Raw genomic sequence first — 56,417 nt, 5'->3', positions numbered from 1 at the left:
GACGCTGCCGTGGATCATGCCCGGCGTCATTGCCGGCGGCTTGTTCGCATTTGCCGTGTCGTTCGACCAGTTTGTCGTCTCCTACTTCCTGGCGACGCCGGGGCAGACGACGCTGCCGGTCGAAATCTACGCCGCGATCCGCAAGGGGTTCACGCCCGAGATCAACGCGGTCTCGACCATCATCATTGTCGTGTCGATGGCGCTGATGCTGTTCACGGCGCGCTTCTTCAAATTCGGCGGAGAGAAATAATGGCCGGCGTGCACGTATCGAACGTCTCCCGCAGTTTTGGCGCGCACAAGGCGCTGGACCACGTCTCCATCGATTTCGCCGATGGCGGTTTCTATGGGCTGCTTGGCCCCTCGGGCAGCGGCAAGACCACGCTGCTCAGGCAAATCGCCGGCTTCGACTTTCCCGACTCCGGCCGCATCGCCATTGGCGGCGAGAGCGTCGAACGGGTGCCGGTCGAAAAGCGGCGCATCGGCATGGTGTTCCAGAACTATGCGCTGTTTCCCAATATGAGCGTCGCCGATAATGTCGCCTTCGGCCTGTCGGTGCGCGGCGAAACGAAAGCGACGATCGCCACCGAAGTGCAGCGCGCGCTCGATCTGGTTCAGCTCGGCAAGCTCGGCGAGCGCCGGCCGCACCAGCTCTCCGGCGGCCAACGCCAGCGTGTGGCGCTGGCGCGCGCCATCGTCACCAAGCCGCGCGTGCTGTTGCTCGACGAGCCGCTCGGCGCGCTCGACAAGGCGCTGCGCGTCGACATGCAGATCGAGCTGAAGCGCATCCAGCGCGAGATCGGCATCACCACCATCTTCGTCACCCACGACCAGGAAGAGGCGCTGACGATGAGCGACCGCATCGGCATATTGCGGGACGGCAGGCTCGTGCAGGAAGGGCCGCCGGAGGAAATCTACGACCGGCCGAAGAGCGAATTCGCCGCCACCTTCCTTGGCGACGCAAACATTTTTCGCGGCGATGCGACCGGCAACGGCATCCGGCTGCCTGACGGCACGGCGATCGCCGCCGGGGTGGGTGATCGGCTTGCCGCCGGTACGAAGGCCAGCTGCGCCGTGCGTCCCGAACGCATTCGCATCGCGACCGATGCCGGGGTTGCGGATGCGGCCAATGCCAACGCTCTGAAGGGCCAGATCTCCAAGCGCATTTTCGCCGGCAACAACAGCACCTATTTCGTCGAGCGTGCCGGCCAGACGCTGAAGGTGATCGTCCAGAACACCGGCAATGACCGGCTGGCGGAAGGCCAGAATGTAATACTCAGCTGGTCGCCGGAAAGCACCGTGCTGATTGCTGCAAACTAGTTCGCACCGTCACCCCGTCATGGTTCTGATGGGAATTGATGGAGCGGACCTTGGCTGATGGGCCGGCCATGGCGTTATATCCTGTCGTCCAAGGGAGGAATGGATGGCAGGCCAGGGTTTCGAGCCGGATGTGAGGGTTCGCACCAGCGAATACCGGATCGGTTGCATCGGCGCCGGCATGATCATGGCCGAATGCCATCTTGCCGCCTATGCGCAGGCCGGTTTCCCAGTCGTCGCCATCGCTTCGCGCACCAAGGCCAGCGCCGAGAAGGTAGCTGCACGCTGGAGCATTCCGACCATCCACGACACACCGGAACAGCTGATCGAGGATTCTGAGGTCGAGATCGTCGACCTTGCCTTTCCACCCGACCAGCAGCCGGCGCTGATCCGCCATGCGCTGAAGCAGCCTCACATCAAGGCGATCCTGGCGCAGAAGCCACTGGCGCTGTCGGTCGATGAAGCCGTGAAGCTGCGCGACGAGGCAGCCAAGTCAGGCAAGATTCTCTCGGTCAACCAGAACATGCGCTACGACCAGTCGATGCGCGTCCTGAAGCAGATCATCGACAGCGGCGCACTGGGCGACATCGTCTTTGCGCAGATCGACATGCATGCGATCCCGCACTGGCAGACTTTCCTTCAGGACTACGACCGGCTGACGCTGGCCAATATGAGCGTGCATCATCTCGACGTGCTGCGCTTCCTGTTCGGCGATCCCTCGGAAATCACCACGCTGACACGCAAGGACCCGCGCACGACATTCGAGCATAGCGACGGCATCACCGTCTCGACGCTGCGCTTTCCCTCCGGCGTGCTCGCCGTGTCGCTGGAGGATGTCTGGTCCGGACCGCGCCAGGAGGGCTATCTGGACGACCAGCACATCAACTGGCGCGTCGACGGCACCAAGGGTGTCGCCAAAGGCACGATCGGCTGGCCGAAAGGTGTGGCCTCGACGCTGACTTATGCGTCGACCAAGACGACCGGCGGCGAATGGGTCAGCCCGAGCTGGGACACGATGTGGTTCCCGCATGCCTTCATCGGCGTGATGGAGCAATTGCAGCATGCGGTGAAGACAGGCGCGCCGCCGGCGCTCTCCGTCGCCGACAACGTCAAGACAATGGCACTGGTCGAGGCGGGCTACCGCTCGATGGCGCAAGGCCGCACCGTCAAACTGTCCGAGATATCGATCGACTGAACATGCCGCCGAATAGTGTGGCGGCTGAATCGCTTACCGGGAGGAGTTCACATCATGATGCAGGCAGGTATCTTCACCGGCTATTTCCCCTATGAGCTCGCGGAGGCCGCCCGCCGCATCCGTGCACTCGGCTTCAACACAGTGCAGCTCGACATGCATTTCAGGGATGTCGATCTCACGGCCGGGCAGATCACCGGGGACAAGGCGAGGACAGTGCGCGACACGTTTCGCGACCACAATCTGCCGGTCTGCTGCATCTCGGGCTACACCAACATCATCCATCCCGACAAATCCGAGCGCGAGAAGCGCGTCGGCTATCTCAAGGAAATCATCCGCAATGCGCGCGACTTCGGCTCGCCCTACGTGATCTCGGAGACCGGCACCTACAACACCGAATCCGACTGGGTGCATCATCCCAAAAACAAGACCGAGGAAGGCTTCGAGGAATGCCGCAAGGTGATCTCGGACCTTGCCCAGACGGCTTACGACCATGGGGCGGTGTTCCTGCTCGAAACCTATGTCAACAATGTCGTCGGTTCGGTCGAGGAGACGGTCAAAATGTTCGCGCAGGTCGACCATCCGGGCCTGGGCCTGCTGATGGATCCGACCAATTATTTCGAGGCACACAATATCGACCGCATGGACCAGGTGCTGAACCAGGTGTTCGACACGCTGGCCGACAAGATCCGCATCGCGCACGCCAAGGACGTCAAGCGCTCAGGCAGCGACAAGACCGAGAAGCATGCCGATATCGGCGACGCGGACGCGCATGAGGGGCTGACCTTCCGCGGCGTCAGCGAGATCGAGCTGCCGGCGCCCGGGCTGGGATCGCTGAATTACGATCTCTATCTGCAGCGGCTCAGTGAGAAGCACCCGAACATCCCTGTCATCATCGAGCATCTGACCGAGGACGACGTGCCGCGGGCGAAAACATTCCTCGACGGGAAGTTCCGCGCCAACGGGCTTTGAGGTAGGCGAGACGGTGATGGCGACGGCGGCCAAGACAAAGCGCGATTACGGCCTGGTCGGCGAAAGCACCCGCCGGGCGATCGAGACCGGGCTGGCCTCGGCCGAGTGGTATCACACCGACGTGCCGCGCAAGGCAATGAAGGAAATGATGCAGCGCTCCGACGGGCCGGCGATCCGCGATACAGTGATCTGGATCGCAGCCATCCTGGGCTCGGCCGCCGGCATCGTGTGGTTCTGGGGCACGTGGTGGGTGGTGCCGTTCCTGCTCGTCTATGGCGTGATCTATGGATCGTCCAGCGACTCGCGCTGGCACGAATGCGGCCATGGCACCGCCTTCCGCACACGCTGGATGAACGATGCGAGCTACGAAATCGCCAGCTTCATGGTGGTGCGCAATCCGGTGCAATGGCGCTGGAGCCATGCGCGGCATCACACCGACACGATCATCGTCGGCCGTGACGCCGAGATCGCGGTAATGCGGCCGCCAAATCTGGTCAAGGCGGCGCTTGCCTTCACCGGCATTCTCGATTTCCGTTATTCGCTGCCGATCCTGGCGCGCCAGGCGTTGGGCAAGCTGTCGGACGACGAAAAGAGCTACATTCCTGAGACCGAACAGGGCAAGGCCATCACGGCGGCGCGCTGGCATGTCGCCGTGTACGTTGCGACGATCGCCCTCGCGATCGCGCTGGGTTCATGGCTGCCGCTGGTGCTGATCGGCCTGCCGCGTCTTTATGGCAGCTGGCACATGGTTCTGACCGGCCTGCTCCAGCATATCGGGTTGGCCGACAATGTCGTCGACCACCGGCTGAACACGCGCACCGTCTACATGAACCCGGTCAGCCGCTTCATCTACTGGAACATGAATTACCACGTCGAGCATCACATGTTTCCGATGGTGCCCTACCATGCGCTGCCGAGGCTGCACGAGCTGATCAAGCACGACCTGCCGGCGGCGAACCCGTCCATGTGGCATGCCTATCGCGAGGTCTGGCCGGTGCTGCTGAAGCAGCTGCGGTACGAGGATTATTTCCTCAAGCGCGAATTGCCGCCGACGGCGCGGCCCTATCGCGGTGAATTTCACGAGCTCGATATGTCGGCGGCGGCCGAGTAGCGAATAAGCCACCCGCCTTCTATCCGGCCTGTTACGGGGCCGGTAAGGTGACCGGGAAAAGCAACCAGCAAACAGGGACATCCCGATGAGCCGAAAGAGACCGACCGTCGCCGATCTGCGCGCCATGAAGGGCAAGCGCCAGCTGACCATGCTGCGCGTCCTGACCATGGACGAGGCCGAGGCCGCCGAGCGGGCAGGGGTCGACATCGTCTCGGTGCCGCCGGAACTGGTGCTCAACCCTGAGTATCGCGATGCGGCGCCTAGCCTGTTCACCATGCCGGGCGAGAACTTCTATGAAATAGGCACGGCGGACGATTTCCTGCGCTGGGCGTTCCGGCTCTACAAGGCCGGAGCCGACGCCGTTTATTGCAGCGCCGGTTTCGCCACCGTGAAGCGGCTCGCCGACGACGCGATCCCCGTGATCGGCCATGTCGGCCTCATTCCGTCCCGCGCCACCTGGACCGGCGGCTTCAAGGCCGTCGGCAAGACCGCCGACACCGCCATGCAGATTTTTGAGGCGGTCAAGCAGTATGAGGCCGTTGGAGCGCTTGGCGCCGAGATCGAAGTGGTGCCGGTCGAGGTGGCGAAGGCGATCTCAGAACGGACCTCGCTGATCATGCTGTCGATGGGTGCCGGCACCGGCTGCGACGCGCAGTATCTGTTCGCCGACGATATTCTTGGCCAGAACCGGGGCCACATGCCGCGCCATTCCAAGGTCTACCGCAACTTCGCCGCCGAGTACGATCGCCTGCAGGCCGAACGCGTCGCGGCGTTTTCCGAGTACGTTGCCGACGTCGATAGCGGCGCCTATCCGGAAGACAGGCATGTCGTGCGCATGGATCCGGCCGAGCTCAGCCTGTTCATGAAACGGGTGGACGCAAAGGGCTGACTACTCGGCCTCTTTGCCGGTCGTCGCAGCGCCTTGCCATGTTCCGTCGGCGAGCATTGCGTGGAGCACCTCGGCGTCTGTTCCCAGCGGCCGGTCTTCCCTCAGCATCGCTACATGCGCGCGCACCGCGGTACGGACCGCTGCTGTGCCGGGCGCCAGCTTGAGACCGTCGCGCAGGTCCACGGCTTGCGCGGCGGCCATCAGTTCGAAGGCGATCAGCCGTCGCCACAGCGCGATCATCCCGGCGCATTTCGACACGGCAAGCGGCGTCTGCGTGGCGTGGTCCTCTACGCCTTCTGACACGGCCAGGAAATCCAGCATCACCGGATTGGCCTTGTGGCGGATGCCGGCCAGGATTGCCGTTGCCGTCTTTTGCAGCGGCACGAAACCGGCCGAGGCGCCGCCGACCGGTGACAAATATTTTGGCAGGCCGTTGCGGCCGGAGCCGGTCAGCTGGATCAGGCGGGCAGCACTTGCGGCGGCGCATTGTGCGATCGCCAGGCCGAGCGTCTCGAAGGCCAGCGCCAGCGATGCGGTGTGGAAATTGCCGGTCGACAGAACCAGCCCGTCATCGCCCAGCACCAGCGGATTGTCGGCGGCGGCATTGAGTTCGATCTCCAGCGCCAGCCGCGCCTGATCGATCGCCTGGATCAATGCACCATGGATCGACGGCATGCAGCGGATCGACAACGGGTCCTGCAAGGTGGTCGGCGCCGGCTCTTCGTCGCGGGCAAGCAGGTCGCGCAGGCCCCTGGCCGCCAGCTGCTGGCAGGCTGCCGGCCGCGCCAGATGCAGGCGCGGATCGAGGATGGTGCGGTTGGCGCCAAACCCTTCCATGGTCAGCGCTCCCGCCTGCTGCTGTTGCACAAAGGCAGCCAGCGCGTCGGCCAGCGCCAGCGCACCGCTGCCGGTTGAAACCGCCGAGGCGTTGATCAGCGACAGGCCGTCTTTCGGCGCCAGGCTGATCGGAGCCAACCGCGCCATCATCAACGCCTTGGCCGCCGGCATGCGCCGACCCTGATAGTCAGCTTCGCCGTCGCCGGTCAGCAGACGGGCGAGCGCCGTCATCAGCACGAGATCGCCGGCGCCGATCGAGCCCAGCTGCGGCATTACCGGATGCACGCCGGCATTGAGCGCATCGACAAGGGCGGTGAAAGCCGCCGGCGAAATGCCGGAACCGCCAACAGAGAACATCGCGGCACGGGCAAACATGGTCGCCCGCACCGCTTCTTGCGGCAGCGGCTCGCCGACAGCGCCGCTTCGCCCTTCCAGCAACTGGCGCTGGAAGGCGCTGGCATCGCCCTCGACCGACGTGCCGAGATTGGCGCCGAGCCCGGTGTTGAGGCCGTAAATCTGCTGGCCGGACGCGGCGACCTGGTCGAGCACTTTTCGCGCTTTGTCGAGCCTCTCGATGACAGCAGGCTCAACCTCCACCTTGCGGCCGGCGCGGGCGACCGCCGCGACATCCTCGACGCTGACGCCGGCGCCGGTGAGGACGAGCGCGCTCATGCGAAGCGCAGCCTCTGGCCGATACCTTTATCCGCTGCCTTGGCCAGCATCGCCTTGCCGAGCGCAATGTCGGACAGCGACAGGCCGCGATGCCAGAACAGGATCGTCTCGTCGTCGCTTTCGCGTCCAGCTTTGAGGCCGGCGGCGATCTGGCCGAGTTCGGCATGCAGCGTCTTTTCGCTCAGCCTTCCGGTTTCGACATGGGCGCGCAGCGAGCCGAACTTGCCGCCTTTGCACTGGCCCCAGTCGTCGACGACCATTTTCTGCATGATGTCGGTCAATGACAGCTCCACAGCGCTCATCGTACCATAGGGCACGACCAGCGCACCGGGCTTGATCCATTCGGTCTTGAGCAGCGGCTGCGGCTCCGGCAGCCGCGAGGCCTCGACGACGATGTCGGCGCCCTTGACGCAGCTCTCCCAGTCGGCGACCGCCGTGACGGTCTTGCCGAGATCGGCGGAGAGTTTGGCGGCGAAGCCGTCGCGGCTTTTCGGGCGGCGCGAATGAACGCGGATCTCGTCGAAGTCGAAGAGATGGTCGAGCAGGCGCACGTTCCAGTAGGCGGTGCCGCGCGCGCCGATATGGGCCAGCACCTTGGAATTCTTGCGCGCCAGATGCTTGGCGCCAATGGCGGTGACAGCGCCGGTGCGCATGTCGGTGATGACGGTGGCATCGAGAATGGCGCGCGGCGTGCCGGTGCGCGGATCGAACAGATTGAGGATGCCGAATTCCGAGGGCAGGCCGTGCAGATAATTGTCGACATAATCGCCGACGATTTTCACGCCGGCCGTATCGAGCGGCGCGACGTAGCCGCGCAGCACATTGAAGTGGCCGTGGAAGGAGGGATCGGGCTCGAGATGGACGCGGGGCTCTATCACCGTCTGGCCATTGCCTTGCGCGACAAGCCCGGCTTCGACGGCGGCGATGATTTCGCCATCGCTCATCTCAAGGGCTTCGATATCGAGAGCATTGAGGTAGTCGATATAGATAGGCTTCATGCAATGTCCTTGGCCACCCGCCCATCCATAACAGGCCGCGGCGCGACACGGAAGTTTGTTGGATAAGCTCTGGACGGGGCCAGCCATATGCTGTTCAACGATGGTTCGTCATGACTGCCGTTCCCGACACCGAGGCCTCCGCCGTAACCGCCAGCAATGCGCGGCGCGTGGCGTTGATCGTTGCCATAGCCTTTTTCATGCAGCTGCTGGATTCGACGATCATCTCGACCTCGCTGCCGCAGATGGGACAATCCTTCGGCGTGACGGCGGTGGCGATGAGCATCGGCATCACCGCCTACATGCTGACCATGGCGGTGTTCGTGCCGCTGTCGGGCTGGCTTGCCGACCGCTTCGGCGCGCGCAACATCTTCCTGCTGGCGATTGTGCTGTTCACGCTGGCCTCGCTCGGTTGCGGCTTCTCGCAAAATCTGACCCAGTTTGTCGCCGCCCGTGTCGTGCAAGGCCTTGGCAGCGCGCTGATGACGCCGGTCGGGCGAATTCTGGTGCTGCGCAATGCGTCGAAATCGGAGCTGCTCAACGCCACGGCGCTGATCACCTGGCCGGCGTTGTTTGCGCCCGTGGTCGGGCCGGTGCTTGGCGGCTTCATCACAACCTATCTCTCCTGGCACTGGAATTTCTTCATCAACATCCCGCTTGGGCTCGTCGGGCTGGCGCTGGTCGCGCGCTTCATTCCGGGCGACCGCGCGGCCGATCCCAAGCCGCTGGATTGGCCGGGGTTTTTCCTCACGTCGCTGGGGCTCGCGCTGCTGCTCTACGGCCTTGAGCGCATCGCACATCCGGAAGACGGCGCCTTGCCCGCCGTGCTGCTGGTTGCCGCCGGCATCGTCATCGGCTGGCTGGCGGTGCGGCATCTCCGGCGCGCGCCGCATCCGCTGCTCGATCTCAGCGCGTTCAGGGTGCAGACCTTCGCCATCTCGACGCTTGCCGCCGGCACCATTTTTCGCGTGGCGATCAACGCCACGCCGTTCCTTTTGCCGCTGCTGTTTCAGATCGGCTTTGGCCTTTCGCCGGTCGATGCCGGCTTGATGATCCTGGCCTACTTCCTCGGCAATCTCGGCATGAAGACGGTGACGACGCCGACGCTGCGACGCTTTGGTTTTCGCACGGTCATGGTCGTCAACGGCCTGATCGCCTCGGCCTCGATCATGGCCTGCGCGGCGATCTCGCCCGAAACGCCGCAGGCGCTGGTAGTGATGCTGATGCTGATCGCCGGCCTGACGCGCTCGATGCAGTTCACGGCGCTGAATACTCTGGCCTTCGCCGACATCGATGCCGCGCAGCGCAGCTCGGCGGCGACTTTGTCGTCCATGCTGCAGCAGATATCGATGCTGTTCGGCGTGGCGGTGGCGGCTGCCATCCTCAACCTGTCGCAGATCGTCAGGGACCGGCCGGCGCTCGACCTCGTCGATTTTCGCACCGCCTTCCTGGTCATCGGCGCCATCGGGCTGGTGGCGGCGTTGCGGTTCCTCGTGCTGCCGCCCGGTGCAGGCGCCGAAGTTTCAGGCCACATGACCAGGACCTGAATTCGCGATTTTCGCCGCTCAGGCGGCAATTAATTCCGCCTTGTGCTTTCGCCTCAGAACGGCACCTTCGCGCATACACGCAATGGCGCAACGGAATGCCAAAAGCGCAGCCTTTTCCTAGGATTGCGCCAGTTCTAGCAATCGGTGCGTCCACTGGAGGATTATCACTGCCAACGGGCGTTCCGAGCGCGGATTCATTTGACGAAGCGGCGCCGAGCCGATTAGCTTTCTTCGGAAGGGGTGGCAGAGCTGCCATCGGGGCGAATGCAGACATGAACACGATTGGCTGGCCAAATGTCAGGAGCCTGAATCAGGAAGGCATTGTCTTTGCCATCGCCGTGGTGCTGTTCGTCGCCGCTGCCATTGGGCTGCCTGGTTTCATCGCTGCCAACAATCTCGTTGCCATCGTCCGCTCGGTGTCGGTGCTGGGCATTTTGGCGCTCGGTATGGCGGTCGTCATAATCGGCAGGGGCATCGACCTGTCGGCGGTGGCGATCATGGCGATGTCGGTCGCCTGGTATCTGCAATTGCTCAACGCCGGAACGCCTGATGGGCTCGCCTTCGCCTATGTGCTGGCAGGCGTGCTCGCCATCGGCCTGCTCAACGGTTTTCTCGTCGCTTATGCCGACGTTCCGGCGATCTTCGTGACGCTGGCGACCGGCTCCTTCGTCTTCGGCTATGTCCGCTCGCAACTGATCACGCAGGATGCGGTGCCGGTGCCTCAGGGCCATTGGGTGGAGCTGCTCGGCGGCCTGAGTTTCCTCGACATTCCGATCGAAGTGTTCGTCTTCGCCGGGCTCGCCTTCCTGTTCTTCGTGTTCCTGCGCTACACCAAATGGGGCCGCTACATCTATTTCGCCGGCGACAATCCGGTCGCCGCGCGCAACATCGGCATTCCGGTGCGGCCAATGCTGGTGCTGCGTTATGTGGTTTCGGCCTTTGTCGCGCTGATCGCCGGCCTGCTTACGGCGGCAAGCCTGCATTCGATCAACACCCGCGTCGTCAACTCGACGCTGCTCTATGACATCGTGCTGGTGGCGGTGATCGGCGGCATCGGCCTTTCCGGCGGGCGGGGCGGGGTGCGCAACGTGCTGGTGGGCGCTGCACTGATCGGCATCCTGTCGAACGCGATGACCATCATCGACATTCCGCTGCTCTATCAAAACCTGATCAAGGCGGCGATCCTGCTCGGAGCCATCATCGTCGACGGCATCATCAATCCGCGTGACGAACAGACCGCGCAGCAGGGCGACATCTAAGGGGTACCCGACCGGGTCATGCCGACCGGCCGGCAATAAGTGAAAAACAGAGGATGTGACATGAAACTGATCAGAACACTGATGGCGGCCGCCACGGCGCTTGCCGCTACCGCCTTCGTCGCGCCGACCTTCGCCGCCGACGATCCGGGCCCGGCCGCTTACGCGCAGGCGCTCAAGGGCAAGCGCGTCATGCTGGTGCCGCTGGCGATGGGCTTCGACCTTGCGCAGGGCTGGTCGCACTATCTGAAGACGGAAGTCGAAGCCTGGGGCGGCACCTTCGAAACACGCGATCCGAACTGGGTCGTCGATGCCGGCGCACAGGCGATCACCGACGCGATCTCGTCCGACACAAGGCCGGACGTGCTGATCATCCATGCGCCGGACCTCAACTCCTATTCCAAGCTGATGAAGAAGGCGCAGGCTGCCGGAACCTACGTCATACTGGTCGACAACCCCGCCAACTTCCCGGCCGACGCCTTTGTCGGCAGTGACTGGGACCGGCTCGGCCAACTCGAGGCCGAAGCGGCGATCAAGGGCTGCGGCGAGAATTCGTCGAAGAAGATCGGCCTTGTGCAGGGTGATCAGGCCAACTCGTCCAGTCTCTACCAGTATGCCGGCATCATGAAGGTGCTGGAGAAGCACCCCGACTTCAAAGTCGTGGCCAAGCCCGACTCCAACTGGGATCCGACGACGTCGCGCAACGTGACGACGACAATGCTGCAGCAGAACCCCGACATCTGCTCGATCATCGACTTCTGGGATGGCGACGCCACCGGCGCATCCGCCGCCATCCGCGACGCCAAGCTCGACGGCAAGGTCTTTTTGGTCACCACCGGCGGCGGCGAGAAGGCGGCCGATTGCAACAAATTGCAGGACGGAACTTACGGCGCCGTGGTGATGACCGATCTGGCTCGCCAGTCCGGCGACATGAACGCTATCATCAAGTTCCTGCTGCAGAGCGGCCAGCCGGCCGGCACGTCGCACACCTACATCTACACACTGGAGAAGGCTACGACCAAGGCCGACCTCAAGCCCGACAGCTGCTGGGACCTGAAGGCGCTGCAGGCCGAAGCGGCGGCGAAGTAAGCCGCGCTTTTTCGACTGAAATAAACGAGGTGGCTGGACAATCCGGTCACCTCGTTCCCTCATGGAATAGCAGCCGCCGATGTCCTTTCGCGAACGCCTCCAGTCCTGGCGCTACAATCTCGTGCCCGACCATCTGGTCGGCGAGATCCTGACAAAACGCTGGACCGACAACGCCATTCCGTTCCTGGCGCTGGTGGCGACGCTCAGCGTGTTCGGCTCGATCATTCCCGGCTTCTTCAAGCTGACCTCGCTGCAGGAATCGACCCGCCAGCTCGGCGAGTTCTCGATGGTGGTCACCGGCATGACGGTGGTGATGCTGGGCGGCGGCATCGATCTGTCCGTCGGTTCGATCTTCGCGCTGTCCTGCTTCTCCGCCGTCTATGTCTTCTTCATCCTCGAACAGTCTATCTGGCTGGCGCTGGCGGCATCGCTTGCCACCGGGCTCATCTTCGGCGCCGTCAACGGCTACCTCGTCGGCTATCTCAGGCTGCGCGCCTTTCTGACTACGCTGGTCACCTTCATTTTTGGCCGGGCGCTGTTCGATATTCTCGTCACCACCTATGCCGCAGACGTGCAGCTTTCCCAGGCGACATCCGATGTGCTCGACTTCATCGGCGACAGCACCTTCTGGGGGCTTTCGGTCTCGGTGTGGCTGGCGATCATTCTTGCCATCGTCACCCATATCGCGCTGACGCGCTCACGGCTGGGCTGGCATGTGCTGGCGGTCGGCGGCTCCAGGCGCTCGGCGCACAATGCCGGCATTCGCGTGCGCCGCACCGTGTTCATGACCTATGTCTTTTCCGGCTTCTGCGCCTCGATCGGCGGCTTCCTGATCGCTTGCCGCCTGAGTGGGGCAGGGCCGGGCACCGGCCTCAACCTGGAGATCATGGCGCTGACGGCGGCGGTGGTCGGCGGCGTCAGCCTGGGTGGTGGCCGCGGCTCGGTCATCAAGGGGCTGATGGGCGCCATCATCGTCTTGACCATGACCAACGGGCTGATCCGGCTGGGCTATGGCACCGGCACCAACCAGATGGTGCTGGGCATCATGCTGGCGGTGGCGGTGACGATCGACATCCGCTGGCTGAAGAACCGCCATAAGGTGCTGAACGAGATCTATGTTGCGCCGGTCTATCTCAAGATGGGCGAGACACAGTCTGCGGTGCCGGGCTCAGGCACGCCCTACGCGCTCGACAACCGGCTGTCGGCGGCCGACCATATCGGGCTCGGCGAGTTGGAAGGGCCGGAAGACGTCATCCTCGACCGCGACGATCACCTCTATTGCGGCACGCGCCATGGCGAGATCGTCCGCTTCTTCGCGCCGGATTACGTTAAGTCGGAGGTGTTTGCCCATATCGGTGGTTTTCCGCTAGGCCTGGCCTTCGACAAATCGGGCAATCTGATCAGCTGCGTCGGCGCCATGGGGCTCTATTCCGTCTCACCGGATCGGGAAGTGAAGCGCTTGTCGGCCGAGACGTCACGCTCCTGGACCTCGATCGTAGACGATGCGCGGCTGCGCGACCCCAATGATTGCGACATCGCGCCTGACGGGCGCATCTATTTCACTGACTCCACCAAGCGCTATGACGCCCACGATTGGGCACTGGACTCGATCGAGAACCGCGCCACCGGCCGGCTGCTGGTCTATGACCCGAAGGACGGTTCGACGAAGACACTGCTCGACGGCTACCGCTACACCAACGGTGTGTGCATGGCGCATGACGGCAAGTCGCTGTTCTTCGCTGAGAGCTGGGCCTGCCGCGTGCATCGCTACTGGCTGGAAGGGCCGAAGGCGGGCGCCGCCGAATGCGTCATCCGCGATATGCCGGGCTATCCCGACAACATCAACCGGGCGTCGGACGGCAATTACTGGATGGCATGGCTCGGCATGCGCACGCCGAGCTTCGACCTGTCGCTGCGCCATCCCGATATGCGCAAGCGCATGACGCGCCGGCTGCCGCAGGACGAGTGGCTGTTCCCCAACATCAACACCGGCGGCGTGGTGAAATTCAACGACAAGGGCGGCATTGTCGAGGCGATGGGCGACCTCACCGGCGGCGCGCATCCGATGGTCACCTCGATGCGCGAGCACAAGGGTTTCCTGTTCGTCGGCGGCATCCTTAACAACCGCATCGGCCGCTACAAGATTGCGGGCGCCGACCCGAACTGGACCAGTTCCGCTTCTTATTGGGGAGCGAAGCCATGATCCTCGATCCTGTGCTCGACCTGTTTCGTGGCAAGGCGGTGACCATCCCACCGCTCGACGGTGCCTTCCGTCCCAACACGCGGCTGGACGAGGCGCCAGTGTTCGCCGATTTGACGGAGCCCGACAATCTTCTGGTTGCCGATGGCCGGCTGCTCGTTTCCAGCGGCAATGCGGTATATTCGCTTGCCGCAGGGGTGGAGCCGAAGGTTGTCGGGACCTTTCTTTCCCCCATCACGGCGCTGGCTCTATCACTGTCGGGCGAACTTACGGTGGGGTTGGAAAGCGGCAAGCTGCTGGTTGCCGGCAAGGAGGTTTCGCTGCCGGCCGGCGTCAGCTGCATCACCGCGCTCGCCTATGCAGACGACGGCACGTTGTGGCTGGCCAATGGCTCGGCTGAGCACACGCCGTCGCAATGGGCCGCCGACCTGATGAAGAAGGGCGCGTCCGGTTCGCTTTGGAGGCGGGACGCGGCCGCCGCCGAGTTCCGCAAAGTGGCCGGCGATATCGCCTTTCCCTATGGGCTGCATCCCATTGGGCGGGATGTGCTGGTCAGCGAAAGCTGGCGCCATCAGCTCGTTCGCTTCGATGGTGCGACCGGTAGCCGCTCGACCATGCTGACGCATCTGCCCGGCTATCCCGCGCGCCTCGCGCCGGCCGGCGATGGCGGCGCGTGGCTGGCTCTGTTCGCGCCACGCAACCGGCTGATCGAATTCGTTCTCCAGGAAACCCACTATCGGCGCGACATGCTAGACCAGGTGGCGCCGGCCTACTGGATCGCGCCGGCTTTGGCCTCCAATCGCAGCTTCCTCGAACCGCTGCAATGCGGCGGCATCCGCACCATGGGCATCCACAAGCCCTGGTCGCCGAGCCGCTCCTACGGGCTGGTGGTCAGGCTCGACCGGACCATGCAGCCGCAATTCAGCCTGCACAGCCGCGCCGACGGCACGCGCCACGGCATCTGCAGCGTGGCGGAAACGGACGGCCGCCTGTTCATCGCCTCCGGGGGCGGCGATTGCGTGCTGGCCATCGACGCAGGAGGTCTCTGATGGAATCGATCGTGCGCCTGGAAAATGTCACCAAGAACTATCGCGGCGTGCCCGCGGTCAGACAAGTCAGCTTCGAACTGCGCAAGGGCGAAATCCACGCGCTGCTCGGCGAGAACGGCGCCGGCAAATCCACGCTGACCAAGATCATTGCCGGCGTCGTCGACGCCACCTCAGGCAAGATGTTCCACAAAGGCCGCGAGATCGCTTATGCGTCGCCGCATGCGGCGCTCGAGGCCGGCATCGCCATGGTGTTCCAGGAGACCAGCCTGGTGCCGTCGATGACGGTGGCGCAAAACCTCTATCTCGGCACCGAAAAATTCCTCAACCGGCTGCGCGGCACCTACATTTCGGCGCAGCAGTTTTTGCAATCGCTGAACTTTCCGGTCGACCCCAACGCCATGGTGGCGACGCTGGGCGCGGCCAAGCGTCAGATGGTCGAGATCGCGCGCGCCGTTCACCACAATGCCGAGATCATCATCTTCGACGAGCCGACGGCGACGCTGACGCCGGAGGAGAAGCGGCACTTTTTCGCACTGATCCGGCGGCTGAAGGCGAACGGCGTCTCGATCGTCTTCATCAGCCATGCATTGGAAGAGGCGCTGATGATCGCCGACCGCATCACAATCCTGCGCGATGGCGAACTGGTGATCACCGACGACACATCGGCCTTCGACCGCGACAAGATCGTCGCCGCCATGGTAGGGCGCACTTTGTCGGGACAGATCTACCGCCAGCGCGACGAGGCCAGGCTGCGCAAGGCCGGCAAGAAGGTGCTGTCGGTGCAGGACATTTCGATGAGCAATGTCGTGCGCAACACCTCCTTCTCGATCTTTCAGGGACAGATCACCGGCGTGTTCGGGCTGATCGGCTCCGGCCGCACCGAGACCTTCAAGATCGTGTCGGGCATCTACAAGCGCGATTTCCTGCGCGGTGGCGCGATTGAACTCGACGACAGGCCGGTGCGCTATCTCGTGCCCAGTGAGGCGGTCGCCGACGGCATCGTCTACGTCACCGAGGACCGCAAGAGCGAGGGCATTTTCGAGACGATGGGCATTGCCGAGAACCTGTTCGGCGGGCTGCTGGCGGCGGGCCGCGAAAAGGCCTGGGTGATCAACCAGCAGGAGATGCGCACGCTTTCCGCTGAATGGACGAAGACGCTGAACATCAAGGCGATCAACGACAATGCCCGCGTGGTCGAGCTTTCCGGCGGCAACCAGCAAAAGGTGGTGATCGGCAAGGGGCTGGTGCAGCAGCCGCGTATCGTGATCTTCGACGAGCCGACGCGCGGCGTCGATGTCGGCGCCATCGCCGAGATCCACCAGATCATCAACCGGCTGGCCGACGAGGGATTGGCCGTCGTCGTTATCTCGTCGTACCTGCCGGAAATCATGAACCTGTCGGACCGGATTCTGGTGTGCCGGCAGGGCCGCATGGTCGAGGAGTTTTCGCCCGCCGAGGCGACGGAGGAGAAGATCATGTATGCGGCGGTTCATTAGGTTTCTGGTCGGTGTTTGAGGGTGCGCATACGTCGCCAATTGGCGAAGGCCTCAGCGCCTTCGTCATCCTCGGGTCTCTCCGCGACGGCGCTTCGCGCCTGCTTCGCCCGTGAATGACGAAGCTGAGATGCTTCGGCCAATCGCCATGGTTCTGTCAGCATCAAAAACTGAATCGGAATAGCCGGTTAGCCGCCCTTGCTCGAAACCTGATTCAACCACCTGATCCACCGATTCAACGAAAGGAAACGCCATGGCCGCCACAAAACTCCTCAGCGATGCTGAGGTCGAAAAAATCCCGGTTGCGAAGGCTGTGTTCGATGACATCCGCGCGACGCGCAAATCGGATTTCGTCAACAATTTCTGGCGTGGGCTCGCCAACGATCCGGCCTTGCTGAAACGGACATGGGAACAGGTGAAGGTGGTGATGGCCACGGAGAGCGCCATCGACCCGCTGACCAAGGAAATGATCTATATCGCGGTGTCGACCGCCAATGGCTGCTCCTACTGCGTCCATTCGCATACGGCAGCCGCCCGCGCCAAAGGCTTGACCGATGCGCAGCATGGCGAGCTGGTGTCGATCATCGGGCTGGCCGGGCAGACCAACCATCTGGTGACTGCGATGCAGATTCCGGTCGATCCTGAGTTTGAAGTGAAGTGAGGGGCGGATTTCCCTTCTCCCCTGTGGGAGAAGGGGAAGCGTGCGCTATGCCGGTCTGTAAACCTTCTCCGCCGTGTTCCAGAAGATATCCGCCTCGGCGGCCGCGCCATGCTTGCCTACCGCGGCGCGGTGCGCCTTGATTAGTTCGGCATGGGTCGTCCAGAGTTTTTCGATCGGGAAGTTGGAGCCGAACATCAGGTGGTCAGCGCCCAGAATGTCGATGGCATTGTCGACGATGTAGGCAATCAACGCCGGATCGTTGCGGTGGGCGAAGGTGCCGAGGCCCGACAGCTTGGCGTAGAAGTTCGGCGCTGTTGATAGAGTACTCAGGCCGGCTTTCCAGGCCTCGGTGGTTTCCGGCTCCATGCCGGTCAGCATGCCGGCATGGGTGAGGATGAAGTTGGTCTCAGGATTCTCGCCGACCAGCGTCAGCCCATCCTTCATCTGGGCAGGGAAAAGCTGCAGGTCGAAGGACAAGCCATAGTCTTTCAGCCGCGCCACATTAGCGCGTACCTTGGGGTCGATGACTTGATCGGCCGAGGCAGCGAAGCGGAAGGCCGGCGTCTCGTGCCAGTGTAACTGCATGCGCACGCCGCGCAGCAGCGGGTACTTTTTCAATCGATCGATCTGGGGCCGGACATCGTCGACAGTCATATCGGTATAGCCGACGATAGCGTGCGGCCAGCCGGTCTCGTCGGCAGTCTTCTGCAGGAAGGCGACTTCTTTTTCGAAATCCTCCTTGGCCCAGTTGGTCTGGACATAGACGGCCTTCTCGACACCTGCGCCTTGCTGATCGGCGAGAAATTCCTCGATCGGATAGTCGCGGCGAATCGGCTCGTAGGGGCCAAAAATGCGCGGCACCATCGGGCCGACCAGCCAGGGCTGATCCTGCTGGCGCCAGATGTGGAAATGCGCGTCGATGGCTTTCTGCATCACGATACCCTTTTCCAGATTGCCGACGACGCCGGGGCAGGGCGGGCGAGCGACAGGATGAAATCGGTGAGACTCCCGAGCGAAGAGCCGTCGATGAGATCGTCGAGATCGGGCAAGATGGCGCGCAACGCCGCCGTTGCCGGCTGGAAGCGCGGATCGCCGGCCAAAGGTGTCGCCAGCGAAAGCCGGAAGGCGCGCGCGCTCAGTCGGCGTATCGCCGTTTCGAGATCGGCATGGTCGCCGCGCTCCAGCGCGTCCGACAGGATGATCACAGCGGCACCGCGAGCGAAAGCTGAGAAACGGGGCACCGAGAGGAAGGCGAGCAGGGTCGGTCCCATGCGCGTGCCGCCGTCCCAGTCGTTTACGAGTGCCGCCGCTCGGGCGAGAGCCTGGTCGCGATCGCGGATACGCAGTGCGGACGTGATTCGGGTGAGCTGCGTGCCGAAGGTGAAGATTTCGGCACGGTCAGCACCTTGTACGGCGGCGTGCGCCAGTTTGAGATAATCCGATGTATGCAGCTTCATCGAGCCGGAAACATCGATCAGGATCAGCAGCTTGCGCGGCACCGTCTGGCGGCGGCGGAGCTGCGGCGAGGGGATATCGCCATCGGCGCTGACGATTTCCCTGAGCGAGCGGCGCAGATCGAGCTTGCCGCGCGAATGGGTGCGCACGGTGCGGAAGGAGCGGCGCGCGGGCAGGGTTGAAGCGAGCTTGCGGCGGAAGGGCCCAAGGCCATCGTCGTCGCGGAGGAAGTCGCGGCTGCTGAGCTGTTCGATTGCCGACGACAGCTCGCCGCCTTTCTCCTGGCGCGTGGTCTGTTTCTCCTCCTGGCGCGTGCCGTGATCGTCCTTGATGCGGGTTTCCTCGTCTTCCTCGCCTTCGATCGAGGGTTGGCCATCGCCATGGAAGTGATTGCGAAAATGCGCCTCGAATTCGCCGCGGCGATTGGGCGGGGGGGCAAGCGTTGCGAGCGCCGCCTCGCGGATGTCGGCCATCGAGCGGGGGCCGAGCAGGGTGACCGCCTGCATGAAGCTGGAGACCTGCTCGGGGGCGACGGCAAAGGCGTGGCGGCGCAGCAGCCGGGCGAAGTGGAGGAAGGGCGCGGAGGCGAGAGGAAGGGTTCCCTGACGCATCATTCCTTCGCGCCCCCCTCTGTCCTGCCGGACATCTCCCCCTCAAGGGGGGAGATTGGCGGCTTCGGCGCTTCGGTTCTTTCTGCGCCGCTGGAGATTGGCGAAAGCCAGGATGACGGCTGATCTCCCCCCTTGTGGGGGAGATGTCCGGCAGGACAGAGGGGGGCGCTGTCCCGCCAGCGTTGCAGAGTGCCCAGGTGAGGCCACCTCGCTGTGAACGAGCTGTTGACCTCACACGTCACCCCAGCGCCTCCTCGATAATCCGGCCAAGCTCCGGCGCGATCGCGGACAAATCCTCCTCGTCCTTGATCAGCACACCGATGGCGCGGCGGAAGGCTTGCGGCCATGGGCTGCCGCCTTTCTCCAGTATGGTGGCGGCGTTGGCCCATTCGACGGCCTCGGAGATGCCGGGCGGCTTGGCCAGCGGGCGGACGCGGATCTCCTGCACAGCGGCCGCCACGGCGCGGGCGGTGGTCTCGGCGACATCGCCGGCGCGCAGCATGATGATGGCGGCTTCGCGCTCGGCGTCGGGATAGCCGATCCAGTGATAGACGCACCGGCGCCGGAGCGCTTCGGCGAGTTCGCGGGTGCGGTTCGAGGTCAGGATGACGATCGGCTGCGCTTCGGCGCGGATGGTGCCGCGTTCGGGAATGCTGATCTGGAAGTCCGAGAGGAATTCCAGAAGCAGCGCTTCGAATTCGTGGTCGGAGCGGTCGATCTCGTCGACCAGCAGCACGCGCTGCTCCGGCGCCCGCAGCACCTGCAGCAATGGCCGCGCGATCAGAAAGCGGTCGTCATAGATGTCGATCTCGTGCTCGCCGGCATGGCGGATGGCGAGCAACTGGCGCTGGTAGTTCCATTCATAGAGCGCGTGTGCTGCGTCGATTCCTTCATAGCATTGCAGCCGCACCAGATCGCGGCCGAGAAGTTGCGCGGTCGCCTTGGCCGCTTCGGTCTTGCCGACGCCGGGCGCGCCTTCGAGCAGCAACGGCTTGCCCAGCCGTATCGCCAGGAAGATCGCCGTCGCCAGGCTGTCGTCGGCGAGATAGCGCGATCCAGCGAGGTGGCGTGCCACCGCCTCCGGTGAGGTCGCGACAGTCTCGGCGTTCACCTCTGGCATCCTCAGTTCGCCGCTTGCGCTTTCAGCGCGCGCAAGATGCGTTCCGGCGTGATCGGCAGCGTGTCGATGCGCACGCCGACGGCGTCGAAGACGGCATTGGCAACCGCGGGGATCTGCGGGTTCGCGCACATTTCGCCTGGCCCTTTGGCGCCATAAGGCCCGTCGGCCGAAGGCCGCTCCAGCACGATGATCTCGGTTTGGGCGAGATCGCCCGGTCCCGGCATCAGATACTGGTTGAAGTCGGTGCCGCCATGGTCGCGGTTGGGATAATAGGGCTCGGTCGTTTCGTAGAGCGCGTGGCTGATGCCCATCCAGGAACCGCCGACCAGTTGCTGCTCGACCATTTTCGGGTTCAGCGCGCGGCCGATCTCAAAGACGTTCTTCACGGTCAGCACCGTAACCTCGCCCGTCTCGTCATCGACCTCGACTTCGGCCACCGTGCAGGCATGGGCGTAGCAGGTCGACGGCTTCATCGCGCCGGTCTCTTTCTCCGGATAGGAGCGCGGGATCAGGAACATGCCGCGCCCGGATATCGAGCGCCCGCGCTTGAAATGCGCCGACAAGGCGACATCGAAGATCGAGATCGACTTTTGCGGCGCGCCCTTGACCAGAATATTGCCCTGGCCGTCAGTCTCAAGGTCGGAAGCGTTGACCTCCAGCTCTTCCGCCGCCACTTCCAACATCACCTGGCGCGCTTCCTTGGCCGCCTGGATGACGGCATTGCCGGCGCGGTGGGTGCCGCGCGAGGCGAAGGTACCCATGCAGTGCGGGCCGGTGTCGGTGTCGGCGGTGTCGATGGTGACGCGGTCGGTCGGCACACCGATGGTCTCGGCGCAGATCTGCGCCATGATCTGCTTCAGGCCCTGGCCGAGATCGACCGACGAAAGTGTGACCATAAAATTGCCGGTCGGCGTCGAATGCACCAGCGCCTGCGTCGGGTCGCCGCCAAGGTTCATGCCCGTCGGGTAGTTGATCGCGGCGACGCCGCGTCCGCGCCTTATCGCCATCTCAAGCTCCCTTCGTGTAGGAGGACATCGCCATATACTTCTCCGCCACCGGCCAGTTGGCGGCGCGCGACGCCTCCTGCATGCACTCGATCAGCGCCGCTCCTTCGGTCGGCTGGCGATGCGCCTTCATGTCGCCATCGCGATAGGCGTTGATGAAGCGGAATTCGAGCGGGTCCATGCCGATCAGCCGCGCCAGCTTGTCCATCTGCACCTCAAGCGCGAAGTCGCCGATGGTGACGCCGAAGCCGCGCATGGCGGAGGAGGGGGTGCGGTTGGTGTAGACGCAATAAGTGTCGATCCAGACATTGGGAATGGTGTAGGGCCCGGGATAGTGCGCCGCTCCCTTCTGCGCGCCATAAGGCGAGTGGCGCGAATAGGCGCCGGCATCGGTATAGCCGGTCACCTTGCGCGCAACGATGCGGCCGTCGTTCATCACGCCGTCCTTGATGATTATCTTTTCGGCGGCGCGCGGCGAGGAGATCTGCATCTCCTCCTCGCGGCTGTAGATAAATGAAACGGGACGTCCTGTCAGCTTGGCGCCAAGAATGGCGATCGGCTCGACGATGACGTCGACCTTGCCGCCAAAGCCGCCGCCGACAGTGCCGCCGACGAAATGCAGTTTTGAGCCGGGCATCTGCAGGATGATCGACGCGTTGTCGAGGGTGAAGAACATCGCCTGGGTGTTGGTGTAGCAGGTGAAGCGGTCATTGCCTTCCGGCACCACGACGCAACCCGTGGTCTCGGTCGGCGCATGCTCGATCGGCGAGGACTGGTAGCTCTGTTCCAGGATGTGGTCGGCGCCGGCGAAGCCCGCCTCGACATCGCCAAAGCGCACCTTGCGGCATTCGCCGCTGTCGTAGAGGTAATAATTCTGGCCGTGATATTCGTTGACCAAAGGCGCGCCGGGCTTCAGCGCTTCTTCCATGTCGAAGACGGCCGGCAGCACCTCATAATCGACCTTGACCTTGGCTGCCGCTTCCTGAGCCGCGCGCTCGGTCTCGGCCAGCACCGCCACCACCGCCTCGCCCTTCCAGCGTACCTTGCCGTCGGCCAGCACCGTTTCGTCTTCCGGTCCGACCTGGATCAGGATCAGGATGGTGTAGACATTGTGCGGCACATCCTTGGCGGTGAGGATTTTCACCACGCCGGGATGCTTCTCCGCTTCGGAAGTGTCGATCGAACGGATGCGGGCATGGTGGTGCGGACTGCGCACCATTTTCAGGTGAAGCATATTCGGGAAGTTGCGGTCGGCGAAATAGGCGGTCTTGCCCGTCACATGTCCCGGCGAATCCAGCCGAGGCCGCCCATGGCCGATCTCGTGCAGGCCGTCCTTGCGCTGATCGGCGAAATAGTTTTTGCGCAGTTCCATTCTTTTGGTCCTTAGGCCGCGTTCTGCGAATTGGCTCGGGCCGCGGTCAGCACCGCCTGGATGATCGGCTCGTAGCCGGTGCAGCGGCAGATATTGCCGGACAGCGCCTCGACCACATCCTCGCGGCTCGGATTGGGCGTGTGGTCAAGCAGCACCTTGGCGGCCATGATCATGCCCGGCGTGCAGAAGCCGCATTGTGTGGCGAAGGCGTCGAGGAAGGCACGCTGCAGCGGATGCAGGACGCCGGCCTCAGCGAGGCCCGATGTGGTGCGAATGTCGGCGCCGCCGCAGGTCTCGGCCAGCGTCAGGCAAGAGAGCCGGAGTTCGCCGTCGATGATGACCGAACAGGCGCCGCAGGTGCCCTGGTGGCAGCCGCCCTTGGGCGAGGTGTCGCCGATCTTGTCGCGCAGCGCGTGCAGCAGCGTCGTGCCGCTGTCGACAAATTCGGCCTTCTCCGAGCCGTTGAGCGTGAACTGAACCGGAACCTTTGCCATGTTTTCCTCCCAGCGCGCCTGCCCGGTTGATCGGACAGACGCGCGCCCCCCAAGCGGTGGTTAAGTAAGCAGCAGCCGGCCGAGATGGACCGGCAGAACCTCGGCGCGATACCAGGCGCTGGCGATCGGGTCGGTGATTGGCGAGGTGCCTTCACCGGCTGCAGCCAGCGCCGCTGCGACGCCGTCCTGCTCGAGCCTGCTGCCGATCAGTGCCTTTTCCGCAGCACGGGCGCGCATCGGCCGGTCTGCCATGCAGCCGAGCGCGATCCGCGCCGAGGAGACAGTGCCGTCGCCGGCCTGTTCGAGAACGGCGGCGATGCTGAGCACGGAGACGCCCTTCGGCTTGACCCGCGACACTTTCAGGAAGCGGAAATTCTCGGCCTTCGGCAACGCGAAGGCGACTGATGTGACGATGGCGCGGCTGTCGTCCCGCCTGGCCAGAAAATCCTCGATAGGCAATTCCCCATCATCGGTGCCGACCGTCGCATCCAACGCCAGCAGGGCGACAGCGAAATCACCGTAGGGCGCGGGTGCGAACAGATTGCCGCCGACAGTCGCCATATTGCGGATCGCCGGGCCGCCGACGGCGCGCGCAGCCCTGGACAGCGCCGCAAGCTCGGGATGGCGGGCGATGGCCGCCATTGTCACCGAAGCTCCGATGCGGACCTTGCCGCCGGCAACGGTGATCCCGGAGAGGGCCGGATCAGTCGAGCGGACGAGGCCGGTGACGGAGACATCGCCTTCATTGGCGGCGCGCACGACCAGCGTGCCGCCGCCGAGATAGCGGGTGCCGGGCGCCTTCAGCGCCGCGTTGGCATCCCTGACGGCCGAAAAGGTCTGGAGGGCAAGCGCCATGGCAGTCTCCCCTGACTCAGCTCTGGCCAGAAAAATGGCTCTTCAACGCATTGAAGCCACCCTGGAAGACATTGGCGGCCATGCCGGCGGCGATCTTGTCGGCCTCTTCGGGCGCCGCGTCGAAAGTTGCTGTCCATTCGGCATAGGTGCGGTCGCCGTCGGTAACGCGGCGCAATTGCAGCGTCGCTTTGTGATTGGTCAACGGCTGCGGCGTCTCCAGGATGGAGTAGCTGACGCGGAAATTCGCGTCGGAGAAGTCGAGCAGTTTTTCGCGGATACGCGCGCCGCTGGCGAGCTCGAAATTACGCACGCAGCCGATGGTTTCGGCGCTCTTGCCGTCTTCGATATGGCTCTTGACCATGCGCGGATGCCAGCCCGGCAGGCCGTTGAAGTCGCGTATGCGCGCCCAGACCTTTTCGACCGGCGCGTCGATGACGCTGGAGACGGTGACTTCAGCCATATGATCATTCCCCTACGAATTCGATACGCAGCAGGGTAGGGCGGCGGCCGGTGCTGCGCTTATCAATGGGTCTTGCGGCCCTATCAAGGAGTCTGAAAAACGAGCGGCTTGGCTCAGGCCATAGCCCGCGCCGCCTCGCGGTAAAGCGTCGGCGGCACGCCGACATGGTCGCGGAAGAAGCGCGAGAAATTGCCCTGGGTGGTGAAGCCGAGATTGCAGGCGACCGAGATCAGCGGCTCCTGCGACCACTGCAACTGCCGCACGGCTTCCTCCATGCGCAGCGTGTTCCAGTAGACGTTGGGCGTCAGATTGGTCTGTTCCTTGAACAAAGCGAAGAAATGCGGCCGCGACAGGCCGACGCTGCGGGCGACGTCGTCGAACGAAATGCGCTCGCAGACATTGGCCTTCATCAGCTGGATCGCCTTGCGGACGCGGAAATCCTGCATGGTGTTGACGCGGATGCGCGTCTCCTGCGGCGCCGAGGCGTCGGCGGCGTCGAGCACGCTATCGATGAAGCGCTCGATCTCGTAATTGGCGACGTCGTCGATGCTTTCATTATCGCTCAAATGATCGAGCAGGTTGGCGGCGGCCTGGTGCAGCCATGGTTCGAGCGTGATCGCAGCCTGTGCAAACAACGGCGCCGACGAAGGCAGGTCGCGGCGCCGGCGCGCCCAATCCGGATCGATGTAGAAGGCGAGGAACAGGCCGGGCCTGCCGTTGTGCGACAGAATGTGGCTGTGTGGCTGGTAGGAATTGATGCCGGCGGCGGTGCCGGGACCCAGCGGCACCGTCTCGCGGCCGACGGTCATCTCGCCGGCCGTGCCCTCCAGCCAGATGATGATGTGGGCCTCGACATGCGCATGGGTGACGAAGTCGCTGGCGACATTCAGGACAGAAACATGTCCGAACCGGCCCCAATAGAGCCTGATCGCGTCCGTCATGGGTTATACCTCCCGCAGACGACTGGCCTCCCTTCGCCTGCAACGGGATTGTGCGGCTGAGTTCGGGCTCGCGTCAAGGCGCGGGGCGAAAGCCGCTGTGTGCTGCCGGCCGTAGTGGTGGATTTTCAGACTGAGCGATAGGGTTTCCCGTCAAACCGAAGCCGTCATGCCGCCGTCGACATAAAGCGTATGGCCGTTGACGAAGGATGAGGCGTCGGAGGCGAGGAACACGGCGGCGCCGATCAGTTCGTCGACATACCCCCAGCGGCCAGCCGGCGTGCGCTTTTCCAGCCAGGCGGAGAATTCCTGGTTGTCGACCAGCGCCTGGTTCATCTCGGTGCGGAAATAGCCGGGGGCGATGGCATTGATCTGCAAGCCGTATTTCGCCCAGTCGGTGCACATGCCACGGGTCAAATTGCGGATCGCGCCCTTGGTCGCCGTATAGGGCGCGATGTTGGGCCGGGCGAGTTCGCTCTGCACCGAGCCGATGTTTATGATCTTGCCTTTGCCGCGCGCGATCATGTTGCGGGCGACCGCCTTGCCGGCATGGAAGGCGCCGGAGACATTGGTCTTGAACAGCCGCTCCCACTGCTCCTCGGGAAAGTCCTCGAGCGGGGCGCGAAACTGCACGCCGGCATTGTTGATCAGGATGTCGATGGCGCCGATCTCGGCCTCGATGCGGGCGACATCGGCATCGACCGCGCGAAAATCAGTCACGTCGAAGGTCGAGGGGTGCGCTTTGAAGCCGGCGTCGCGCAAGCCGGCGACAGCACCGGCAACCTTGCCGGCATCGCGGCCGTTGAGCACGACACTTGCGCCATGCTCGGCAAGGCCGCGCGCCAGCGCCAGGCCGATGCCTTGGCCGGAGCCGGTGATCAGCGCCAGCCGCCCGTTGAGGTCGAACAGGGATTTCGATGTCAAGGCAACGGTTTCCAGCCGGAAGATTCAGTCCAAAAACATTCAGTCATTGCGCCTGAAGTTGCGGATCCGGTCGAACAGCACCGCGAGCAGGATGGCGCCGCCGATGAACACGCCTTGCCAGAAAGCATTGATGCCGAGCAGACCAAGGCTGTTGCGGATCACTTCGATGAGCGCGGCACCGACAATGGCGCCGAAGGCGGTGCCGACGCCGCCGGCGAGATTGGCGCCGCCGATGACGGTGGCGGCGATGACCTGCAGTTCCATGCCGGTTCCGAGATTGGTGGTGACGGCGCCAAGCCATCCGGTCTGGATGATGCCGGCAATGCCCGCCGCCAGCGCCGAGATCATATAGACGGCGACCTTGATCTGCTTGACGGGAACGCCGGTCAGCGTCGCGGCGTGCTCATTGCCGCCAATGGCGAAGATGTGGCGGCCAAACTTGGTCCAGCGCAGCGTGAAGCCGGTGATCAGCGCCAAAAGGATCATGTAGAGCACCGGATTGGCGATGCCGAACACCCAGGCGCCGCCGCCCAGCGCCAGAAGCTTGTCGTGATCGGGGCCGAACTGGAAGACGACGGTGTTGTTGGAGGCGACCATGGCGAGGCTGCGCGCAATCGACAGCATGCCGAGCGTCACCACGAAGGGTGGAAAGCCGAGATAGGCGATCATGATGCCGTTGAAGGCGCCTATGGCGAGCGCGGTGGCGATCGAGGCGAGGATGCCGACCTCGATGGAGTAGCCGGCATGCATGGTGACGGCCAGCACCATTGACGACAGGCAGAGCACCGAACCGACCGACAGGTCGATGCCACCGGTGATGATGACGAAGGTCATGCCGAGCGCGATGATGGCGACGAAGGTGATGTTGCGGGTGATGTTGTAAAGGTTCTTCGACGTTGCGAAGGCGTCGGTGGCAAAAGACAGGAACAGGCAGGCCAGGATGACCGCGATCACCACCCAGAAGGTCTGGCTGGCAAACAGTCTTGCCGGCAAGGATTGCTGCTTTTGTTCGATCGGCTGGTCAATTGTCAGTGCCATCGTCGACCTTCATCTGCTGTGCGTGGTGAAATTCGCTGAGATCAAACCTGTTCGATGGCGCCGGTGATCAGCCCGGTGACTTCCTCGGGCGAACTTGACGCAATCGTCTTGTCGGCGACCTTGCGGCCGCGCCGCATGACGATGACGCGGTCGGCGACGGTGAACACGTCAGGCATGCGGTGGCTGATCAGCACCACTGCGATGCCCTGGTCGCGCAAATGGCGGATCAGGTTCAGCACTTCGGCGACCTGGCGCACCGAGATCGCGGCCGTCGGTTCGTCCATCAACACGATCTTGGCCTGCGACAGCATGGTGCGCGCGATCGCCACCGCCTGACGCTGGCCGCCCGACATCTGCTTGACGAGGTCGCGCGGACGGGTCTCGGACTTCAACTCGGCGAATAGCTGGCCGGCGCGCTTGTACATGGCGGCATAGTCGAGGATGCGTAAAGGGCCGAGGCCGCGGCGCAATTCACGGCCGAGATAGACATTGGCGGCAGCGGTCAGATTGTTGCACAGCGCCAGGTCCTGGTGGACGATCTCGATGCCGTGCTGGCGAGCTTCCGCCGGCTTGTGCAGGATCAACTCCTTGCCGTCCATCCGCATGACGCCATGGCTGGGGCGGAAATTGCCGGCGATCATCTTGACCAGCGTCGACTTGCCGGCGCCGTTGTCGCCCATCAGGCCGACCACCTGTCCGGGCTCGATCGACAGCGATACGTCGTTGACCGCCTGGATTGCGCCGAAATGCCTCGAGATATTGGTGAGTTCGAGAACCGCCACCAGTCTTTGCCTCCCCGTGTTTTGCGACCCGCTGCTGTTCCCGGCGTGAATGCCGGCGCTGCTTTGGCCCCGCTCTCCCCATCTCCTCCCGGAAACAGCGTCAGCGTTGTTTTACGCAAAAGCCGGCGCTCGTCAATCAATTGTCGGACGAATTGAAGCGTTGGTTATCCAAAAATCCGTTTTGTAGGACAAATAGCATTGACGTTGGCCGCAAGCCGATATTAGCTAAGCGTCGGAGGAGATTGTGCCGATGTCGCTGGCGGTTAGCCGGGCGGAATCGGCGGAGGTTTATCGGTCGAGGTTGCGGCGCCACCCATGTGTTGAGCCGGGCCAATGCCGCATCTGGAAATGCTTATCGATCTGTCTTGGCGACACGAGTGCTCGTGAAACGAACCTCGGTCATTAAGCATCCGGTCGATCTGTGTGGCGGGCACGCCGTGTCCGTCTGTTTCAAGGGAGGACTGACATGAGGAAAACACTTTTGCTCGCCGCCGTCGCCGCCATGGCGCTGGGCGCCGGGCCGGCTTTGGCCAAGAAACAGCTCGTAATCGTGGTGAAGGGTCTCGACAATCCATTCTTCGAAGCCATCCACCAGGGCTGCGAGAAATGGAACAAGGAAAATGCCAGCTCGGAATATGAATGCTTCTACACCGGCCCGGCATCGACTTCCGACGAGGCGGGCGAGGCGCAGATCGTTCAGGACATGCTGAGCAAGGCCGACACGGTGGCAATGGCGATCTCGCCATCCAACGCGCCGCTGATCGCGCAGACGATCAAGACCGCCAATCCGACGATCCCGATCATGACGCTCGACGCCGATCTCAGCAAGGAAGATGCCGCGCTGCGCAAGACCTATCTCGGCACCGACAACTATTTGATGGGTCACAAGATCGGCGAGTACATCAAGAAGGGCAAGCCGAACGGCGGCACGATCTGTACCATCGAAGGCAATCCCGCGGCCGACAACATCCTGCGCCGGGCGCAGGGCATGCGTGACGCGCTGTCGGGCAAGGAAGGCCTGGCGGCACTTGCCGGCGAAGGCGGCTGGACCGAAGTTGCCGGTTGCCCGGTGTTCACCAATGACGACGGCGCCAAGGGCGTGCAGGCGATGACCGACATCCTCGCCGCCAATCCCAAGCTCGACGCCTTCGGCATCATGGGCGGCTGGCCGCTGTTTGGCGCACCGCAGCCCTATCGCGACCTGTTCGGGCCGCTCAAGGACCGCATCGCCAGCAACGACTTCGTCATCGGTGCCGCCGATACGATCGGCGATGAAGTGGCGATCGCCCGTGACGGCCTTGTAACTGCTCTGGTTGGTCAGCGGCCGTTCGAAATGGGCTACAAGGCACCATCGGTGATGATCGATCTGGTCGAAGGCAAGGCCGTCGCCGATCCGGTGTTCACCGGCCTCGACGAATGCACCAAGGACACGGTCGACACCTGCATCCAGAAGTAGGTTCTCGATTTCGGGGCGCCCTTTGACGGGCGCCCCGTCTCTTCCCGGACGGACGCAACGGTTGGGGCAGCAGGCTCCGGCTTTGACGCGTCTGTAGTTTGGATTTTCGGCAACGAGATCGGCGCGCCGTGCAGGTTCGGACCAGTCCGGACGCAGACGGCCGACGCATTGGAACGTGAATGCCGGACGAGAAATCAAAGAAGCGAGCCGAGCGGGCCAAGGCACAAGCCAGCCGCGGTCCGGCTGTCATGCGCAGGGCCGGTGCCGCGCATTTTCCGGGAGCGAGCGTCCATGTCTCGCTGGCCGGCGAGATCGGCCTCAGAATCGTGCGAGGCGATTATCCGCCCGGCACGATTCTGCCCAACGAGGCCAAATGGGCCGAGACCTTCGATGTCAGTCGTTCGGCGGTGCGCGAAGCCATCAAGATGCTGATGGCCAAAAGCCTGCTGGCTTCACGGCCCAAGATCGGCAGCTGGGTCGAGCCCAGGGAACGCTGGAACCTGCTCGACCGCGATGTGCTGGCCTGGTACGCGACCGGGCCGGACCGGGAGGCCTTCCTGCGCACGGTGCAGGAGTTCCGTCACATCATCGAGCCGGAAGCGTCGGCCTTTGCCGCCACGCGGCGCAGCGACGAGCAGATGGACGAGATCAGCCAAGCCTGTCGTGAGATGGGCGAGGCTTTGAACCTGCAGGAGCGTATCCGCGCCGACACGCGTTTTCACCTCGCCATATTGCGCGCCTCGGGCAACGATCTGCTGGTGCCGCTTGGCGTTCTGATCGAGTCGGCGCTCGATCATCTCTTTGTCTTCGTCACACGCGAGACCAGCGATCAGCGGCGGGCGCAGGCGCTGCATGAGGCGATCGAGAAGAACATCCGCCTGCAGCGTCCTGCGGCCGCGCGCAATGCGGTGCACAAACTGCTCGCCAACACCGACGATGTTATCGGCCGGTCGAGGCGCTGACACAGGCTTTTCGCCACCTCAAATCGTCTGCTTCTTGCCATCCTTGCTGGGCATCAGGTCGACGCCGTTGACCTTGCCGATATATGTCGCCAGCATCGGCACGAATTGCTCGGCCGGGCCAGTGGCATGGGCACCGGCGAAGGAGTTCTTGGTGGCGTTGCCGAGCGGGTTGGCGATGCCGGCCGCACCCGCCATCGATTCCAGATAGGTCAGGTCCTTGAAGGCGTTGGCGATGGTGAATTTATGCGCGTCGCGGTCGCCCTCCAGCGTCCAGCGCATGAAGGTCTGGTAGAAGCCGCAATCCATGCGGCCGTTGCGGATGACGCTGTCGAAACGGGGTGGCGAGATGCCGACCTTCTCGGCCAGCGCCAGCGCCTCGGAATAGATCGCGGCATAGCCCAGCGAGATGAAGTTGTTGAGCAGCTTCATGCGGTGGCCGTCACCGGTATCGCCAATATGGACGATGCGGCCGGCCCAGGTTTCGATGACCGGCTTCACACGGGCAAACAGCGCGTCGGGCGCGCCGACCATGGCGTCGAGCGTGCCTTCCCAGGCTTCCTTCGGGGTGCGGCTGAGCGGTGCATCGACGAAGTCGACGCCGATCTCCTTCAGTTCCGCCGCCAGCGCTACCGTCGAGACCGGATCGGCGGTCGAGCAGTCGACGACAACCGAGCCTCTTTTCAGGCCCTCCTTGAGGCCGCCGGGGCCACGGATGATGGCTTCGACCTCGCGCGAGCCGGTGACGCAGATGAAGACGATATCGGATGCCGCTGCCACCTCACGCGAGGTGGCCACTTCCTTCGCACCGCGGCCAGCCAAGTCTTCCGCCGGCTTGCGGTTCTTGCGGCCGAGGAAGGTCAGGCCATAGCCCTTGTCCACGATGTTCTTGGCAATGCCGTGCCCCATCAGGCCAAGGCCGATAAAGCCGATCTTTTCGCTCGCGGCGGTCGTGGTCATGTCTTGAAGTCCTGTTGCGAAGATTGATAGTGGGCGCCGCCGTCTGGCGGGCGAGGGTGGTTGCGGAATGCCATATTGTCTGACAATACACGGAAATCCTAGGCATTGGAGACGAAAATGACGAAGCGGATCATGTTCACCGGCGGCAGCGGCAAGGCCGGTCGCCATGTCGTGCAATATCTGGTCGAACAGGGCTGCCAGGTGCTCAACATCGACACCAGGCCGCTCGACAATCCCAAGGTACGCACGCTGATCACCGACATCACCGACAGCGGCCAGGTGTTCAACGCGCTGTCGAGCTATATGGGTCTGCACGAATTCGACCCGTCGCTGCGCCCGCAGCCGGTCGATGCCGTGGTGCACTTCGCCGCCATACCGCGCATCATGATCACGACCGACAATGAGGTGTTCCGCATCAATGCGATGGGCACCTACAACGTCATCGAGGCGGCGGTGAAGCTTGGCATCCCCAAGGTGGTGATCGCGTCCAGCGAGACCACCTACGGCGTGGTGTTCGCCAATGAACCGCGCGACCCCAAATATTTTCCCCTCGATGAAGAATACGACGTCGATCCGATGGACAGCTATGCTCTGTCCAAGGTCGTCAACGAGCACACGGCGCGCGCCTTTGCGCAGCGCAACGGCACCGATATCTATGCGTTGCGCATCGGCAACGTCATCGAGCCGCACGAATATTCGCTGTTTCCGAAGTGGTTTGCCGATCCGGGCTTTCGCAAGCGCATCGCCTGGAGCTATGTCGACGCGCGCGATCTCGGCCAGATCGCGCTGCGCGCCGTTGAAACGGACGGGCTCGGCTTCCAGGTGTTCAACGCCGCCAATGACGACACCTCGTCCGACCTGCCGACAGCGGAACTGTTGAAGCGGTTTTATCCCGACGTGCCGGTCAAGACGAAGCTCGGCGAATATGAAACGCTGCTTTCCAACCGCAAGGCCAGGGACATGCTCGGCTTCCGTCCCGAGCACAGCTGGCGCAAATACGTCAAATAGGACTGGCAAATTGGGCTTTGGGGCAAGGTTGTAACCTGATCTGTGCACAGGCGCAGGCTTTGCCGTCTGCGCCCGGCACTCTGCTTGACAGCTTTCGAAATCCGGACTTTGTGGACGCATGAGGGACGGAAAGCCGAATAAGGGAACGAAGCCTGAAAAGGGGGCATCCGCCGAGCGCCCGGCGGCCCTTCGCCGGGCTGACGCGACCCGGATGCCCGGCACCAGCGTGCATGCGTCACTGGCCAGCGAAATCGGGCTTCGGATCGTGCGCGGCGACTATCCGCCGGGCACCATCCTGCCCAATGAAGCCAAATGGTCCGAAACCTTCAACGTCAGCCGCTCGGCGGTGCGTGAGGCGATCAAGATGCTGATGGCCAAAAGCCTTCTGGCATCGCGCCCCAAGATCGGCAGCTGGGTGGAGCCCAGGGAGCGCTGGAACCTGCTCGATCGCGATGTGCTCGCCTGGTACGCGACCGCGCCCGACCGTGAGGTGTTCCTGAAGACGGTGCAGGAATTCCGCCATATCATCGAGCCGGAAGCGACTGCCTTCGCCGCCATGCGACGCACCGAAGAGCAGATGGCCGAGATCAGCCAGGCCTGCCGCGAGATGGGCGAGGCGCCGAGCCTGCAGGAGCGCACGCGCGCCGATACGCGTTTCCATCTGGCCATCCTGCGCGCCTCCGGCAACGATCTGCTGGTGCCGCTCGGCGTGCTGATCGAATCCGCCTTCGATCATCTGTTCACCTATACGACGCGCGAACTCGACGATCTGCAGCATGCACAGCAACTGCACGAGGCGATCGAGAAGGCCATCCGCCTGCAGCGGCCGGAGGCGGCCCGCAACGCGGTGCGCAAGCTGCTCGCCAATACCGACGGCGTCATCAACACCCGGTAGGATATGCTGATATTCAGGTGAGGCCGGCCTGCAAACGCCGGCTTTCTGCGCTTCCGGTGCTCACTTACTTAAGTACGCTCCGCTCCGGTTCTCGAAATCCAACGTTTTCGGCGCGGCCTGACCTGAATCTCAACACATCCTGCGAGCGCTCAGCCGGCCTGCGAAGTGGCCAGGTGCTGCCTGGTCAGCGCGACCAGCAGCGCCTGGTCGCGGGCGGCGTGCTCGGGGCGGTTGACCACCTCGTCGCCATTGACGATCGCACCCCAGAAGCCGCGCAGTTCCTCGACGAAGGCTTCGCCGTAGCCGGCACGCAGATCCCTTGTCGACAGTGTGTGGCCGTCCGAGGTCTTCACAGTCAGCCGGGTCGGATGATGGTTGAGCCAGGGCGAGGGGAATTCGAGCTCAAGGCTGGCATCGTCGAAGAAGAGCGTGATGCGTTCCTTGTAGTCGGCGAGCTTCGGCACGGTGAGATGCGTCATCGTCCACAGCGCCTGGCCGTCGAGCAGTTTTACCGCGCCCTGGCCGCCATCGCCATTGGCGAAGATCTGCGCGCCGACAACCTCGCCCTCCGGCACGCTGAGCGCGTCGAGCAGGCCGTGCACGGCATTCACATCGTGAATCAAGGCGGAGCTGTAAGCGCCGGTAAACCCACGGAAAGCCAGATCGGTCATGGGCTGGCCGATGGCGCGCTCGACCTGTTGTTTCTGCCTGGCTTGCGCGGCGGCAATCAGCTCCTCGGGAATGTCGTTGCCGCGCTTGTAGCGCTGGTGGGCGATGAACGGCCAGGCATCGGGATCGTTGACCTCGACCGAGACGGACCGCAACGTCTTTGCCGTGCCGGGCAGCGAGGCCAGCGCCAGCCGGTAGCTCGGATCGAAGCGCTTCATATAGCCGACCTGCATGACCTTGCCGGCCTTGTCGCGCGCGGCGATGATCTCGGCGATTTCCGCCGGGGAATAGCAGAGCGGCTTTTCGCAGAAGACATGCAGGCCGCGCCCGAGTGCGGCCAGTACCTGCTCGTGATGCAGCGGGTCGGGCGAGCCGATGACGACGGCGTCGAGCTTCTGGCCGAACAGTTGCTCCGGCGTTTCGAAATTGGCGATGCCGTGAATTTCGCTGACATATTCCCGCGAAATCCTTGACGGGTCGGCAACGCCGACCAGTTCGAACAGGTCGCCGAGCCGCAACAGGTTTGGAATATGCTCGACCTGCGAAATCATGCCGGCGCCGATGACGCCGACGCGTATCCTGCTCATGCTGTTAATACTCTCTGCAAAAGTGTTCCAGGCTCAGGGTGCGGCGGCCGGCCGGTTGCCGATCTGCGCCAACAGCCCGGCAATCTCAGCTTCCACCGCCTTCAAATCCTCGCCGCCCGACATGATGGAAATCACCTCGTCGCGCGAGATCTCGGACTTGGCGTATGTACCGCGATTGCGGCCGCGGTTGAGCAGCGTGAAAGTGTCACCGACAGGGTAGGCGTGGTGGATGTTGTGGCTGATGAAGATCACGGCCAGGCCGCGCATGCGCGCCTCGATGATGAATTTCAGCACCATCGCCGCCTGATGCACGCCGAGCGCCGAGGTCGGTTCGTCCAAAATCAGCACCTTGGCGCCGAAATGCACGGCGCGTGCGATCGCCACCGACTGGCGCTCGCCGCCCGACAGCGTGCCGACGGCCTGCGTCGGGTCGCGCACGTCGATGCCGATATCGGCCATCGCCTGGCGGGCAATTGTGTTGGCGCGCTCCTTGTCGAAGCGCGAGAAGGGCAGGCGGCTTCTGGTCGGCTCGCGGCCGAGGAAGAAGTTGCGCGTGATCGACATCAGCGAGATCATGCCGAGGTCCTGGAAGACCGTCGCGACGCCGAGGTCCTGCGCGTCGCGCGGGCTGCGGAACGTGACGGGCTTGCCGTCGACGAAAATCTCGCCCTTGGTCGGCCGGTGCACGCCCGACAGAACCTTGATCAGCGTCGACTTGCCGGCGCCGTTGTCGCCCAGCAAGCAGTGCACCTCGCCGGGATAGACCTTGATGTCGATATCCTGCAGCGCGCGCACCGAGCCGAAATTGACCGATACACCACGCAATTCCATGGCTGGCTGGATGGCCGGGGATGGGTTTGGATAGGTCATTTGCCACCTCCGCGTCCGAGCGCCTTGAGGCGGATGTAGTTGTTGACGAGCACGGCCATCAAGATGACGATGCCGAGGAAGACCTTGAACCAGTCGGTGTCGATGCCGGTGTAGAAGATGCCCATCTGCACCAGGCCGAAGATCAGCGCGCCGAACAGCACGCCATAGACGGTGCCGTAGCCGCCGGTGAGCAGCACGCCGCCGATGACCGCGGCGATGATCGCCTCGAATTCCTTGAGCAGGCCGCGCGTGGTGTCGGCGGAGCCGGCCTCCATCACCTGGATGGTGGCAAGCAAGGTCGCGGCACAGGCGGTGTAGATGAACAGCGCGATCTTAACCCGGTCGACCGGCACGCCGACATTGCGGGCGGCATTGAGGTCGCCGCCGGTGGCGAAGATCCAGTTGCCGTATTTGGTCTGGGTCAAGACATAGCCGGCAAGCGCTGTCAGTCCGAGCCACCAGACGATCGACATCGGAATGCCGACGACGAAGGGAATGCCGTCGGTGCGGGTGGCGATCCAACCTTGCGTGCCCATCCATTGGAAGAAGCCAGTCAGGAGATGGCCGTTGAACAGGCCCGCGGTTGCCGGGTCCGGCGCGCCGTCGAGGATGTAGGGGATCTGCGTGCGGCCGGTGACGGCGCGGGTGATGCCGATCGACAGGCCGCGCAGGATGTAGAGCGACGCCAGCGTCACGATGAAGGAGGGCAGGCGGGTCTTCACAACGATCAGGCCGTTGACGTAGCCGGTGAGGATGGCGACAGCGAAGGCGCAGGCGATGCCGCCCCACAGCGGCAAGCCCCAATATTTCACCGTCAGTCCGATGACGACGCCGGCGAAGCCGACCATCGAGCCGACGGAGAGATCGAACTCGCCGGCGATGATGAGAAGGGCTGCGGCCGTGGCGATGATGCCGAGTTCGGCTGCCAGCGTCAGGAAGGTCATCGACCCCTGTAGCGAATAGAGGTTCGACGCACCCGGCAGCAGGGCGAAGATGATGACGGTGGCGATGAGGCCGCCGGCGGCACCGGCTTCGGGCCGGCGCAGCCATTGCGTCAGCCGGCCGGTGCTGGCCAGCCGCTCGTCAGTGCCGGCAGCCCGTTTCGACGTCATGCCGAAACGGTCCTTGCCCAGTACCCCGGGGGCCGGCGCTTCTGGAGGTATCGCCTTGTCTTCCACAACAGCCATTAGGCTCCCCAATCGCTCACTTCGCAATCTCGACCAGAGACGGGGAGCGCATGGCGGCTCCCCGATCCGTTTTGGTCTTGCCTTAGCGGATGCCGTCCTTGGCGAGCGCCAGGATCGCCTTGGCCTTATCGGGCGAGTCGATGAACAGCGGACCGGTGTAGGCGTTGTTCTGCGGCCAGAAGCCATGTGTGGCATGCTCGACCAGATAGATCACCGGCAGGTATCCCATCAGATATTGCTGGGCGTCCATGCCGAAGCCCATTTCGCCGGCGACGACGGAATCCAGGACTTCGGGGCTGATGTCGAAGGTGTAGAGCTTGATCTTGCCGAACAATTCCTTCTGCCGGAAGAACGGGATCAGCGGATTGGCGGCAGTGGCGCCGAGCGCGAAGACGGCCTGGGTGTCGGGATGCGCCGACAGATAGGCCTCGGTGCGGCGCTGGATGTCGGCCGGATCGGGCGACACGGTAAGCACTTCGGTGCCGCCGCCTGACGGCTTCAGCCCATCATTCAACCCCTGGCAGCGCTGGTCGAGGCTGACATTGCCGACCTCGTGGTTGATGCAGACGACTTTGAGCGTGCCTTCCTTGGCCAGCCGCTCGCCGGCCTTCTTGCCGGAATCATATTCGGAGACTGTGCCGACGTAGAGAGAGGTGCCGAGTTCGGCGCCTTCCTTCTCGCCGGAATCCAGGACGACCATCGGAATATTGGCGGCAAGGCCGGCCTTGACCGATTTACCAAGCGCATTGGCGTCGGCAATGGAGACGGCGATGCCGTCTGGATTGGTGGCGATGGCCGCGTCGAGCAGGCGGGCCTGCTCGACCACGTCGAACACTTGCGGCGCATAATATTCGACCTTGGCGCCGGTCAGCGCCGCCGCATCGTCGACGCCGCGCTTGACCACCGACCAGTAGGGATCGGAGGCCGAGCCATGCACCACGAAGGTGATGCGGACATCCTTGGGATCCTTCAGGCCGGCCGCTTGCACGACGCCCGCCAGCATACTCATCGAGACAAGCGCGCCGAGCGCCAGTTTCAGAACAGTCTTCATGTCATTCTCCCATTGTCGTTGCAGTTCCAATTCCCTCTTTGCGCCTCGGCCGACGGATCGGCTTACGGCGCTGACCGGGTGGCCGCTTTGCGGGCCTTTGCCGGTGTCGATGCCCCGAGCCGTGCACGAAGCTCCTCGCGCAGCGGCTTCATGCCGATGATGTCGATGTCCTGCGCGCCGAGCCAGTCGCGGAAAGCCTGGTCGCGGAAGAGTTCGTATTCCTCGGTGCGGATATAGGCGGAGCGCGGCTCGATGAGTTCCAACTCGCCCGGCGCGTTGAAGTGCAGGCAAAAGAAGGTCAGGCCTTCGCGCACCCCTTCGACCAATGCCCTGTAGGCGGGCCCTATCGGCTTGGAGCGTGGACGGCCCCAGGTCGTCTGAATGGCGGCGTCGAAGATGACAAAGCCCTTGGCCCGGGCTTCAGTGACGCCGCGCTGGAACGCCGCTTCGGTGACGCCAACCAGATTGTCGTTGGGCGAATAGGCCGACAGCGTTTTGGTCAACAGCACCGGCAAGCGATATTCCAGGCCGAGCTTGATGTAGACGTCGCAAAACTCGGGCGACAGCGCTGCCCCCATATGGGCGTCAAGATGAGTGACGTCGATGCCGGCGCGGTAGGCGGTGTCGATCTGGGCGCGAAGCTCGGTTTCCACCGCTTGCGGTGCTGCCTTGCGGCGGGTGGTCGCGACATCGGGCCAGAAATAGCCGAACTCGTCCGTCAGGCCGGCCGCGCGCGACGGCGACGTCAGCGGCCGCCATTTGTAGTGCTGCTTTTCGCTGTTCAGCGTCAGGTGGACGCCGAGATCGAGCCGGGGATCGGCGGCTGCCGCTTCGGCCATCTCAGGGAACCATGGGCACGGCACCATCACGGCGCCGGAGCTGCAGGCGCCCAGTGCGGTCAGTTCGAGGAAGGCGCTGTTGGCGCCATGGCACATGCCGACATCGTCTTCATGCAGGACGAGCTGTCGCGTCATGGACGGCCACCGTTTTGCCGGCCACCATCTTGCCGGCACCCCGGTTTCGAGGGTCTTCCAAAGTGTGTCCCGTGCTGCATGGAACCGACCGTTTGCCCAACTGGACGCGATGGAACGCCCAATGCGGGCTTTCCGACAGGGCCACTTCAGCGAATTCGGATGGGTACGATTTTTCCGCGGGCCTGCATTCTGGAATGTCGATTTCATTCGATATGCCCACAGTCGGCGCTAAACGCCGCTCCGACGTGAGCAGGATGGCTTGGTCCGATCGCAGCGGAGTGGTTCTTTCAAACAGCGGCCGCAGGCGTACTGCTTTCATACCATCAGCGATGTGGAGACTTGCCATGTACACTGCCGGCGAAGAAGAGATCGAAGCCATTGCCAGGGTGATCCGCTCGGGTGCGCTGTTTCGCTATGGCGAGAACAGCGAGTGCAACCGCTTCGAGGCCCGCTATGCCAGGCATCTCGGCGTCGAGCATTTTGCGCTGGCCGCCAGCGGCACCTATGGGCTCGCCGCCGGCCTGATCGGCCTCGGCATCGGCCCGGGCGATGAGGTGCTGGTGCCGGCGCACACCTATATGGCGACCGCCACAGCAGTGCTGTCGGTCGGCGCCATTCCGGTCATTGTCGATATCGACGAGAGCCTGACCATCGACCCGGCCGCTCTGCGCGACGCCGTCGGCCCGCGCACCAAGGCGGTCATCCCGGTACATATGTGGGGTGCGGCCTGCAACATGAACGCCATCATGGACATCGCTAAAAAACGCGGTCTGCTCGTGCTGGAAGATGTCTGCCAGGGCATTGGCGGCGGCTATGAGGGCAAGAAGCTCGGCTCCATCGGCCATGCCGGCGCCTACTCCTTCAACTACTTCAAGAACATCACGTCGGGCGAGGGCGGCGGCATCGCCACCAGCGATCCGAAAGTGGCCGAGCGCGCGCGCTGCGCCATCGACCCCTGCCATTTCTACTGGCAGGGCCGCAGCGACAGCATCAAGCCGTTCGCCGGCATCGGCGCGCGCGCCTCGGAATTGATGGGCGCGATGCTCAATGTCCAGCTCGACCGTCTGGACGGCATCATCGAGGCGATGCGGGCGGAGAAGAAGAAGGTGCTGGCCGGCACGCGCCATCTCGGCAATCTCGGCCTGACGCCGTCGCCGATGAACAGCCCCGACGACGATTGCGCGGCACAGGTAATGTATCTTCTGCCCAGCGAACAGGCGGCGCAGACTTTTTCGAAGACCATTCCGAGCGTCATTGCCGGCAAGACCGGCCGCCACAATTTCACCCAGTGGGACCAGGTGCTGATGCATGAGGGCGCGCATCATCCGGCGCTCAATCCGTACACGCTGCCGGAAAACAAGGGCCTGCGGCTGACCTATGCCGACGACCTCGGCAAGGGTTCTCTCGACATCCTCAACCGCACGGTGATGATCGCGATGAATCCGGCGCATGCCGACGCCGACATCGACGACATGATCCATAACATCGATGCGGCGGCCCGTGTGGCGCTGGAGAATGCCTCGCTGGACGATGTCGAGGTGCGCAAGGCAGCACCGGTGGACCTGCAGAAATTCGACAGCGTGAATTGAAGAGCCGCGTTGGACCGGCTTATTGCCGGTCCAGTCGCATAAAGGCGGCGCGCAGCGCCAGCACTGCGCGCAGGATCTGGCGTTCGTCCATCGCGGCATAGCCGAGCAGCAGGCCGTGTTCCGGCTCGCTCGAATGGTAGTTGATCGAGATGCCCTGCACGTCGAGGCCCTCCTTGACGGCAGCGGCGACGACGTCACTGTCCTTGTAGGGTCGGATAAAACTGGCCAGCAGCTGCATGCCGGAATCGTTCTCGGTCACAGTCAGCCATTCGGCCAGATGCTCCTGGCACAGTTTTACGAAATTGGCCTGCCGGCGCGCATAAAGGCGGCGCATGCGTTTCAGATGTGTGGCGAAATAGCCTTGCGTGATGAAGTCGTTGACCGTCGCCTGCAGGATCAGCGGCGCGAACTGGCCGGTGATCGAGACGGCACGGTCGAAGGGCACGGACAGTTCGCGGGGTACGATGAGATAGCCGATGCGAAGCGCCGGGATCAGCGTCTTGCCGAAGGAACCAATATAGACGACGCGGTCGGCATGATCGAGGCCGCGCAGCGCCGGCACCGGCCGGCCACGGTACCGGTACTCGCCGTCATAATCGTCCTCGACGATCCAGGCGCCGTGGCGCTCGGCGATGTCGAGCAGCTGCAGCCGTTCCTCGATGCGCATGATGGTGCCGAACGGCCACTGGCAGGATGGCGTCACATAGATCAGGCGCGGCGGCGGCAGCTCTGGGTCTGCGAGATGCCATCCAAGGCGATCGACCTTCAAGGGCGCAAGCTGCGCGCCGCTGGCGAGAAAGGCGCTCTTGGCGCCGAGATAGCCGGGCTCCTCCATCCAGACATGGTCGCCTTCGTCCATCAGCACGCGCGAAGCGAGGTCGAGTGCCGCCTGCGCGCCGGTGACGATGATGACCTGGTCGGCGGTGCAGTTGATGCCGCGCGACAGGCTGATGGTCGACGCAATGGCCTGGCGCAGACCGGGATGGCCGGCAAAGGAGATATAGCCGAGCAAGTTCTCGTCGCGGCTGCGCGCATTGCGCACCAGAAGGCTGGACCAGATGGTGAAGGGGAAGGATGCCGATTCCGGCACGCCGGGATGGAAGTTGATGACGCCGGCATTGCGTGGCGGCTGCGGGCCGTTGACGATGGTCTGACCGCGCCGCGAGAGTTTTTGCGGGGCGGCGAGGCCGGCACGCAGCGCGGCCGGCGGGCGTTTCTGCTGGATCGGCGCCACCCAGGTGCCGGACCCGGCGCGCGCCTCGATAAAACCTTCGGCGAGCAGCTGGTCGTAGGCGGCGATCACCGTGTTGCGGCCGACCTTCAGATCCTCGGCCAGCGAGCGGGTCGAGGGCAGCAGCGTGTTCTGCTGGATCTGGCCGTCGAGGATGAAGCGCCGCAAGGCGCCATAGATCTGTCGGTGCATCGGTTCGTCCGAGCCGCGGTCGACCGACATGATGTCGAGGGAAAGGCGCATATGGTCGGCCAAGCTAGTCTCCGACCAACCTGGCGGCGCGGGCGATCTTCTCTTCGTTAAGCAGGCAGACAGTCTCCAGCACCAGGCGTCTGGTTTCGGGACGGACCTCGCGGCTGTTCTTCAGCGCGCGGTGAACGGTTGCCGCGCCGAGTTCCGCCTTCTCGGCGATCTCACGGATGGTGCAAAGCCGTTCCATGCCGAGTGCCGCCTCGAATGCCATGTCGCTCCTCCCTCTGCATCAAGGCATGCCTCGTCGCCAGCCTCAAGCTGGAAACGCCGGGCCGGCAACTCGGGGGCAAAAATTTCGATGCCAAGAACTGTGCGATCCGCGCCGCCAAGGGAGGGCGGCGGCGCGGATCGCCGGGCGCTTTCGCGTCGCTACCCCTACCGAGGCGCGCGCCCAACCGGCCCAACCACCAGCCCCCCGGCGGTGGTTAGGCCAAGTCTCGTATCGCGACGTCGAACCCGGCCGCGCAGGCCGTTTTGAGAAGCGAAGCGTAACCTTTCGTGGCATAGGTCATGGGGTGTGCCTTGGCCGGATCCTGCTCGGCCTCGACGACGATCCAGCCTTCGAAGCCATGGCTGGCCAGAGGCTGCAGCAGCGACAGGAAATCGACGGAGCCATCGCCGGGCACGGTGAAGATTCCTTCCATCACTGCCGCCATGAAACTCATGTCCTCGCGCCGTGCCTTCTCCAGCACGGCTGCGCGGACGTCCTTGCAATGGAAATGCACGATGCGGTCGAGATGCCGGTTCAGGAGGGAGGCCGGGTCGCCGCCTGAGAACAGACAATGGCCGGTATCGAACAGCAGGCCGACGCTCTTGCCGGTTGCGGCCATCAGCCTGTCGACCTCGTCATCGCTCTCGACGATGGTGCCCATATGGTGATGGAAAGCCATGCCGACGCCGAAGGCAGCCATGCGGTCGGCGAGTTCGGTCAGCTTCTCGCCATAGGCAGTCCATTCGCCGTCAGCGAGGCGCGGACGCTGTGAGATCGGCGCGAAAATGCCGTCATGACGGCCGCGCGAGGTGTCGGCATAGACGACGACCTTGGCGCCGAGGTCGCGCAGCAGGGTCAGATGCGAGGTGATGGCGGCGAATTCCTCGTCGACCGTGCGGTCCAGAATGCGGCCGTCATACCAGCCGGAGACGAGCTCCAGTCCGTAAGAAGACAGGATCGGTCCAAGCTCGTCGCTTCGCCTGGGGAATTTGCCGCCGAGTTCGGTGCCGCGATAGCCGGCCTGCCTGGTTTCCGACAGGCATGTCGCGAGCGGCGTATCGCCGCCGAGTGAGGGAACATCGTCATTGCTCCAGGTGATGGGATTGATGCCGATCTTGACCGTCATGCCGCTACTTCAAAGGGCTCGGGGAAACACAAAGCCGAGGCCGGCAAACTGAGGGGAAAGAGGACCTGTCACTAGGTCCAGTTGAGGTGAATTTGGCAGAGCCAATCGGGAGCGCTAAAGCGCGTCCCGTTTGAACGGACTAAGTCGACGCGCTTAGGTCTTTGTTTATGCATGTCGTTGTCTCAAAACCGGCGCCACTTTTGAGCGACATGCATTAATCCTGCTGCGGCCTTCCGAAGGCCGCGCGCAGTTCGTCCTTGGCGTCCTCAAGCACTTTCCGGCGCGCCTGCGGCAGGTTCTTGCCGGCGCGGTTGATGTAGAAATTCAGCATCGACATGGCCGACTGAAACGGCTCGGCCTTGCGGCGGTCGCTGTGCTCGGCCGAGCGCTTGAGCGAGGCCGCGATCTTCCTGGCGTCGTCGGCTTCGAAGATGTGGTCCTCAAGGTCCATCGCATCGCTGTGCTCGGTCACCTCGGCCGACCATTTTTTCTTCGCGGTCATGACAAACTCCTTCCTGTCGCAAAAACTCGGGCAGGCCGCCGCGGTTCCCGAGAAATCGCCGGGCCGCTGGAGCCACGGATCATGGCCCTGTGGCGCTGCCCGTCGCGGTGAATGCGCCGATAGTGGCGACACAACGGTCGACTTCCCAGGACCGTAGACAGGAAACGCCTTGACCCCGATCGTCGCCAATCAGGCGGATAGCCCCGGCATCGACAGCAGCTACGCCTGGATGCGGCTTGCCATCTCCATGCTGCTGGCGACGATCGGTGCGGTCGGCATGTGGGCCGTCGTCGTCGTGCTGCCGGCCGTGCAGGCCGAGTTCGGCGTTGACCGCGCCGCGGCATCGATGCCCTACACCGCAACCATGGTCGGCTTCGCCGCCGGCAATGTGCTGGTTGGCCGCGCGGTCGATCGCATGGGGTATTGGATCCCGGCACTGCTATCCTCGGTGGCTCTCGCCGCCGGCCTGCTGCTCGCCGCGTTGTCGACCTCTATCCTGCAATTCACCCTTGCCCAGGGCGTGCTGATTGGTGTCGGCACATCGGTGATCTTCGGGCCGCTGATCGCCGACATCTCGCACTGGTTCAACCGTCGGCGCGGCGTCGCCGTCACGGCGGCGGCTGCTGGCAACTATCTCGCCGGAGCGCTCTGGCCAACCATCATGCCGACACTGATCAAGGCGGAGGGCTGGCGCTTCACCTATGCCGGCATCGGTGTCTTCTGCCTGGTCACCATGGTGCCACTGGTGCTGTTGTTGCGGCGCGCTGCTCCGACGGCGGCTGCCGCCGGTTCGCCCGGAAGCCGGCCAGTGCAGTCGATTTCGCTGTCGCCGGCGGCGTTACAGGTGCTGCTGATCGTTGCCGGTCTCGGCTGCTGCGTGGCGATGTCGATGCCGCAGGTGCACATCGTCGCCTATTGCATGGATCTTGGCTACGGCATTGCGCATGGCGCCGACATGCTGTCGATCATGATGGCGGCGGGCGTCGTCAGCCGGCTCGCCTCCGGCTTTGTCGCCGACCGCATCGGCGGCGTGAAAACCCTGCTTATCGGTTCCGTGCTGCAATGCCTGTCGCTTTTGTTTTACATCCCGTTCGACGGGCTTGCCTCGCTCTATGTCGTGTCGCTGGTGTTCGGCCTGTCGCAAGGCGGCATCGTGCCTTGCTATGCCATCATCGTGCGCGAATACCTGCCCGCCAGGGAGGCCGGCCAGCGTATCGGCATCGTCATGATGGCGACCATCTTCGGCATGGCGATCGGTGGCTGGATGTCGGGCTGGATCTACGACCTGACCGGCTCTTACGCCGCCGCGTTCCTCAACGGGATCGCGTGGAACTTGCTGAACATAGTGGCCATCGGGCTGCTGCTGTGGAAAGCAAAACGCAGTGCTGCCCTGATGGCTTAGGAAGGCAGGATTGCCCTGTTGCTTGACAAGGGCGATTGGCTGCGCGACGCCAGCAGGCGAGTGGGTGCGGCAGCAGCCGGTTGGCATGGTGGCAGTGGAAAAGCTGAACATGGTTTCGCAAGGGCGCAGCGGCCGGGGCCCGGCACGTGGAGGATGTCCATGACCAAGCCGCGCTCGCGTCGCGGGGGCGGCCGCCCGACCCTATCAGATGTGGCGCGCAAGGCCGGCGTCGGCGCCATCACCGTGTCGCGGGCGCTGCGCGAACCGGAACGCGTCAGCCAAGATCTGCGGCGCCAGATCCAGGCCGCCGTCGACGAACTCGGTTATGTCCCGGATCCCAATGCACGGGCGCTGGCCTCGGCGCGCGCCGATGTGTTCGGCGTGCTGGTGCCGTCGCTGACCAACAACGTCTTCGCAGAAGTGGTGCGCGGCATCTATGACAGCCTGTCGGACGGCCCGTTCCGCGTCCAGCTCGGCAACACCCATTATTCCGGCCTCGAGGAGGAGCGCCTGCTGCAGGTGTTCGCACCGCAGCGCCCGGCGGCGCTGATCGTGGCCGGCATCGACCAGACGCCGACCTCGCGAAAGCTGCTGGAGAGCGCGGGCTGCCCGGTGGTGCAGGTGATGGAGACCGGGCCCGATCCGGTCGACATGCTGGTCGGCTTCTCGCATTTCGACGGCGGCCGCACCGCGACCGAGCATCTGATCGAGGCGGGCTACCGGCGGATCGGCTTCATCGGCGCACGCATGGACCCGCGCTCGCAGCGGCGGCTTGCCGGCTATCGCGCGGCAATGGAGAAGGCCGGCCTGTTCGACCCGCGGCTGGTCACCACCACGCCGCTACTGTCCAGCGTGACGCTCGGCCGCGAGCTGCTTCGCGATGCGCTGGCCAAGATGCCGGCGCTCGACGGCGTCTTCTGCAACAATGACGACATCGCGCTCGGCGTTTTGTTCGAATGCCATAGCGCCGCGCTCAACGTGCCGAAAACAATCGGCATTGTCGGCTTCAACGACCTCGAAATGATGCAGGCGGCGTTCCCGCCGCTCACCAGTATCCGCACCCCTCGCTATGAAATCGGCCGTCGGTCTGTCGCCATGGCGCTGGCGGCGATCGCAGGACGAAGGCCTGAGCAGCGGGTCGTCGATCTTGGTTTCGAACTCAAGCCCCGCGAGAGCACCGCACGCTGAACACGCTTTGGCCGGCCTCAGCAAATGGTGCTTTACACAACGTCATGGTAGCGCTACCATTTTCGTCGGGCAGACGTTTTGATGAAAGGCCGCCCCTGTTTATTATACATAAGCAACAGCTCATGCTTGTTTATTATGTATAATATGCTAGTTTCGTTTCTCGCCTGTGAAGCGGCGAGGGGGAGGGGATCGGGCCGGCTTCGGCCCTTGAGACGTGGCGCCGGCCAGGCTGGAGGGCCTTCGGCAGGCGTGGAAACACACCACGACAAACAGCATCAAATAAACAAGCAGCAGCAAACAAAACTACAACTGGGAGGAATATCGATGATCAAGTCACTTGTTGGTGGCATCGTTGCCGCCACTGCATTCGTCATGCTGAGTTCGTCGGCCATGGCCGACCCGGAAGTTGTCAAGGGCCCGTCGGCTGAGCCGGATTGCTTTGCGCCCTGGGCGGCCGATACGCAGTTCTTCAAGTTCCCCAAGAAAGACGGCCCATACCGCATCGCGCTCGCCAATGGCTATATCGCCAACACCTGGCGCATCCAGATGGTGCAGACCGCCAAGGCCTATGCGGCCCAGCCGGAGGTCGCCGCTAAACTGAAGGAATTCAAGGTCGTCTCGACCGGCGAGGACGTGCCGGCTCAGATTTCGGCGATCAACAACTTCATCGATTCCGGCTATGACGCGATCGTCGTCAACGCCCAGAACCCGACCGCTTTCGGGCCGGTCATCAAGCGCGCCAAGGAAGCTGGCGTCATCCTCGTCGCCTTCGACAATATTCTCGATACCAAGGACGCCATCAACGTCAATGTCGACCAGAAGGGCCTTGGCGAATTGTGGGGCAAATGGCTGGTCGGCCATGTGCCGAATGGCGGCAAGGTGCTCGAAGTGCGCGGCGTTGCCGGAACTTCCGTGGACACCGACCGTCACAACGGCATCCATGAAGCGCTCGATGCCTCCGGCAAGAAATGGGACGTCACCGAGGTGGTCGGCAAATGGGACGACGGCGTGGCGCAGAAAGCCACGGCCGACGCCATTGCCACCAACGGCCCGTTCGACGGCATCACCGGGCAAGGCGGCGACACCGGCATCGTGCAGGCGATGATCGATGCCAAGCATGCTTTCGTGCCGTTCGGCGGCGAGACCGAGAACGGTTTCCGCAAGTTCTGCGCGGCACATGCCGGCGACGGGCTGAAATGCTCATCGGCCGGCACCGGTCCGGCGCAGGTCGCGGTCGCCATCAAGACGGCGATTGCCGCGCTCGAAGGCAACGTTGTGCCGCAAGCGGTGAAGCTGCCGCTGGCGATCGTCGAGGACCCGAACTTCAAGGCCGGTCAGGATTTCTTCCCCGACCAGTCCGACAATTTCTTCGTCGGCAATTCCTTCCCGACCTGCGGCATCAATTTCACCGCGCAGGAAATTATGGGCCAGACCAAAGCTGACCAATAGGGCTGACCAATAGGCGGCATATCCGGCGCCGCGGGATCTCCGCGGCGCCGGCCACTCAATATCCCTTGAAGTCAAACTGCCTCGGGAGGGCCGATGGACGGTGCGGTTCCGCTCTTCCGGATGGAAGGCATATCCAAGCGCTATGGTGGTGTGCGGGCGCTGGAAAAGGCCGAGCTTTCGGTCTCGTCCGGTAGCATCCACGCCATTCTCGGCGAAAACGGCGCCGGCAAATCGACGCTGATCAAGGTCATGGCGGGCGTCGTCGCGCCCGACGAAGGCCGCATGATGCTGAACGGCAGCGAGGTGACGTTCGCTTCGCCTGCTGCTGCAAACAAGTCCGGCATCGTCTGCATCTTCCAGGAGCTGTCGCTGGTTCCCGAACTCAGCGTTGCCGACAACATCGTCATCTCCGATCCGCCGAAGCGTTTCGGCATGATCGACCGCAAGGCGCAGCGCCGCATTGCCGAGGATGCGCTGGCACGCGCAGGTGCGGCCGACATCCATCCATTGGCGCTGGTCAAGGATCTTCCGCTTTCAAGAAGACAGATGGTCGAGATCGCCAAGGCATTGGCCAGGAAGCCGCGCATCCTGATCCTCGACGAGGCGACCTCGGCCCTGACCGCGACGGACGTCGCCAGGATATTCAGCGTGCTCAAGCGATTGCGCTCGGAAGGGCTGGCGCTGCTTTACATTTCGCACCGCATGAACGAGATCGCCGAGCTTGCCGACCACTGCACGGTGTTTCGCAACGGCCGCAATGTCGCCAGCTACAAGGCAGGCACAAAGAGCGACAACGAAGTCGTCGAACTGATGATCGGGCGCGAATACAGCCATATTTTCCCGCCGAAACCCGCGCGCGCTGCCGCCGCCGCCGTTCCTGTGCTGGAGGCGCGCAAGCTGTCCTGGACGGACCGGCTGGACAATGTCTCGCTGACCGTCGGGGCAGGCGAGGTCGTCGGCCTTGGCGGCCTGGACGGCCAGGGCCAGCGCGAATTGCTGCTTGCCTTTTTCGGTGTGCTGCGCGGCCTCGGCGGCCAGATCCTTATCGACGGCAAGCCTGTTTCGATCGCCAGCCCCCAAGCGGCGCGCGACGACCGCATCGGCATGGCGCTGATCCCGGAGGACCGCAAGACCGAAGGCCTGATGCTGCCGATGACGGTGCGCGAGAACCTCTCCTTTGCCGCCCTAGACCGGCTGTCCAAGGCCGGCATCATCGACCGCGCCGCCGAACAGCGGCTGATCGACGACATGGTCGGGCTGCTGGCGATCAAGACGGCCGGCCTCGACATTCCGGTCGGTGCGCTGTCGGGGGGCAACCAGCAGAAGGTGGTCATCGCCAAATGGCTGATGCGCCAGCCGCGGATCATCCTGCTCAACGATCCGACGCGCGGCATCGACGTCGGCACCAAGCAGGAACTCTATCAACTGATGCGCAAGCTGGCGGATGCGGGGGCGGCGATCCTGTTCTATTCGACCGACTATGACGAACTGATCGGCTGCTGCGACCGCGTGCTGGTGCTCTATGACGGCGCGGTCAAGCGCGAGCTGGTCGGGGCCGAGATCACCGAGCGGGCGCTCATTGCAAGCGCGCTCAACATCCACGGCGATGACGGCGGCGCGAGAGACGATGCCGGCGCAAGACAGGGAGCGGACGCGTGAAAGAGTGGCGCTACTGGCTGGCCGAGCAGCGCGGAACACTGATGGCACTCGGCATATTCATTGTCATGTTCGTCATCTACACCTCGAACCATCCGGCGGGCTTCACCGCCAATGTCGTGCAGACGGCGTCCAACAAGGGCGTGCTGCTCGCCTTCGTCGCCATGGCGCAGACACTGGTCGTGATCACCGCCGGCATCGACCTCTCCGTCGGCATGATCTTCACGCTGACCAATTGCCTCGCCTCCTGGCTGGTCATCGGCACCGGCCTCGAGACCGCTTTCGGCGTCATCGCCGTGCTCGGCACCGGGCTCCTTTGCGGGGCGATCAACGGCGCCATCGTCATCTACGGCCGCCTGCAGCCGATCGTCGCCACGATCGCCACGGGTGCGGTCTATTTCGGCATCGCGCTGCTGCTCAGGCCGTTTCCCGGCGGTTCGGTCAACGAAGGTCTCGCCGACGCGCTGACCGGACGCCTGTTCGGCGTGATGCCGGCGAGCCTGGTCGTGCTGCTCGCCGTCGTGCTCGTGGTCTGGGTACCGTTCAGCCGCTCGGTGCTCGGGCGGGCGGCCTATGCGGCCGGCTCGTCGGAGACGGCGGCCTACATGTCCGGTGTGCCGATAAGGCGCGGCAAGTTCGCTGCCTACGCGCTCGCAGGCCTGTTGGCCGCGATCGGCGGACTGTTCCTGACCTTCTTCACCTATACCGGCGATGCAGCCTATGCCAGCGGCAACGCCTATACGCTGTTTTCGATTGCCGCCGTGGTGCTGGGCGGCGTCTCGCTGTTTGGCGGCAAGGGCAGCGCCATCGGCGCCATCTTCGGCGCGCTGGCCTTCCGCACCATCGGCGACCTGTTGTTCGTTTTCGATTTCGATCCGCTATGGCAGCCGCTGTTCCAGGGCGTTATCCTGCTGGTCGCGGTCAGCCTTGGCGCCTTTGCGCTGTTTCGGGTCCGCAACCGGCTGGAGTGGTTCCTGTGAGCGAAACGACATTGGGCGGTATCGCCGGCCGCATGCCGAAATTCATCCGCCGCGCCGATCCGGCGGTGCTGACGGCCTTCGCCTGCATCGTGCTGTTGCTGTTCCTAGGCAGCCTCTATTCCAGGAGCTTTCTGTCGCCTGAATATCTCTTGCAGCAGCTCAAGGTGGCCTCGTTCCTCGGCGTCATCGCCACAGGCATGATGCTGGTCATCCTGCTAGGCCAGATCGACCTGTCGGTGCCGTGGGCGGTGGCGGCGGGCGCGATGATGGCGTGTGCGGCCGCGGCCTATGGCCCGATCGGTGTGGCGCTGGCCATCCCGTTCGGCATCTTCTGCGGGGTGCTGATCGGCATCGTCAACGGCTTTGGCGTCGCCTATTTGCGCATACCCTCGATGATCATCACGCTCGCCACCAACGCTGTCGCGCAAGGGCTCATGGTCGTTTATACCGGCGGCTACTCGCCACAGGATTCGGCCACCGGCGCCATGCGCTATCTTGCGACAGGTTTTACCATTCCTGGCGTGCCTAACGCCGTCATCATCTGGGCGCTGATTGGTGCCGCGATGGTGTTCGTGCTGTCCCGCACCAGCTTCGGCCGCACCGTCTACGGCATCGGCAACCGCGAGCGTGCCGCCTATCTCTCCGGCATCGATACAAGGCGCGTGGTGATGATCGCCTTCGCTATCTCAGGCGGGCTGTCCGCCTTTGGCGGGGTGCTTCTCGCCGGCTATGCCTCCAAGGCGGCGCAATCGATGGGCGATGCCTATCTCTTGCCGTCGATCGCCGCCGTGGTTCTGGGCGGCACCTCGATCCTGGGTGGCCGCGGCTCCTATCTCGGCACCGTCGCCGGTGTCATCCTGATTACGCTCCTGCAGTCCATCCTCTCGGTCATGCAGATGCCGGAGGCGGGGCGGCAGATCGTCTATGGCCTGGTCATCGTTGCCATGCTCCTGCTCTACGGCCGCGCGCCGGCAAGCCGCTGACCGTGGACGAAAAGACGGCACAGGCGCCAATGGGCGCTACCGGCTCAGTGCCTCGGGCCATTGTGGTGATGGGCGTCGCCGGCTGCGGAAAGTCGGCTGTCGGCAAAGCGTTGGCAGCAGAGGAAGGGGCCGTCTTTGTCGAAGGCGACAGGCTGCACCCGCCCGAAAACGTCGCCCGCATGGCGAGCGGTGAGCCGCTCACAGATCAACTGCGTGAGGGCTGGCTCGATGCCATTGGCGAGCGGATCGCGGACCTGACCGGCAGCGGCCAAAGCGTGGTTGCCGCCTGCTCGGCGCTGAAGCGCAGCTACCGCGATCGTCTGAGCGGCTTCCGCCGGGACATCGTTTTCATCTATCTGAAGATCGATCCCGCTACCGCCAAGCAGCGTGTCGCCAGCCGCAAGGGGCATTTCATGCCGGCAAGCCTGGTCGAAAGCCAGTTCGCCATCCTTGAACCGCCTGGCGCCGACGAGCGGGCGCTGACGGCCGACGCCACACTTCCAGTGGCTGAAATCGTCACCGCCGTTGCCAGCCTGCTGGCCGGCGCAAAATCATGAACCACCCTCGTCGGGCAAGGCGGTTTCCGGCCGTTCGGTGAACCGGTCATGGCCTGACCAGACCATCATTTGCTCGGGATAGAGTTTCAGCGCCTCCAGCAAGCGGTCGCGCTTGAGCAATATGTACTCGGCCTGAAGCGCCATGTTCTTGGCGCCGCCGGCTCTGGTCGCGGGCTCGCCGGCCTCTGCCGGGGCCGGCACCAGTTCGGGACTTAGGACGGCGCGGTATTGGCGGAACGGATCGGTCTCGAAGGTCGACATGGAAAACAGCGCCGCCTTGCCTCTGGCAGCGAAATTCGTCGGCGCCGAAGCCAGGTGGGTCCAGCCGCTCTCGCCAAGGCCGACTTCGGTGAATGTCGAGCCGGCATGCACCGTGTTGGTCACCAACACCACGCCGTTGCTGCCAAGGATCTTCTGGATCCGGCCGGTGACCTGGTAGGCGTCACTGCGGTCGAACACGATCCGGCTTTTCAGGAAACGGTTCTCGACCCGAACCATCGGCGGGTTCAGGAAGCGCAAGCCGAAGGTCGAATCGGATATGCCGTGAGCCCTGACGCTGAGCTGGTGTGTCTCGATGCCGGCTTCATGGAGAGCGCGTTTGCCGATGATGGTCTGGGTCGTGAACTGATCGCACCAGATGATAGCGCCGTGGCCGCGCTTCAGCGCCGCTTGCAGGCCTTCCAGGCCCTCCAGCCGGATATCAGGTGACCAGCGGCGGCCGATGAGATGCGCGGCAAGTAGCAAACGCCGGCGGTGGTTGGCGCAGAGCAAGGCCCTGAACTGCCTTTGCGCATCGATGCCATTGCCGAGCACGGCGCGCGTCGCGGCAGCGTAGCGCACGAAATCCTTGCGGATATGGCGCTTGAGGCGCAGCCCCGATACGCGGCTGCAGATCGCGGCCCACCAATTGACCGGTAGCAATGCCGCGACCCCGAGATAAAAGGCGGCCAGCAGCAGCTCGCGGAGATCCCTGTTGTTGAAGGTGCGCAACTTGCCGGCGCGGACCTGCTTGCGGCTGAAGAAGCGAACATTCTCGGCGCGTTCGGGCACCAGGATGTCGGCGATGATTTCCGTATGATAAATGACGGCGGAAGATGGTGTCCGGTCGGCTTTCCGGGATTTTCCCAACCACGGCAGCCTCATCCGATCGGTGTCCACCTGTTCTTGCGTGCGTCCGGAAATCGCTTTACTGCGTCTGCCACGGGCGCGCAATCGGCGCCGACAAGGCCATGGTGAACGCCATTCAGGGTTCGAACTTGAAACAGGCCCTATCGGTAGCACTTCCCCAACTGGCGCCCTGGCGGCCGGCTGCGGTGGCGCTGATGGCGCCGGACCGGCCATCCCTGAGCTTTGCCGGCCTCGCCAATCTTGTCGACAAGCTCTGCGGCGATCTCGCCAGGCGTGGCGTTGCCCGCGGCACGGCCGTCGGCATCGTCTTGCCCAACGGCCCGGAAATGGCGGCCTGTTTCCTGGCGGTCTCGGCGTTGGCGACGGCGGCGCCGCTCAATCCGGCTTACGGCGAAGACGAATTCCGCTTCTATCTCGGCGATCTCGATGTGAAGCTGCTGCTGTGCGGACAAGGCATGGGCGATGCGGCGCGCAACGCCGCAAAGGGGCTCGGCATTGCGGTGCTCGACGTCGTCGTGACTGACGGCGCCAAGGCCGGCGAGTTTCTGCTGGCGGGCGACGCCGAGGTGGAGGCTGCCAGCGAGGCTCGCCTCGACGATATGCAGCTCAACGGGCCGGACGATTTCGCGCTTGTCCTGCACACATCGGGAACCACGGCGCGGCCGAAGATCGTCGGCTTGCGGCAGCGCAATCTGCTGGCATCAATGGCCAACATCGCCCGCACCTTGGCGCTTTCGGCAGACGATATCTGTCTCAACGTGATGCCGCTGTTCCACATTCACGGGCTGATGGCGGCGCTCAGCGCACAGCTGGCAGTCGGCGGCGCTGTTGTCTGCACGCCGGGCTTCAACCCGCTAAAATTCTACGGCTGGCTGGGCGACTTCAGGCCGAGCTGGTACAGCGCGGTGCCGACCATGCATCAGGCGATCCTGGCGCGCGCCGCCCGCAATGGCGAAACCATCGCGGCTGCGCGGCTGCGCTTCATCCGCTCGTCTTCGGCAGCGCTTCCCGACACCGTGTTCCGCGACCTCGAGCGCGTCTTCGGCTGTCCGGTGGTCGAGGCCTATGGCATGACCGAGGCGGCGCACCAGATGACATCCAATGGCCTGCCGCCTGCGCGCCGCAAGCCAGGCTCGGTCGGCCTGCCTGCGGGTCCGCAGGTGACGATCCTGGACGACAAGGGGACGATCCTTCCGGCGGGTGAAAAGGGCGAGATCGCGGTGCGCGGCGCCAACATCCATGATGGCTATCTCAACAATCCGGTGGCCAATGAAGCTGCCTTCAGCGATGGCTGGTTCCGCACCGGCGACCAGGGCCTGATCGACGAGGATGGCGATCTGAAGATCACCGGGCGGCTGAAGGAGATCATCAATCGCGGCGGCGAAAAGATCTCGCCGCTCGAAGTCGACAATGTCCTGCTCGATCATCCGCTGGTGGCGCAGGCGGTGACCTTTGCCGTGCCGCACGCCATGCTCGGCGAAGAGGTGGGTGCGGCCATCGTGCTGGCCGAGGGCGCCACCGCCGATGCCGAGCAGATACGCGATTTCGCGCGCAGCCGGATCGTCGAGTTCAAGGTGCCGCGCCACATCCTGTTTCTTCAGGAGATACCCAAGGGTCCCACAGGCAAGATCCAGCGCGTCGGCCTGGCCGGCAAGCTCGGCCTGGTCTGAGGACTCTCATTTGAGCATGATCTTGTCCGAAAACCGGTTCCCACTTTTCGGGACTATGCTCTAATTTAGATCTGCGATGTCAGCTCGACCGGAAAATCATCATTGTCGGCGTCGCGCATGGCGGCGAGGCTGCGATTGTCCAGCACTTCGGCGATCGCCTGGCGCACTTCCAGCATCATGTGCCGGACCTGACAGGTCGCCTCGTCGCAATCCTCGCAGCGCTGGTATTGCGTGCGGCTGGCGCAGGGTATGGGAGCGAGCGGGCCGTCCAGCACGCGCACGACGTGGCCGATCTTGATTTCGGAAGCCGGCCGGGCGAGGCGATAACCGCCTTCCTTGCCCTTGCGGCTGAGGACGAAGCCGGCATTGCGCAGCTCGCCCAGAATGGCATCCAGGAATTTCTTCGGGATGTTGTTGGCGATCGCGATGTCGTTGACGAATGCAAGCTGGCCGACCGGCAGGCCGGAAAGATGCACGAGGGCCTTGAGGCCGTATTTGCCTTTTTTGGTAAGCATGCCCGCTTCAGTTCATGAAAACCCCAACCACCCGCATCTGGCGGTTGTTTGTGTGCAAATCATGACGTTTCGCCTGAACAACCCGGTTTCGCGTAGAACAAGCCGCCCGGTTGAGACGTTAGGCACAAAGGCGTTGATTCTTTGTAACGTTTTTCGCCGATCGCGACAGATTCCGCATGAAAGCCGTTTGTCGGCGCGCGAAATCAAAAAAGCCGGCAAAGCGCCGGCTTTCTTGTGAGGTGAGGTCGAACGCTGCTGATATCAGCGGCTGCCATAGGTCTGGTCGAGCAGACCGCCGGCGGCGAAGTGCTCCTTCTGTACCTTGTCCCAGCCGCCGAAGACGTCTTCCACAGTCAGCAGGCGGACATCGGGGAAGTCGGCCTTGTATTTTGCCGCGACTTCAGCGTTGCGGGCGCGCAGGCCATTTTCAGCCGCGATGGTCTGGCCCTCGGGCGTGTAGAGGAAATCGAGATAGGTCTTGGCGAGGTCACGGCTGCCGTGCTCGTCGGCGACCTTGTCGACGATCGCCACCGGGAATTCGGCGAGCAGGCTGACCGTTGGCGTGACCTGTTCGAACTTGTCGTTGCCATACTCCTTGCGGATGCCGCGCGTTTCCGACTCGAAGGTGATCAGCACGTCGCCGATCTCGCGCTGCACGAAGGTGGTGGTGGCGGCGCGCCCGCCGGTGTCGAAGATCGGCACGTTGTTGAACAGCTTGGTGACGAACTCCTTCACCTTGGCGTCGTCGCCCTTGAAGGCTTCCTTGGCGTAGGCGGTTGCGGCCAGATAGGTGTAGCGCGCATTGCCCGAGGTCTTGGGGTTGGGGAAGATCACCTGCACGTCGTCGCGCACGAGGTCGTTCCAGTCCTTGATGTGCTTGGGGTTGCCCGCGCGGACGAGAAACGAAGGGAGCGAATAGAAGGGCGAGGCGTTGTCGGGGAAATCCTTCTGCCAGTCGGCGGAGACGAGGCCTTTCTTGACCAGAAAGTCGATGTCGGTGACCTGGTTGAAGGTGACGACATCGGCGCCCAA

General features: G+C 63.7%; 53 protein-coding genes (2 of these 53 cut by a window edge). 26 read left to right on the top strand and 27 right to left on the bottom strand.

Features of this window, described 5'->3' with window-relative positions; all coding sequences use genetic code 11:
* The 6 genes from NKJ88_RS26035 to NKJ88_RS26010 form a co-directional block, all read left to right on the top strand.
* On the top strand, window positions 1-250 hold the 3' portion of the coding sequence (locus NKJ88_RS26035; protein ID WP_023712104.1) for an ABC transporter permease. It extends 539 nt beyond the left edge of the window; the window shows 250 of its 789 coding nt (coding positions 540-789); its start codon lies off the left edge, out of view; its stop codon occupies window positions 248-250.
* A complete protein-coding gene (locus tag NKJ88_RS26030) occupies window positions 250-1,317 on the top strand; it encodes an ABC transporter ATP-binding protein (protein ID WP_352446100.1) in 1,068 nt (355 codons plus the stop codon). The genes NKJ88_RS26035 and NKJ88_RS26030 overlap by 1 nt, the downstream gene beginning before the upstream one ends.
* A 103-nt stretch (window positions 1,318-1,420) precedes the next feature.
* Window positions 1,421-2,509, top strand: coding sequence for a Gfo/Idh/MocA family protein (locus NKJ88_RS26025; protein WP_352446099.1), 1,089 nt, complete (start codon window positions 1,421-1,423; stop codon window positions 2,507-2,509).
* A gap of 54 nt (window positions 2,510-2,563) precedes the next feature.
* Complete coding sequence (locus tag NKJ88_RS26020) at window positions 2,564-3,478, top strand: sugar phosphate isomerase/epimerase family protein (RefSeq protein WP_352446097.1); 915 nt, start codon at window positions 2,564-2,566, stop codon at window positions 3,476-3,478.
* 16 nt (window positions 3,479-3,494) lie between these two features.
* Entirely contained in the window at window positions 3,495-4,589 is a 1,095-nt protein-coding gene (locus tag NKJ88_RS26015; RefSeq protein WP_352446096.1) for a fatty acid desaturase family protein, read from the top strand.
* An 85-nt stretch (window positions 4,590-4,674) separates the two neighbouring features.
* On the top strand, window positions 4,675-5,478 hold the full coding sequence (locus NKJ88_RS26010; protein ID WP_023725437.1) for a 3-methyl-2-oxobutanoate hydroxymethyltransferase: 804 nt from the start codon (window positions 4,675-4,677) through the stop codon (window positions 5,476-5,478).
* On the opposite strand, the gene NKJ88_RS26005 is transcribed toward NKJ88_RS26010, so the two are convergent.
* Window positions 5,479-6,987 carry an HAL/PAL/TAL family ammonia-lyase gene (locus NKJ88_RS26005; RefSeq protein ID WP_352446094.1) on the bottom strand — a complete coding sequence of 503 codons (1,509 nt, stop codon included), beginning with the start codon at window positions 6,985-6,987 and terminating at the stop codon, window positions 5,479-5,481. It abuts the gene before it with no gap.
* Window positions 6,984-7,985, bottom strand: coding sequence for an ornithine cyclodeaminase family protein (locus tag NKJ88_RS26000; protein ID WP_352446092.1), 1,002 nt, complete (start codon window positions 7,983-7,985; stop codon window positions 6,984-6,986). The genes NKJ88_RS26005 and NKJ88_RS26000 overlap by 4 nt, the downstream gene beginning before the upstream one ends.
* 110 nt (window positions 7,986-8,095) lie before the next feature.
* Here NKJ88_RS26000 and NKJ88_RS25995 point away from each other — a divergent pair, with 110 nt between their 5' ends.
* The 7 genes from NKJ88_RS25995 (at window position 8,096) to NKJ88_RS25965 (ending at window position 17,277) form a co-directional block, all read left to right on the top strand.
* Entirely contained in the window at window positions 8,096-9,529 is a 1,434-nt protein-coding gene (locus NKJ88_RS25995) for a DHA2 family efflux MFS transporter permease subunit (RefSeq protein WP_352446090.1), read from the top strand.
* Between the two features lie 272 nt (window positions 9,530-9,801).
* Entirely contained in the window at window positions 9,802-10,788 is a 987-nt protein-coding gene (locus NKJ88_RS25990) for an ABC transporter permease (RefSeq protein ID WP_352446088.1), read from the top strand.
* Window positions 10,789-10,848: 60 nt separating this feature from the next.
* Window positions 10,849-11,874: a sugar ABC transporter substrate-binding protein gene (locus NKJ88_RS25985; protein ID WP_352446086.1), complete on the top strand. Its 1,026-nt coding sequence runs from the start codon at window positions 10,849-10,851 to the stop codon at window positions 11,872-11,874.
* Between the two features lie 79 nt (window positions 11,875-11,953).
* Window positions 11,954-14,077: an ABC transporter permease gene (locus NKJ88_RS25980; RefSeq protein ID WP_352446084.1), complete on the top strand. Its 2,124-nt coding sequence runs from the start codon at window positions 11,954-11,956 to the stop codon at window positions 14,075-14,077.
* Window positions 14,074-15,123, top strand: a complete 1,050-nt coding sequence (locus NKJ88_RS25975; RefSeq protein ID WP_352446082.1) for an NHL repeat-containing protein — start codon at window positions 14,074-14,076, stop codon at window positions 15,121-15,123. The genes NKJ88_RS25980 and NKJ88_RS25975 overlap by 4 nt, the downstream gene beginning before the upstream one ends.
* A complete protein-coding gene (locus tag NKJ88_RS25970) occupies window positions 15,123-16,619 on the top strand; it encodes a sugar ABC transporter ATP-binding protein (RefSeq protein WP_352446080.1) in 1,497 nt (498 codons plus the stop codon). Before NKJ88_RS25975 ends, NKJ88_RS25970 begins: the two co-directional genes overlap by 1 nt.
* A 250-nt stretch (window positions 16,620-16,869) precedes the next feature.
* Entirely contained in the window at window positions 16,870-17,277 is a 408-nt protein-coding gene (locus NKJ88_RS25965; RefSeq protein ID WP_023699677.1) for a carboxymuconolactone decarboxylase family protein, read from the top strand.
* 45 nt (window positions 17,278-17,322) lie between these two features.
* On the opposite strand, the gene NKJ88_RS25960 is transcribed toward NKJ88_RS25965, so the two are convergent.
* The 12 genes from NKJ88_RS25960 to NKJ88_RS25905 all read right to left on the bottom strand — a co-directional run bounded on the left by NKJ88_RS25960 (window position 17,323) and on the right by NKJ88_RS25905 (window position 28,330).
* A complete protein-coding gene (locus NKJ88_RS25960; protein ID WP_023714819.1) occupies window positions 17,323-18,210 on the bottom strand; it encodes an amidohydrolase family protein in 888 nt (295 codons plus the stop codon).
* Complete coding sequence (locus NKJ88_RS25955) at window positions 18,210-19,346, bottom strand: vWA domain-containing protein (protein WP_352446078.1); 1,137 nt, start codon at window positions 19,344-19,346, stop codon at window positions 18,210-18,212. Before NKJ88_RS25955 ends, NKJ88_RS25960 begins: the two co-directional genes overlap by 1 nt.
* A 235-nt stretch (window positions 19,347-19,581) precedes the next feature.
* Window positions 19,582-20,463, bottom strand: coding sequence for an AAA family ATPase (locus NKJ88_RS25950; RefSeq protein WP_352446076.1), 882 nt, complete (start codon window positions 20,461-20,463; stop codon window positions 19,582-19,584).
* Window positions 20,464-20,465: 2 nt separating this feature from the next.
* Window positions 20,466-21,470 (bottom strand): xanthine dehydrogenase family protein molybdopterin-binding subunit, encoded by a 1,005-nt coding sequence (locus NKJ88_RS25945; RefSeq protein ID WP_023699673.1) that lies wholly within the window; start codon window positions 21,468-21,470, stop codon window positions 20,466-20,468.
* Between the two features lies 1 nt (window position 21,471).
* Window positions 21,472-22,839: a xanthine dehydrogenase family protein molybdopterin-binding subunit gene (locus NKJ88_RS25940; protein WP_352446074.1), complete on the bottom strand. Its 1,368-nt coding sequence runs from the start codon at window positions 22,837-22,839 to the stop codon at window positions 21,472-21,474.
* An 11-nt stretch (window positions 22,840-22,850) separates the two neighbouring features.
* Entirely contained in the window at window positions 22,851-23,333 is a 483-nt protein-coding gene (locus NKJ88_RS25935) for a (2Fe-2S)-binding protein (RefSeq protein WP_023673043.1), read from the bottom strand.
* A 60-nt stretch (window positions 23,334-23,393) separates the two neighbouring features.
* A complete protein-coding gene (locus NKJ88_RS25930) occupies window positions 23,394-24,188 on the bottom strand; it encodes an FAD binding domain-containing protein (protein WP_023673044.1) in 795 nt (264 codons plus the stop codon).
* A gap of 16 nt (window positions 24,189-24,204) precedes the next feature.
* Entirely contained in the window at window positions 24,205-24,648 is a 444-nt protein-coding gene (locus tag NKJ88_RS25925; protein ID WP_023673045.1) for an SRPBCC family protein, read from the bottom strand.
* 113 nt (window positions 24,649-24,761) lie between these two features.
* A complete protein-coding gene (locus tag NKJ88_RS25920; protein ID WP_023712094.1) occupies window positions 24,762-25,589 on the bottom strand; it encodes an AraC family transcriptional regulator in 828 nt (275 codons plus the stop codon).
* Window positions 25,590-25,739: 150 nt separating this feature from the next.
* Window positions 25,740-26,510 (bottom strand): SDR family oxidoreductase, encoded by a 771-nt coding sequence (locus NKJ88_RS25915; RefSeq protein ID WP_023712093.1) that lies wholly within the window; start codon window positions 26,508-26,510, stop codon window positions 25,740-25,742.
* A gap of 39 nt (window positions 26,511-26,549) precedes the next feature.
* Window positions 26,550-27,548, bottom strand: coding sequence for an ABC transporter permease (locus NKJ88_RS25910; protein WP_023673048.1), 999 nt, complete (start codon window positions 27,546-27,548; stop codon window positions 26,550-26,552).
* Between the two features lie 41 nt (window positions 27,549-27,589).
* Window positions 27,590-28,330, bottom strand: coding sequence for an ATP-binding cassette domain-containing protein (locus NKJ88_RS25905; protein WP_023682237.1), 741 nt, complete (start codon window positions 28,328-28,330; stop codon window positions 27,590-27,592).
* Window positions 28,331-28,796: 466 nt separating this feature from the next.
* Here NKJ88_RS25905 and NKJ88_RS25900 point away from each other — a divergent pair, with 466 nt between their 5' ends.
* Together NKJ88_RS25900 and NKJ88_RS25895 are read left to right on the top strand one after the other, a co-directional pair.
* A complete protein-coding gene (locus NKJ88_RS25900) occupies window positions 28,797-29,786 on the top strand; it encodes a sugar-binding protein (RefSeq protein ID WP_023673050.1) in 990 nt (329 codons plus the stop codon).
* Window positions 29,787-29,965: 179 nt separating this feature from the next.
* On the top strand, window positions 29,966-30,748 hold the full coding sequence (locus NKJ88_RS25895) for a FadR/GntR family transcriptional regulator (protein WP_023712091.1): 783 nt from the start codon (window positions 29,966-29,968) through the stop codon (window positions 30,746-30,748).
* 18 nt (window positions 30,749-30,766) lie between these two features.
* On the opposite strand, the gene NKJ88_RS25890 is transcribed toward NKJ88_RS25895, so the two are convergent.
* A complete protein-coding gene (locus tag NKJ88_RS25890; protein WP_023682235.1) occupies window positions 30,767-31,705 on the bottom strand; it encodes an NAD(P)-dependent oxidoreductase in 939 nt (312 codons plus the stop codon).
* 117 nt (window positions 31,706-31,822) lie between these two features.
* Here NKJ88_RS25890 and NKJ88_RS25885 point away from each other — a divergent pair, with 117 nt between their 5' ends.
* Window positions 31,823-32,713, top strand: coding sequence for an NAD-dependent epimerase/dehydratase family protein (locus NKJ88_RS25885; RefSeq protein WP_023712090.1), 891 nt, complete (start codon window positions 31,823-31,825; stop codon window positions 32,711-32,713).
* Between the two features lie 118 nt (window positions 32,714-32,831).
* Entirely contained in the window at window positions 32,832-33,608 is a 777-nt protein-coding gene (locus tag NKJ88_RS25880; RefSeq protein ID WP_023725423.1) for a FadR/GntR family transcriptional regulator, read from the top strand.
* Between the two features lie 149 nt (window positions 33,609-33,757).
* Here the strand turns inward: NKJ88_RS25880 and NKJ88_RS25875 are convergent, their stop codons facing one another.
* The 5 genes from NKJ88_RS25875 to NKJ88_RS25855 all read right to left on the bottom strand — a co-directional run bounded on the left by NKJ88_RS25875 (window position 33,758) and on the right by NKJ88_RS25855 (window position 38,946).
* Window positions 33,758-34,864 carry a Gfo/Idh/MocA family protein gene (locus tag NKJ88_RS25875; protein ID WP_023673056.1) on the bottom strand — a complete coding sequence of 369 codons (1,107 nt, stop codon included), beginning with the start codon at window positions 34,862-34,864 and terminating at the stop codon, window positions 33,758-33,760.
* A gap of 33 nt (window positions 34,865-34,897) precedes the next feature.
* Entirely contained in the window at window positions 34,898-35,734 is an 837-nt protein-coding gene (locus NKJ88_RS25870; protein WP_023712088.1) for an ATP-binding cassette domain-containing protein, read from the bottom strand.
* Complete coding sequence (locus NKJ88_RS25865; RefSeq protein WP_023687958.1) at window positions 35,731-36,846, bottom strand: ABC transporter permease; 1,116 nt, start codon at window positions 36,844-36,846, stop codon at window positions 35,731-35,733. Before NKJ88_RS25865 ends, NKJ88_RS25870 begins: the two co-directional genes overlap by 4 nt.
* Window positions 36,847-37,003: 157 nt before the next feature.
* On the bottom strand, window positions 37,004-37,972 hold the full coding sequence (locus tag NKJ88_RS25860; RefSeq protein ID WP_023687959.1) for a rhizopine catabolism ABC transporter substrate-binding protein: 969 nt from the start codon (window positions 37,970-37,972) through the stop codon (window positions 37,004-37,006).
* 62 nt (window positions 37,973-38,034) lie between these two features.
* The gene (locus NKJ88_RS25855; RefSeq protein WP_023752956.1) at window positions 38,035-38,946 is read right to left on the bottom strand and encodes a polysaccharide deacetylase family protein; all 912 of its coding nucleotides are present in this window, start codon (window positions 38,944-38,946) and stop codon (window positions 38,035-38,037) included.
* 344 nt (window positions 38,947-39,290) lie between these two features.
* Here NKJ88_RS25855 and NKJ88_RS25850 point away from each other — a divergent pair, with 344 nt between their 5' ends.
* Window positions 39,291-40,535, top strand: coding sequence for a DegT/DnrJ/EryC1/StrS family aminotransferase (locus tag NKJ88_RS25850; RefSeq protein ID WP_352446070.1), 1,245 nt, complete (start codon window positions 39,291-39,293; stop codon window positions 40,533-40,535).
* A 19-nt stretch (window positions 40,536-40,554) separates the two neighbouring features.
* Here the strand turns inward: NKJ88_RS25850 and mocR are convergent, their stop codons facing one another.
* The 4 genes from mocR to NKJ88_RS25830 all read right to left on the bottom strand — a co-directional run bounded on the left by mocR (window position 40,555) and on the right by NKJ88_RS25830 (window position 43,857).
* On the bottom strand, window positions 40,555-42,021 hold the full coding sequence (gene mocR / locus NKJ88_RS25845; protein WP_023673062.1) for a rhizopine catabolism transcriptional regulator MocR: 1,467 nt from the start codon (window positions 42,019-42,021) through the stop codon (window positions 40,555-40,557).
* Window position 42,022: 1 nt separating this feature from the next.
* The gene (locus tag NKJ88_RS25840; protein WP_023673063.1) at window positions 42,023-42,229 is read right to left on the bottom strand and encodes a LacI family DNA-binding transcriptional regulator; all 207 of its coding nucleotides are present in this window, start codon (window positions 42,227-42,229) and stop codon (window positions 42,023-42,025) included.
* Between the two features lie 214 nt (window positions 42,230-42,443).
* A complete protein-coding gene (gene iolE, locus NKJ88_RS25835) occupies window positions 42,444-43,355 on the bottom strand; it encodes a myo-inosose-2 dehydratase (protein WP_352446068.1) in 912 nt (303 codons plus the stop codon).
* Between the two features lie 214 nt (window positions 43,356-43,569).
* On the bottom strand, window positions 43,570-43,857 hold the full coding sequence (locus tag NKJ88_RS25830; RefSeq protein WP_023673065.1) for a DUF3175 domain-containing protein: 288 nt from the start codon (window positions 43,855-43,857) through the stop codon (window positions 43,570-43,572).
* Between the two features lie 229 nt (window positions 43,858-44,086).
* Between NKJ88_RS25830 and NKJ88_RS25825 the strand changes: the two genes are divergently transcribed.
* The 7 genes from NKJ88_RS25825 (at window position 44,087) to NKJ88_RS25795 (ending at window position 52,072) form a co-directional block, all read left to right on the top strand.
* Window positions 44,087-45,259, top strand: coding sequence for an MFS transporter (locus NKJ88_RS25825; RefSeq protein ID WP_050588124.1), 1,173 nt, complete (start codon window positions 44,087-44,089; stop codon window positions 45,257-45,259).
* Between the two features lie 159 nt (window positions 45,260-45,418).
* Window positions 45,419-46,447, top strand: a complete 1,029-nt coding sequence (gene gntR / locus NKJ88_RS25820) for an HTH-type transcriptional regulator GntR (protein WP_023682222.1) — start codon at window positions 45,419-45,421, stop codon at window positions 46,445-46,447.
* A gap of 324 nt (window positions 46,448-46,771) precedes the next feature.
* Window positions 46,772-47,896 (top strand): sugar ABC transporter substrate-binding protein, encoded by a 1,125-nt coding sequence (locus NKJ88_RS25815; protein ID WP_023682221.1) that lies wholly within the window; start codon window positions 46,772-46,774, stop codon window positions 47,894-47,896.
* A 93-nt stretch (window positions 47,897-47,989) separates the two neighbouring features.
* Window positions 47,990-49,555: a sugar ABC transporter ATP-binding protein gene (locus NKJ88_RS25810; protein WP_023714808.1), complete on the top strand. Its 1,566-nt coding sequence runs from the start codon at window positions 47,990-47,992 to the stop codon at window positions 49,553-49,555.
* On the top strand, window positions 49,552-50,532 hold the full coding sequence (locus tag NKJ88_RS25805) for an ABC transporter permease (RefSeq protein ID WP_023725417.1): 981 nt from the start codon (window positions 49,552-49,554) through the stop codon (window positions 50,530-50,532). The genes NKJ88_RS25810 and NKJ88_RS25805 overlap by 4 nt, the downstream gene beginning before the upstream one ends.
* Window positions 50,529-51,515: an ABC transporter permease gene (locus NKJ88_RS25800; RefSeq protein ID WP_023673071.1), complete on the top strand. Its 987-nt coding sequence runs from the start codon at window positions 50,529-50,531 to the stop codon at window positions 51,513-51,515. The genes NKJ88_RS25805 and NKJ88_RS25800 overlap by 4 nt, the downstream gene beginning before the upstream one ends.
* 2 nt (window positions 51,516-51,517) lie before the next feature.
* A complete protein-coding gene (locus NKJ88_RS25795; protein ID WP_023725416.1) occupies window positions 51,518-52,072 on the top strand; it encodes a gluconokinase in 555 nt (184 codons plus the stop codon).
* On the opposite strand, the gene NKJ88_RS25790 is transcribed toward NKJ88_RS25795, so the two are convergent.
* Entirely contained in the window at window positions 52,067-53,215 is a 1,149-nt protein-coding gene (locus NKJ88_RS25790; protein ID WP_023725415.1) for a hypothetical protein, read from the bottom strand. The two genes, NKJ88_RS25795 and NKJ88_RS25790, sit on opposite strands and share 6 nt — an antisense overlap.
* 113 nt (window positions 53,216-53,328) lie before the next feature.
* Here NKJ88_RS25790 and NKJ88_RS25785 point away from each other — a divergent pair, with 113 nt between their 5' ends.
* Window positions 53,329-54,870 carry an acyl--CoA ligase gene (locus tag NKJ88_RS25785; protein ID WP_502896411.1) on the top strand — a complete coding sequence of 514 codons (1,542 nt, stop codon included), beginning with the start codon at window positions 53,329-53,331 and terminating at the stop codon, window positions 54,868-54,870.
* 65 nt (window positions 54,871-54,935) lie between these two features.
* Here NKJ88_RS25785 and NKJ88_RS25780 read toward each other — a convergent pair whose 3' ends face one another.
* Window positions 54,936-55,385 (bottom strand): RrF2 family transcriptional regulator, encoded by a 450-nt coding sequence (locus NKJ88_RS25780; RefSeq protein WP_023673075.1) that lies wholly within the window; start codon window positions 55,383-55,385, stop codon window positions 54,936-54,938.
* 261 nt (window positions 55,386-55,646) lie between these two features.
* Window positions 55,647-56,417, bottom strand: the 3' portion of a protein-coding gene (locus NKJ88_RS25775) for a sulfate ABC transporter substrate-binding protein (RefSeq protein ID WP_023699658.1). It continues 216 nt past the right edge of the window; the window shows 771 of its 987 coding nt (coding positions 217-987); the start codon falls outside the window, past its right edge; its stop codon occupies window positions 55,647-55,649.

The organism is Mesorhizobium sp. M0016 (assembly GCF_040324035.1).
In the GTDB taxonomy this organism is placed as follows: domain Bacteria; phylum Pseudomonadota; class Alphaproteobacteria; order Rhizobiales; family Rhizobiaceae; genus Mesorhizobium.
This window is presented reverse-complemented; position numbering and strand designations above follow the sequence as displayed.

What these genes read in the sequence shown, in the direction of transcription:
- NKJ88_RS26030 (WP_352446100.1), top strand. Translation starts at nt 250, where the DNA reads ATGGCCGGCGTGCACGTATCGAACGTCTCCCGCAGTTTTGGCGCGCAC.
- NKJ88_RS26025 (WP_352446099.1), top strand. Translation starts at nt 1,421, where the DNA reads ATGGCAGGCCAGGGTTTCGAGCCGGATGTGAGGGTTCGCACCAGCGAA.
- NKJ88_RS26020 (WP_352446097.1), top strand. Translation starts at nt 2,564, where the DNA reads ATGATGCAGGCAGGTATCTTCACCGGCTATTTCCCCTATGAGCTCGCG.
- NKJ88_RS26015 (WP_352446096.1), top strand. Translation starts at nt 3,495, where the DNA reads ATGGCGACGGCGGCCAAGACAAAGCGCGATTACGGCCTGGTCGGCGAA.
- NKJ88_RS26010 (WP_023725437.1), top strand. Translation starts at nt 4,675, where the DNA reads ATGAGCCGAAAGAGACCGACCGTCGCCGATCTGCGCGCCATGAAGGGC.
- NKJ88_RS26005 (WP_352446094.1), bottom strand. Translation starts at nt 6,987, where the DNA reads ATGAGCGCGCTCGTCCTCACCGGCGCCGGCGTCAGCGTCGAGGATGTC.
- NKJ88_RS26000 (WP_352446092.1), bottom strand. Translation starts at nt 7,985, where the DNA reads ATGAAGCCTATCTATATCGACTACCTCAATGCTCTCGATATCGAAGCC.
- NKJ88_RS25995 (WP_352446090.1), top strand. Translation starts at nt 8,096, where the DNA reads ATGACTGCCGTTCCCGACACCGAGGCCTCCGCCGTAACCGCCAGCAAT.
- NKJ88_RS25990 (WP_352446088.1), top strand. Translation starts at nt 9,802, where the DNA reads ATGAACACGATTGGCTGGCCAAATGTCAGGAGCCTGAATCAGGAAGGC.
- NKJ88_RS25985 (WP_352446086.1), top strand. Translation starts at nt 10,849, where the DNA reads ATGAAACTGATCAGAACACTGATGGCGGCCGCCACGGCGCTTGCCGCT.
- NKJ88_RS25980 (WP_352446084.1), top strand. Translation starts at nt 11,954, where the DNA reads ATGTCCTTTCGCGAACGCCTCCAGTCCTGGCGCTACAATCTCGTGCCC.
- NKJ88_RS25975 (WP_352446082.1), top strand. Translation starts at nt 14,074, where the DNA reads ATGATCCTCGATCCTGTGCTCGACCTGTTTCGTGGCAAGGCGGTGACC.
- NKJ88_RS25970 (WP_352446080.1), top strand. Translation starts at nt 15,123, where the DNA reads ATGGAATCGATCGTGCGCCTGGAAAATGTCACCAAGAACTATCGCGGC.
- NKJ88_RS25965 (WP_023699677.1), top strand. Translation starts at nt 16,870, where the DNA reads ATGGCCGCCACAAAACTCCTCAGCGATGCTGAGGTCGAAAAAATCCCG.
- NKJ88_RS25960 (WP_023714819.1), bottom strand. Translation starts at nt 18,210, where the DNA reads ATGCAGAAAGCCATCGACGCGCATTTCCACATCTGGCGCCAGCAGGAT.
- NKJ88_RS25955 (WP_352446078.1), bottom strand. Translation starts at nt 19,346, where the DNA reads ATGATGCGTCAGGGAACCCTTCCTCTCGCCTCCGCGCCCTTCCTCCAC.
- NKJ88_RS25950 (WP_352446076.1), bottom strand. Translation starts at nt 20,463, where the DNA reads ATGCCAGAGGTGAACGCCGAGACTGTCGCGACCTCACCGGAGGCGGTG.
- NKJ88_RS25945 (WP_023699673.1), bottom strand. Translation starts at nt 21,470, where the DNA reads ATGGCGATAAGGCGCGGACGCGGCGTCGCCGCGATCAACTACCCGACG.
- NKJ88_RS25940 (WP_352446074.1), bottom strand. Translation starts at nt 22,839, where the DNA reads ATGGAACTGCGCAAAAACTATTTCGCCGATCAGCGCAAGGACGGCCTG.
- NKJ88_RS25935 (WP_023673043.1), bottom strand. Translation starts at nt 23,333, where the DNA reads ATGGCAAAGGTTCCGGTTCAGTTCACGCTCAACGGCTCGGAGAAGGCC.
- NKJ88_RS25930 (WP_023673044.1), bottom strand. Translation starts at nt 24,188, where the DNA reads ATGGCGCTTGCCCTCCAGACCTTTTCGGCCGTCAGGGATGCCAACGCG.
- NKJ88_RS25925 (WP_023673045.1), bottom strand. Translation starts at nt 24,648, where the DNA reads ATGGCTGAAGTCACCGTCTCCAGCGTCATCGACGCGCCGGTCGAAAAG.
- NKJ88_RS25920 (WP_023712094.1), bottom strand. Translation starts at nt 25,589, where the DNA reads ATGACGGACGCGATCAGGCTCTATTGGGGCCGGTTCGGACATGTTTCT.
- NKJ88_RS25910 (WP_023673048.1), bottom strand. Translation starts at nt 27,548, where the DNA reads ATGGCACTGACAATTGACCAGCCGATCGAACAAAAGCAGCAATCCTTG.
- NKJ88_RS25900 (WP_023673050.1), top strand. Translation starts at nt 28,797, where the DNA reads ATGAGGAAAACACTTTTGCTCGCCGCCGTCGCCGCCATGGCGCTGGGC.
- NKJ88_RS25895 (WP_023712091.1), top strand. Translation starts at nt 29,966, where the DNA reads ATGCCGGACGAGAAATCAAAGAAGCGAGCCGAGCGGGCCAAGGCACAA.
- NKJ88_RS25890 (WP_023682235.1), bottom strand. Translation starts at nt 31,705, where the DNA reads ATGACCACGACCGCCGCGAGCGAAAAGATCGGCTTTATCGGCCTTGGC.
- NKJ88_RS25885 (WP_023712090.1), top strand. Translation starts at nt 31,823, where the DNA reads ATGACGAAGCGGATCATGTTCACCGGCGGCAGCGGCAAGGCCGGTCGC.
- NKJ88_RS25880 (WP_023725423.1), top strand. Translation starts at nt 32,832, where the DNA reads ATGAGGGACGGAAAGCCGAATAAGGGAACGAAGCCTGAAAAGGGGGCA.
- NKJ88_RS25875 (WP_023673056.1), bottom strand. Translation starts at nt 34,864, where the DNA reads ATGAGCAGGATACGCGTCGGCGTCATCGGCGCCGGCATGATTTCGCAG.
- NKJ88_RS25870 (WP_023712088.1), bottom strand. Translation starts at nt 35,734, where the DNA reads ATGACCTATCCAAACCCATCCCCGGCCATCCAGCCAGCCATGGAATTG.
- NKJ88_RS25865 (WP_023687958.1), bottom strand. Translation starts at nt 36,846, where the DNA reads ATGACGTCGAAACGGGCTGCCGGCACTGACGAGCGGCTGGCCAGCACC.
- NKJ88_RS25860 (WP_023687959.1), bottom strand. Translation starts at nt 37,972, where the DNA reads ATGAAGACTGTTCTGAAACTGGCGCTCGGCGCGCTTGTCTCGATGAGT.
- NKJ88_RS25855 (WP_023752956.1), bottom strand. Translation starts at nt 38,946, where the DNA reads ATGACGCGACAGCTCGTCCTGCATGAAGACGATGTCGGCATGTGCCAT.
- NKJ88_RS25850 (WP_352446070.1), top strand. Translation starts at nt 39,291, where the DNA reads ATGTACACTGCCGGCGAAGAAGAGATCGAAGCCATTGCCAGGGTGATC.
- NKJ88_RS25840 (WP_023673063.1), bottom strand. Translation starts at nt 42,229, where the DNA reads ATGGCATTCGAGGCGGCACTCGGCATGGAACGGCTTTGCACCATCCGT.
- iolE (WP_352446068.1), bottom strand. Translation starts at nt 43,355, where the DNA reads ATGACGGTCAAGATCGGCATCAATCCCATCACCTGGAGCAATGACGAT.
- NKJ88_RS25830 (WP_023673065.1), bottom strand. Translation starts at nt 43,857, where the DNA reads ATGACCGCGAAGAAAAAATGGTCGGCCGAGGTGACCGAGCACAGCGAT.
- NKJ88_RS25825 (WP_050588124.1), top strand. Translation starts at nt 44,087, where the DNA reads ATGCGGCTTGCCATCTCCATGCTGCTGGCGACGATCGGTGCGGTCGGC.
- gntR (WP_023682222.1), top strand. Translation starts at nt 45,419, where the DNA reads ATGACCAAGCCGCGCTCGCGTCGCGGGGGCGGCCGCCCGACCCTATCA.
- NKJ88_RS25815 (WP_023682221.1), top strand. Translation starts at nt 46,772, where the DNA reads ATGATCAAGTCACTTGTTGGTGGCATCGTTGCCGCCACTGCATTCGTC.
- NKJ88_RS25810 (WP_023714808.1), top strand. Translation starts at nt 47,990, where the DNA reads ATGGACGGTGCGGTTCCGCTCTTCCGGATGGAAGGCATATCCAAGCGC.
- NKJ88_RS25790 (WP_023725415.1), bottom strand. Translation starts at nt 53,215, where the DNA reads ATGAGGCTGCCGTGGTTGGGAAAATCCCGGAAAGCCGACCGGACACCA.
- NKJ88_RS25780 (WP_023673075.1), bottom strand. Translation starts at nt 55,385, where the DNA reads ATGCTTACCAAAAAAGGCAAATACGGCCTCAAGGCCCTCGTGCATCTT.